The sequence below is a fragment of the Streptomyces sp. 3N207 genome, from assembly GCF_052246355.1.
Lineage (GTDB): Bacteria > Actinomycetota > Actinomycetes > Streptomycetales > Streptomycetaceae > Streptomyces.
Map to the genome: position 1 here is coordinate 55,321 of NZ_JBQQBV010000009.1, position 54,019 is coordinate 109,339.

Consider the following 54,019-nt stretch of genomic DNA (forward strand, 5'->3'; position numbering starts at 1 on the left):
GCAGTCGGGCGGCGTCCGCCAGCGTCGAGCCCTCGTCGTCGAACCGCACCAGCAGCCCGCCCGCGCCCTCGACCAGTACCAGGTCGTGCTCGGCGGCCAGTTTCCCGGCCGCCTCGGCGACATCCCGCGCCGACACATACGGCAGCCCCGCGCGCCGGGCCGCCGTTTCCGGCGCCAACGGCTCCGGGTACCGCGCCAGTTCGGCGCCGGTCACCGTGCCCGGCGCCGCCCCGTCACCGGCCAGCCGCAGCACCTCCGCCACATCGCCGGGCTCCCCGGCCGGCACCCCCGTCTGAGCGGGCTTGAGCACCGCCACCGAACGGCCGGCCCGCAGTGCGCAGGCCGCCACCGCGGCCGTGGTCACCGTCTTGCCGATCTCCGTCCCGGCACCGGAGACGCACAGCACGCCCCGGGGCCCTGCCATGCCGGGTGCACTGTCCATCTCAGCCCTCCCGTGCCGCCGCACAGATCGCGGCGGCGATCCGTGCGACGTCCGCGTCGTCGGTGACGTACGGCGGCATCGCGTAGACCATGTCGCGGAACGGCCGCAGCCACACTCCGGCCGAGACCGCGGCGCGCGTCGCGGCGGCGAGGTCCACCTCGTGGTCGAGGCGTACGACACCGATCGCGCCGAGCACGCTCACCTCCCGTACGCCCGGCAGTTCGGCGGCCTCGGCCAGCCCGGCGCGCAGGCCGTCGCCCACCCGCCGCACCTCCGCCTGCCAGTCCTGGGAGAGCAGCAGATCCAGCGAGGCGCCCGCGATCGCGGAGGCCAGCGGGTTGCCCATGAACGTGGGGCCGTGTGCCAGCACCGGCACCGAGCCGCGCGCGATCCCCTCCGCCACGCGCGGTGTGCACAATGTGGCCGCCATCGACACATAGCCGCCGGTCAACGCCTTGCCGACGCACATCACGTCCGGGGTGATCCCGGCGTGCTGTGCCGCGAACAGCTCCCCGGTACGGCCGAACCCGGTGGCGATCTCGTCCAGCACCAGCAGCACGCCGTGCTCGTCACACACCTCGCGCAGCGCCCGTACGTAGCCGGGGGAGTGGAACCTCATCCCGCCCGCGCCCTGCACCACCGGTTCGACGATGACAGCGGCCAGCTCGTGCGCGTGCTGCTCCACCACCTTGTGCAGATGCGCGATGTACTCCTCGTCGGGCTCCGCGGCGAAGCCCGGGGGCGGAGCATCGGCGAACACCTGCACAGGAAGCGCACCCGACCACAGATGGTGCATACCGCCCTGCGGGTCGCACACCGACATCGGCTGCCAGGTGTCCCCGTGGTAGCCGCCCCGCCAGGTCAACAGCCGCCGCTTCTCCGGGCGCCCCAGCGAACGCCAGTGCTGGAGGCACATCTTGACGGCCACCTCGACCGAGACCGAACCCGAGTCGCACAGGAAGACGTGCTCCAGCTCGCCGGGTGACACCTCGGCGAGCCGCGCGGCCAGCCGGACCGCGGGCTCGTGGGTGAGCCCGCCGAACATCACATGGCTCATCCGGCCGAGCTGGTCGCGGGCCGCCTCGTCGAGCACCGGGTGGCGGTAGCCGTGGATCGCCGACCACCAGGACGACATACCGTCCACCAGCTCCCGCTGCCCGTACGCGGGTTCGGCCAGCCGCAGCCGTACGCCCGAGGCGGACTCCACCACCAGCGGGTCACTCGTCCCCGGCATCGGCGCGTACGGGTGCCACACGTGCTGCCGGTCCAGCGCGAGAAGTGCGCCGGTGGTGCTCTCAGGCATTGGGCGGCAGCTCCGTCCCCGCCCCGCGCCGCCGCACGGCAACCCGCTCATGGGGGTGGGCCGGCGACTCCTCGCGGCGGTGCTCGGGCAGCGTGGTGGTGTCGGTGCCCTCCACCTCGAAGCCCGAGTCGGCGATCATCTCCAGATCGGCCTTGCCCGCCTGGCCCTCACTGGTGAGGTAGTCGCCCAGGAAGAGGGAGTTGGCCAGGTGCAGCGCCAGCGGCTGGAGCGAACGCAGATGTACCTCGCGCCCGGCTGCCAGCCGCACCTCCACGTCCGGGCAGACGAACCGCACCATCGCCAGGATGCGCAGCGCGCGGTGCGGTGACAGGTTCCACTCGTCGGCCAGCGGCGTGCCCTCGAACGGCAGCAGGAAGTTGACCGGCACCGAGTCCGCGTCCAGCTCCCGCAGCGAGAAGGCCACGTCGACCAGGTCCTCGTCCGTCTCGCCCATCCCTGCGATCAGCCCGGAGCACGGCGAAAGCCCGGCGCCCCGCGCCTGCTTGACGGTCTCCACCCGGTCGTCGTACGTGTGCGTGGTGCAGATGTCGCCGTAGGTGGCCTCGGACGTGTTGAGGTTGTGGTTGTAGGCGTCGGCCCCCGCCTCGCGCAGCCGCTCCGCCTGCCCGTCGGAGAGCAGCCCGAGGCAGGCGCACACCTCGACGCCCTCGTTCCGGTCCTTGATGGCCTCGATCGTCTTGGAGACGCGGTCGATGTCGCGGTCGGTGGGACCGCGCCCGCTGGCCACCACGCAGACCCGCTTGGCGCCGCCCTGCACGCCCGCCGCCGCGGCGTCCGCGGCCTCCTCGGGCTTGAGCCAGGTGTACTTGAGGATGCCGGCCTCGGAACCGAGCCGCTGCGAGCAGTACGAGCAGTCCTCGGGACACAGCCCGGACTTGAGGTTCACCAGATAGTTGAGTTTCACCCGCTTCCCGAACCACCGGCGGCGCACCTTTCCGGCAGCCGCCACCACATCGAGCAGGTCGTCATCCGTGGTCCGCAGCACCGCGAGTGCCTCGTCCCGGGTGGGTGTCTCGCCGCGGAGCCCCTTGTTCACCAGTGAGTTCAGCAGGTCGTCCATGGGCACGATCCTTGCCCATGCGACCGTGCTGGGTAATGGAGGAAGCCTACAAGACCACTCGAGCGAGGTGTGGATGTTGTCACACGTCGACCCTCGGCATGGCACGTTAGGTTCTATTGACTGCCTACAAACCCCAGCCGAACCCTCAGCCGACCTCCGAGGCCGGTGACGAAGAGAGCCCCCATGTCCCAGGACCCCTTCGCGTGGACCGCCGCGGCGCTGGAGACCCGCCGTGCCGCAGGGCTGCTGCGCACCCTGGCACCGCGCCCCGCCGACTCCCCGCTGCTCGACCTGGCCGGCAACGACTACCTCGGCCTCTCCCGGCACCCCGAGGTCGTCTCCGCCGCCGTCGAGGCGGCCCGGCGCTGGGGCGCGGGCGCCGGCGGCTCCCGACTGGTGACCGGATCGACCGAACTGCACGCACAGCTGGAGACGGAACTGGCCGCGTTCTGTGGCTTCGAGGCCGCCCTCGTGCTCTCCTCCGGGTACGCCGCCAACCTCGCCGCGGTCACCGCGCTCACAGGCGCGCCGGGCGGCGGCGGGCTCCTCGTCTCCGACGCGCACAACCATGCCTCGCTGATCGACGGCTGCCGCCTCTCCCGCGCCCGTACCGCCGTCGCCGCGCACGCCGATCCGGAGGCCGTGGCCAAGGAACTGGACGCACGCCCGCAGGAGGGACCCGCTCTCGTCGTCACCGACTCCGTCTTCTCCGTCGACGGCGACGCGGCCCCGCTGGCGGCGCTCGCCTCCGTCTGCACCGCGGCAGGCGCCGGGCTGCTGGTCGACGACGCACACGGCCTCGGCGTGCTCGGCGACGGCGGCCGGGGCGCGCCGCATGCGGCCGGGCTCGCGGGCACCCCGGGCACGGTCGTGACCGTCACGCTGTCCAAGTCGCTGGGCAGCCAGGGCGGCGCCGTCCTGGGGCCCGCGCATGTCATCGCGCACCTGGTCAACACCGCGCGGACCTTCATCTTCGACACCGGGCTGGCCCCCGCGGCGGCGGGCGCCGCGCTCGGTGCGCTGCGGCTGCTGCGCCGCGAGCCCGAACGCGCCGCGCACACCCGCGCCGTCGCCACCGAACTGCACGCCCGGCTGACCGCCGCCGGCCTGGACGCCACCCGCCCCGACGCGGCCGTCGTCTCGGTACGCGCCCCGTCCCCGCAAGCCGCGGTGCACTGGGCCGCCGACTGCCGGGCCGCGGGTATCCACGTCGGCTGCTTCCGCCCCCCGTCCGTCCCCGACGGCATCTCCCGGCTCCGCCTGACCGCCCGCGGCGACCTCGACGAGACCGTGCTCGCCCGGGCGGCGAACACGGTGATCGCCACCGCCCCCCGCACGGCCTGAGCCGCCACCGGCGAGGCTGCCCCGACCGTGGCAGGTGCTCCGCGATAGGTCCGCGACTGCGCCAAATGTGCCCTGACCTCGCAGAGTTCACCGCTTCGGGCGACAGAACTCCGCGCAAGCAGGGGGATCTGCCGCACGGCGCCGCGAGGAATGGCACTCTGTCGCGCAGCGGTTGTCCGGGACGCTCTCCGTCTCTCCGAGAGGGCGGAGCGCCGGCCCGCTGCCGCGCGACTGAGGAGCCAACGGCCCCGGGAAAGGGACGGCCTCGCCATGGCAGACCAGCAGGAAGCGACCATCACCCTGCCGAGCGCACCCGCTTCCGTCACGGCCGCACGCAGACACGTCACGGACACCCTGCGGGCGTGGGGGCTGCCCGAGGACGCGGACGCCATGGGGTCGCTGCGCCTGATCGTCTCCGAGCTCGCCACCAACGCCGTCCAGCACACCTTCGGCCGGTCGCCCACCTTCACCGTCGATCTGCGGCTGGAGGGCGCCGAGCGGCTGTGTCTGGGAGTCACCGACAGCCATCCGGGCAGACCCCGCCGGCTCCCCGCCGCCGTGCAGCAGGACAACGGCCGCGGATTGTTGATCATCCGCACGCTGACCGCCGAGTCCGGCGGCCGACTGCGCATCACGCCCGCGCCCGACGGCGGCAAGACCGTCTGGGTCATGCTCCCTTGGCTGCCGGTGCCCACAGGGTGACCCGACGCCACCCGCGGGGTGCTAAGCCGTCTGCGCGGCCTCGGCACGGGTCAGGAACACCACTGCTGTCAGCAGCATCAGCGTGCCCAGCAGCATCGGCAGGGTCAGCCGTTCCCCGAGCAGTCCCACGGCGAGCACGGCGGCGCTGACCGGCTCGATCAGCATGACCACCGAAGCCGTGGCTGCCCGTACGACGGCCGCACCGGCGAAGTACAGCGGGTACGCCAGCGCCGTGGGCACCGCCGCCACGTACAGCAACAGCAGCACCACGCGCACCAGTTCACCGGAGTGCGGCAGCACGCCCTCGGCCACCGCGAACGGCAGCAGTACCACGGCGCCGACCCCGAACGACCACGCCGTGAGGGTGAAGGGGCTCTCCTGCAGGCCCGCACTGCCGACCCAGCGGGCCAGCACCACCGAGACCGCGAACGCCGCCGCGGACAGCAGGGCGAGAGCGACCCCGACGAGGTGCACCCCGCCGCTCCCGTCACCCAGCACCAGTACGGCGAGCCCGCCGAGCGCTGCGGCGACGGCACCCGCTCCGCCCCAGCCGAGCCGTTCCCGCAGCGCCAGCCAGGCACCGAGCGCCACGAACACCGGGGCCGCGCCCAGCGTCACGATCGTTGCGACCGCCACTCCCGTCGCCGGTACGGCGGCGAAGTAGGCGGTCTGGAAGACGGCCAGGCACAGTCCCGTCGCCAGTCGTAGCGCGAACCGGGAACGCGGCAGGGCGGGGCGCAGCCGCGGCACCTCGGCCGTGCCGCGCGGACGCAGCCGCAGCAGCACGGCGCGGCCGATGAGAAGCAGCGCGAGTCCGCTGACGTAGCGCCAGAAGGACACCGCGAGGGGGCCCAGGTCGCTGGAGGAGTAGACGATATCGACGGCCGCGCCCGTGGTGCCCCAGGTGGCACCGGCAGCGGCGAGGAAGAGCAGGCCACGCCCGACGGGCAGGCCGCAGGAACCGGCAGAACCGGAAGAAGATGACGGCACGAATGCGCTCCGCGTAAGGAGGGGTGAATGGTGGTTGTCCCGTTCGCGGGCACCACCGACCCCCGCGGTGGACAGTCGTGTCCGCCGCGGCGCCGTGTGTGGCCGCCCGCCTTACGCGGTGGGCGGAGAGAGCGTCAGCTTTGCCGAGATCATGGTCGGCACTCTAAGCACACGCGGCGGGCAGCCGTCATCCGGGATTCGGATGCTGGACAGACCACGCCGCAGCCCCTGCGCAGATACGGACTTCACGTCGGCGGAGCACCCGGCAGCGTGCCGGGCTGCGCCGGACGCAAGCCGTCGAGGACGATTCGGAGATTGCGCTCCCACTGCTGCTCCCCGGCCCGCAGGCCCAGCGTCCGCTCACCTGTCGCGGCGGCGGCGAACAGGAACGCGACGTCCTGCCACGCGATGTCCGTTCGCACAGCGCCGGCCGACCGGGCACGCTCCACGAGGAGCCGGAGCCGTTCGCCCAAGTCCTCCAGTCTCGGCGCGAGAGCGTCTCCGCAGGCGCCGCCGAGCGCCTCGTTGATGCCGCAGCTCTCCGCACGAAGCCGCACATAAGCCGTCGCGAAGGCGCAGAGTCCCCTCCATGGATTCGGGTCCTCCATGGCCTGCTCGGCGGCGTCCTCGATGTCGTCGAGGACCTCGTCGAGCACCGCCTGGAGGAGCACTTCCAGGGAGGGAATCCGCCGGTAGAAGGTGCCGACACCCACGCCTGCCCGGCGCGCGATCTCGTGCGCCGATACGCCGACGCCGACCTCCGCGACGGCGATCCGGGCGGCCTCCACCAGGCGCTCGACGTTGCGCCGGGCGTCGGCGCGCGGGCGCCGCCCCGATCCGTTGGCCAGGAGGCGGTCCACTGCGGTGCTGCTCGGTCGGCTCATGCGCCGATCCTAGCGATAACTGGACCAACTCTGTCCGGTTAGCTAGGGTCCTCAATCGGACAAGATCTGTCCGCTTACGACTGGGGGTCAGGCATGGAACCGAAACAGATCCGGGTGGGCATCATCGGAGCGAGCCCCGACCGCGGCTGGGCCGCTCGGGCACATGTCCCCGCGCTCGAAGCACTACCGGAGTACGAGCTGACGGCCGTGGGCACCAGCCGTCCGGAGAGCGCCGAGGCGGCGGCGCGCCGGTTCGGGGCCGCCCATGCGTTCACCGACGCCAGGCAGCTCGCCGAACATCCCGAGGTGGACCTGGTCGTCATCACCGTGAAGGTTCCCGCGCACGCCGAACTGGTCGGGGCCGCGCTGGCGGCCGGCAAGCATGTGTACTGCGAGTGGCCGTTGGCCCGCAGTACCGAGGAGGCCGACAGCCTCACGAAGTCGGCCCATGGCGCGGGCGTGCACCATGCGATCGGGCTCCAGGCCCGGTACGCCCCGGCGATCGCCTACGCCCGCGACCTGATCGCCGAGGGCCACCTGGGCCGGGTCACCTCGGCCACGGTGTACGCCGCCCGCGGCAAGGGTGCCGGGGGCCGGATCCCCGCCTGGGCCGCGTACACCCTGGACCGCCACAACGGGGCCGGGACTCTCGAAGTCGCGGGCGGGCACACGCTCGACGCGCTGCGGCACCTGCTGGGCGACATCAGCGAGCTGTCGGCCACCCTGTCCGTCCAGCACCCTGTCTGCACCATCGCCGAGACCGGCGAGGTGGTCGAGGCGACGAGCCCCGACCACCTCCTGCTCGACGCGACGCTCGACAACGGTGCCGTCGTATCGGCCCACATCCACGACGCCAAGATCACCGACGGCCGCACCCGGCTGGAAATCACCGGCACCGACGGAGACTTGGCCCTCGTCTCCACCGGGGCAGGCGGTCCGGCAGGCATCCAGATCGGCCAACTGCGCCTGCTCGGAACGGACGCGTCGGACGGTACCTACCGGGAGCTGCCCCTCCCCGACCGGTACCGCCGGGCCTCCGGGATCGACCCGGCCGCGGAGGGCTTCAACGTCGCCCGGATGTACAGCCGGCTGGCCCTCGATCTTCGTACCGGATCGCACAGCGTCCCCGACTTCGACACCGGCCTCGAACTCCACCACCTCCTCGACACGATCCGCCTCTCCGCGGAGAGCTCAGGCACAGGGAGACGCGCCGTGTAAGGGACGCGGGGAACTGCGCGCTCGGCCACGACGGGCCCGCAGTCTGCGATGGCCAGGCAGGGGCACCCCCTACCCGGAGGTCCGGCCGTCCGGCCTCGGCGCGGGCGGTCCGACCAGTCCGGCCCGCCGCTCCCCGTCAAGCACCCGCAACGCCCGCTCCAGCGTCGCCGCGTGCAGCTCGCTCTCGCCCCGCTCGTGCATCAGCGTCAGCGCATCCCGCAGCCGGGCCGCCTTGCTGACCAGGCCCTGTGCGGCGCGCAGTCCGCCATAGGTGTCGCGGCCGCGTGCTGGGTTGATCCGGCCGAGCAGATCGAGAACCTCCAGATACGCGTCGACCACCTCGCACTCCGCACGGGTCAGCGCGGGGAGCGGAGGCAGGTCGGGCGGCAACCCGCGGCTCATCCGCGCCTCACCGCCGCGTGGGGGCGACCGGGGCCGACTTACGGCTGGTGGTCAGACGGTCGATGAGGCCGTAGTCGACGGCCTGCTGCGCGGTGAAGATCTTGTCGCGCTCGATGTCCTGGCTGATCTTGTTGCGCGGCCGGCCGGTGTGACGCTCGTACAGCTCCTCCAGCATCTCGCGGGTCCGCAGCAGCTCCCGTGCCTGGATCTCCAGATCGGAGGACTGCCCTTGGATGGGCTCGTTGAGCGACGGCTGGTGGATGAGGATGCGTGCGCCCGGCAGCGCGAGCCGCTTGCCCGGCGTCCCGGCGGCCAGCAGTACGGAAGCGGCGGAGGCCGCCTGCCCCAGACAGACCGTCTCGATGTCGCAGGAGACGAACCGCATCGTGTCGTAGATCGCGGTCATCGCCGTGAACGAGCCGCCGGGCGAGTTGATGTACAGCGAGATGTCCTGGTCCGGCGCGGTGTGTTCGAGGTGGATGAACTGCGCCATGACGTCGTTGGCGGAGGTGTCGTCGATCTGCGTGCCGAGGAAGACGATCCGTTCCTCCATGAGCTTCGAGTACGGATCCATCGTCCGCATGCCGCTGCTGGTGCGCTCCGTGAACTCGGGCAGGACGTAGCGGGCTGTCGGTGCTGTCGGCTGGTTCCGCATGGCGTCGCACTCCACTCTCGGACGAGAAACGTACAGGTTGTACAGAACGTACGTGGAGCAGCCTGCCATGAACAGCGCCCAACGACCCCTGGAGCGGGGCGTATTCCGCTGAAGGCGAAGCAAGGAAAGCCCGGATATGGGCGCTGACCTGCGATTTTGTACTCGCCCCTAGAATGGCGGCATGGCTTACGAGATTCCGGTGACGCAGGCGCGGGCCGAGCTGGCGGATCTGATCAATCGGGTCGTCTACGGCGACGAGCGCGTCGTGGTGACCCGGCACGGGAAGCCGCTCGTGGGGCTGGTGTCGGCCGCCGACCTGGAACGCCTGGAGCAGCTGGAGGCCGCGGACCAGGAGCAGCCGGAGTCCGAGGAGATCATCAGCACCGTCTCCGGGTTCCGGGAGATCGGCGGTGGTGCGGTGCCCCGCGAGGCGCGGCGGTTCGGGATCGCCGCGGAGCACCGCGGCCCGGCCGCCGGGGACCGGCGACCGGGCCAGGGGAGTTGAGCCCGTACAGGCCGAAGGTCAGGAGCTGAGCTTCCAGACCGCCTGTGCGATGGCGTCGCTGTGCAGGTCGAGCGCCTTCTCGTCGATGTTGGAGATGTCGTCGCAGGCCGAGTGGTAGCAGGCGTCGTACGGCTCGCCCGCCTTGCCGCCCCACTTGTCGGCCTGCTCCTGGGTCTTCTCCTCACCCGCGCCGGTGAAGCTGCCGCCGACGGTGACGCCCGCCTCCTTGAACGGGGCGTGATCGCTGCGCCCGTTGGTCTCTTCGGACGCCTCGGTCTCGACACCCTTGGAGCTGAACCAGTCCTTGAGGACCGACTCGACGGCGGCATCGTCGTCGTAGACGAAGTGGCCCGCGTTGGGTGAGCCGATCATGTCGAAGTTCAGATAGGTGTCGATCTTGCCGAGCTCGTCCTTCGACAAGTTCTCGACGTAGTGGCTGGAGCCCACCAGTCCTTCTTCCTCAGCTCCCCACCAGGCGAACCGCAGATGCTTGGCGGGCTTCAGGTCCGCCTTTGCGACGGCCAGCGCGGTCTCCAGCACCCCGGCGGAGCCGGTGCCGTTGTCGTTGATGCCCGGTCCGGAGCTGACCGAGTCCAGATGGGAGCCGGTCATCACGGTCGCCCCGGTGCCGCCCTTGGGCCAGTCCGCGATCAGGTTGTAGCCGGTGGAGCCGCCGCTGGTGAACTCCTGGACGGTGGTCTTGAAGCCTGCGGCGTCCAGCTTCTTCTTCATGTAGTCGAGGGAGGCACGGTAGCCGGGCTGCCCGTGGGCGCGGTTGCCGCCGTTTTCCTCGGCGACGGACTGAAGGTCCTTGAGGTCCTGCTGGACGGCCGAAACGTCGATGTCGGGAGCCTCGGCCGCCCGGTCGCCGGTGGTGGCCTGCGCCGCCCCGCCTGCGGCGAGCAGGGCGAGCGCGAGACCGGTGCCCGCCGAGGCGGCGACGGTGGCGCGGTGCGTACGGTGCTGGTGTCTGTGATGTCCGCGTATCACTGCTGAGCTCCGATGCTGTGTGGGGGGTGTGGGGCTGCCGATGACGGCAGGTATCGCCCGGAGCGGCGACATGGAGCAGTTGTTTTGACGCGGACATGAGAATGGTTGCGAGGCTGTCGCCCCGTCAAGAGCGCATATCGGACAGCCTGTTACGGAGACCGGAGGGTGCGGCGCCGTCGCTCTCGGCCCTCACGGGGGCGGAGCGCATACCGCCGACGGTCACCGCGATCAGCCCCAGCACCGTCCACACGGTCAGCACCAACACCGGGGTGTCGACCGCCTGTCCATCGAAGAGGCCGACATTGCGCAGCAGCGTTCCCCCGGCCCCCGGCGGCAGCAACTGCCCCAGCATCCCCACCGGTTCGGGCAGCATCTCCGGTGCCGTGGACACGCCCGACCAGGGGTTGCCCAGCAGCACCGAAAGGAGAGCGCCCACCGCAATACCCTTCGCCCCCAGCAGTGCTCCGAGGCCCGCCACCGTGGAGCTCACAGCCAGCACGGTCAGCCCGAACGCGGCGGCCTCCGCCCACCAGTTGCCGGACAGCACACCGAGCCAGCTGTCGGCCAGCGCGGCCCCAACGACGCCGACCAGCACGGCAGTTCCCATCAGCGCTCCCACGCCCCGCGTGCCGCGCAGCCGCAGTAGGACCGTCAGCGCCCCGGCCGCCACCCCCGCGAGGGCGAGAGGCAGCACGCTCGAACTCAGCGCCGAGCCCCGCGGGTCGTTCGCGGGCGCCGGCACCACATCCTCGGTGCGTACGGTCGTGCCCTCGGGCGCGGTCCGGCTCGCCACCTGCGTCAACAGCTGCGCGACCACCGGGCCGGCGGCGCTCGCCGTCAGCATCCTGGGCCCCGAAGGACCGGCGACGAGGGCGCCGTAGACCTCGCGGTCCTGTACTGCTTTCCGGGCCGCCGCCTCGTCGTGGTAGCGGTGCACTTCGAAGGCGCCCTCGTGCTGCTGCAGTTGGTCCGTCAGCTGCTCGACGGCGGAGGGCGGCCCCGCGACGCCGAGCGGCAGATCGCGGGGTGCGGTACGGGCAGCGGGCCAGGCGAAGGCCCACAGCGCGAACGCGACGATCAGCGGTACCGCCACCAGCACTGCGAGCGGCCCCCGGGCGCGGCGGGAGGAGGGGGCGGGCGTTGTGGTCATGAGGTGGATCCCTCCGGAGGGGGAAGTGGCGTAACGAGGTGGGTGAGAGTGGAAACTCAAAGAGAATGAGCGTTCGTTCTCGCGGACTTACGGTCTCGCCGAGGGCGTGGATTGTCAAGAAGGAACGTTCGTTTTAGGCTGCTCGCATGGCCCGCGTCTCCCCGGAACACCTCGAAGCCCGCCGTCGCCAGATCCTGGACGGCGCCCGCCGCTGCTTCCTCCGCAGCGGCTTCCACGCCGCCTCCATGCAGGACGTGCTCAAGGAGAGCGGGCTGTCCGCGGGCGCCGTCTACCGGTACTTCCGCAGCAAGGAGGAGATCATCGCGGCCGTGGCGGAGGAGGCACTGGAGACCATCAGGAGCTCCTTCGACCGGGTGGCAGCGGCCGAAGTGCCGCCGACGCCGGACGAGTTGTTCACCGAGGTCTTCGGCCGGCTCCAGAAAGCCGTCGGGGCGGGGGAGGACCCCAGGGAGCTGCCCCGGCTGCTCGTCCAGGTGTGGAGCGAGGGGCTGCGCAACGCCGAGCTGGCCGAGACGATCAGCAACGCGTACACGCAGCTGTCCGCCCAGTGGGCCCGGCTCGTGGAGGAGTACCAGGTGCGCGGCTGGGTCGATCCGCAGGCCGACACCCTGCACGTCGCCCGTACGCTCATCGGCGCCGTACAGGGGTACTTCGTCCAGCAGGCGCTGTGGGGCGGAATGGCGCCCGAGGAGTTCGCGAAGGGGTTGCGCGCGCTGGTGTCCATGTCGGTGCCGGGCGGCCGCGAGGGCCGCTGACCGGCTGGTGACGCCGGTTCGGCCCACACGGACCGGGGGGCGCGGCGTGGGCCGCGGTCTTCCGGGCTCCTCCTGTCAGCACGTGCGGAGCGTGTTAACGCCGGTGAAACGGTGCTGCCGTAATCTCCGGTGCAATGGGCGGCCGAAAGTCACATGTGTGATACATCTACCGGCGTGTGTCGTCGCCGCGAGTGACCAAGGGCATTGCCGGGCCCGGCGACGACGGTGAGGTGGAGACCATGCAATTGACCCCGCACGAGCAGGAGCGGCTGCTCATTCACGTCGCGGCCGATGTGGCTCAGCGGCGCAAGGACCGCGGAGTGCGCCTCAACCACCCGGAGGCCGTCGCCCTCATCACGGCACATGTGCTCGAAGGGGCCCGCGACGGGCGGAGCGTCGCCCAGCTGATGGAGTCCGGGCGTACGGTCCTGACCCGCGACGACGTCATGGAAGGCATTCCCGAGATGCTCCACGACGTCCAGGTCGAGGCGACGTTCCCGGACGGCACCAAGCTCGTGACCGTCCACGAGCCCATCTCCTGACCGCGCCGACGAGGAGCCCCACGCCATGATCCCCGGAGAGATCCGGTACGCCGAGGAACCGGTGCCGCTCAACGTGGGCGCCGAGGTCACCCGGCTGACCGTGCTCAACGCCGCCGACCGGCCCGTGCAGGTCGGCTCCCACTACCACTTCGCCGAGGCCAACCCCGGGCTCGACTTCGACCGCAAGGCTGCCTGGGGCAAGCGCCTCGGCATCGCCGCAGGCACCGCCGTCCGCTTCGAGCCCGGCATCCCCGTCGAGGTCACTCTCGTCCCGATAGGGGGCAGGCGGATCGTCGCGGGGCTGCGTTCCGCCGCAGGAGGTGCCCTCGATGCGTGAGCTGTCCCGCCCCGCCTACGTCGATCTGTTCGGCCCCACCACCGGCGACCGGGTACGCCTCGCCGACACCGCACTCTTCGTCGAGATCGAGGACGATCTCTCCGGCGGGCCCGGACGCTCCGGCGACGAGGCGGTCTTCGGCGGCGGCAAAGTCATCCGCGAGTCCATGGGCCAGGCCCTTGCCACCCGCGCCGAAGGCGCCCCCGACACGGTGATCACCGGCGTACTCGTCCTCGACCACTGGGGTGTCGTCAAGGCCGATCTGGGCATCCGCGACGGCCGTATCACCGCCCTGGGCAAGGCCGGCAACCCCGACACCATGGACGGCGTCCACCCCGACCTGGTCATCGGCCCCGAGACGGAGATCATCGCGGGCAACGGCAAGATCCTCACCGCCGGTGCCATCGACGCGCATGTCCACTTCATCTGTCCGCAACTCGTCGACGAGGCGCTCGCCGCGGGCATCACCACGCTCGTCGGCGGCGGCACCGGCCCCGCCGAGGGCTCCAAAGCCACCACCGTCACCCCCGGCGCCTGGCACACCGCACGCACCCTGGAAGGCATGGACGGCCTGCCGGTCAACGTGGGGCTGCTCGGAAAGGGCAACACCGTCTCGCGCGATGCAATGCTCGCCCAACTGCGGGGCGGCGCCGTCGGATTCAAGATCCACGAGGACTGGGGCGCGACCCCGGCCGCCATCGACGCCTGTCTGTCCGTCTGCGACGAGACCGGCGCCCAGGTCGCCATCCACACCGACACCCTCAACGAGGCCGGTTTCGTCGGCGACACCCTCGCCGCGATCGCCGGACGCGGCATCCACGCCTACCACACCGAGGGCGCCGGCGGCGGGCACGCGCCCGACATCATCACTGTCGTCGCCGAGCCCAACGTGCTGCCCTCCTCCACCAACCCGACCCGGCCGCACACCGTCAACACCATCGAGGAACATCTCGACATGCTGATGGTCTGCCACCACCTCAACCCGGCCGTGCCCGAGGACCTCGCCTTCGCCGAGTCCCGGATCCGGCCCAGCACCATAGCGGCCGAGGACACCCTGCACGACCTCGGCGCCATCTCGATCATCTCCTCCGACTCGCAGGCCATGGGCCGGATCGGCGAAGTGGTGCTGCGCACCTGGCAGACGGCGCATGTGATGAAGGAGCGGTACGGCGCCCTCGCGGGCGACGGGCGCGCCGACAATCTGCGGGCACGCCGCTATGTCGCCAAGTACACGATCAACCCCGCCGTGGCACAGGGCATGGACGCCGAGATCGGCTCCGTGGAGGCGGGCAAGCTCGCCGACCTGGTGCTGTGGGACCCGGCGTTCTTCGGCGTCAAACCGCAGCTCGTCATCAAGGGCGGACAGATCGCCTACGCACAGATGGGGGACGCCAACGCGTCCATCCCCACCCCGCAGCCGGTGCTGCCCCGACCCATGTTCGGGGCAACAGGCCGTGCCCCCGGTGCGAACTCCGTCAACTTCGTGACGCAGACCGCGCTCGACGACGGCCTGCCCGAACGGCTCCCGCTCGCCAAGCGGTTCCTCGCCATCCGCAACACCCGTTCCGTCGCCAAGGCCGACATGCGGCAGAACGATGCCCGCCCCGATGTGCGGGTCGACCCCGACACGTTCACCGTCACCATCGACGGCACGCCGGTCGATCCGTCGCCGGCTGAGACGTTGCCGATGGCGCAGCGGTACTTCTTGTTCTGAGGGGGTGCCCCTGCCCGTTGTCCGCGGGCTGCCGGTGAGTTGTGGCTTGTCGCGCAGTTCCCCGCGCCCCTTCGGGGCGCGTCCCCGATGCCGGACGTGCTCCGGCGTCGCGTCCGGAACGATCTGTGGAGGTCTTCAACATGAGTGGCGCTGCCGCGTTGCTGGTGCTCGCCGACGGCAGGTTCCCCGCGGGCGGGCACGCCCACTCGGGCGGTGCGGAGGCAGCCGTCAAGGCCGGCCGGATCCATGACGGGGCCACCCTCGAGGAGTTCTGCCGGAGCCGCCTGCACACCGCCGGCCTCGTCGGGGCGGCCCTCGCAGCCGCCGCCGCAACAGGGCACGACCCGCTTGCGCTGGACGAGGCGGCCGACGCCCGGACTCCCTCGCCGGCGCTGCGCCGTACGGCCCGCAGGCTGGGCCGGCAGCTGATGCGGGCGGCCCGGGCCACCTGGCCGGGCCCGGAGCTGGACGCGCTGGCCGCCGCGCGTCCCAAGGGTGCGCACCAGCCCGTCGTACTGGGGCTCGCGGCCCGCTCGGCAGGGCTCACCCCGCTGGACGCGGCGTACGCCTCCGCGTACGAGAGCATCAGCGGACCGGCGACGGCAGCCGTCCGCCTCCTCAGCCTCGATCCGTTCGACGCGACCGCCGTACTTGCCCGGCTCGCCACCGAGACGGACGAGGTGGCGCGGCAGGCCGAGGCCGCGAGCAGGGGCGCGGTCGAGGACCTTCCCGCTGCTTCGGCCCCGCTTCTGGACATCACCGCCGAGCAGCACGCGAACTGGCCCGTGCGCCTCTTCGCCTCCTGACTCCGAACACCCCCCGACCTCGCCACCGGAGGAGCCCGTGCACCTCGATCACACCAGCACCACCTATCCCGAGCGGCACACTGTCTCGGCGACCCGGCCCGACGGCAGCCGCCGGGCGCTCCGCGTCGGTTTGGGCGGACCCGTCGGCTCGGGCAAGACCGCCACCGTCGCGGCGCTGTGCCGCGCGTTGCGCGACCGGCTTTCGCTGGCCGTCGTCACCAACGATATCTACACCCAGGAGGACGCCGCCTTTCTGCTCCGCGAGGCTGTGCTGCCCCCGGAACGGATCACCGCGGTGGAGACCGGCGCCTGTCCGCACACCGCGATCCGGGACGACATCTCCGCCAATCTGGAGGCGGTCGAGGACCTCGAGGACGACGTCGCTCCGCTGGATGTGGTGCTGGTCGAGTCCGGCGGCGACAACCTGACCGCGACGTTCTCCAAGGGACTGGTCGACGTGCAGATCTTCGTCATCGACGTGGCGGGCGGTGACGACATCCCCCGCAAGGGCGGCCCCGGCGTCACCACCGCGGATCTGCTGGTCGTCAACAAGACGGATCTCGCCCCCTACGTCGGCTCGGATCTGGAGGGCATGGCGCGGGACGCCAAGGAACAGCGCGGCGAACTGCCGGTGCTCTTCCAGTCGCTGCGCGGTGAGCCCGGCGTGGGCCCGGTCGCGGACTGGGTGCGCGAGCAGTACGCCGCCTGGACGGCGACGGCGGCCCTCCCGGCATGACGGTCACGGCAGGGGCAACGACAACGGCAGCGGCAACCGAGCCGCCGGCCACCGCGGGCGTCAGCGCTCGCGCCCGGATCACCGCCGTGCCCGACGGGCGCGGCGGCACCGCGCTGCCGCTGCTCAGCGGCGGAGGGCCGATGGCGCTGCGCCGTACCCGGTCGGCCGACCCGACAGCGGCCCGGGTCACGCTCGTAGGGGCGATGAGTGCCCCGCTGGGCGGGGACCGGCTCGCCGTCGAGGCCCGTGCCGAACCGGGCGCCGCGCTGCGGGTGGACGGCAGCGCGGCCACCCTCGCGCTGCCGGGCCGTACGGCGGAGCCCGCCCGCTACGACGTACGGCTGGAGGTCGGCGAGGGCGGCCAACTGCACTGGCTGCCGGAGCCGTTGATCTCCGTACGCGGCAGCGACCTGCGGCAGCGCCTTTGTGCCGAACTCGCGCCCGGGGCACGCCTCGTGCTGCGGGACGAGCAGGTGCTGGGCCGTACCGGGGAGGGGCCCGGCAGGCTCAGCAGCCGACTCACCGTGCGCAGGGACGGGCGCCCGCTGTTCGACCAGCAGCTCGACTTCGGGCCGGGCGCCCCAGGTTGGGACGGCGGCGCTGCCCTGGGCGGATACCGGGCGGTGGGCCAACTCCTCCTGGTGGACCCGCAGTTGGCGGAGGAGAAGCCGGTTGCGGCGCGGGTGCTGAGGGAGACGGCCGTCGTCACGCCGCTGGTGGGGCCGGCGTTGCTGGTCACCGCCGTCGCGCCGGATGCGCTGCAGCTGCGGCGGATACTCGATTCCGCCCTCACGTTCACGTCTTGGTAAAGAACGATCCGCTGCACTGTCTCTGAGCGTCGGCGACCATGAAGGATCCCCTCTGAAGACCACCACCGTGGTCGACCACCACCACCGTGGTCACCGACCAACGCCACCACACGCGGCAGTACCCGGAGGGGGAAATACGTGAACAGACGGAAGGCGGCCATAGCCGTCGCCGGCACCATCGCCGCCGGAGCCCTGACGGCGGGGCTCATATCCGTACCGTCGGCCCTGGCGGAAGGCAGCAGCACCCACACGCAGTCGGCCGAGCGCCCCGGCGCCGCCGAGGCGCGCGGCGTCCAGCAGGCCGCGGCCCGTGCGGCCCGTGCCGGTATCGACTGGAAGGACTGCCCCGCCGACTGGGGCACCAAGGACGGCGTCGAGTGCGGCTGGGTGACCGTGCCGCTCGACTACGCCAAGCCGGACGGCAAGAAGATCCGGCTCGCCGTCGACCGGGCGCGCAGCACCGGCGGCAAGGAGAAGCGGCAGGGCTCCCTCGTCTACAACCCGGGCGGCCCCGGCGCCTCGGGCCTGCGCTTCCCCAACCGCATCCCGGAGAAGAACCCGCTGTGGGCGAAGGCCGCCACCGCCTACGACTTCGTCGGCTTCGACCCACGCGGTGTCGGCCACTCGGCGCCCATCTCCTGTGCCGACCCCCAGGAGTGGGTCAAGGCTCCCAAGGCGGACCCGGTTCCCGACAGCGAGGCCGACAAGCTCGCCCAGCGCAAGCTCGCCAAGGAGTACGCGAACGGCTGCAAGGAGCGCAGCAGCGCTCTGCTCGCGCAGATGACCACGCCCAACGCCGCGCGTGACCTCGACGTCATCCGCGCTGCGCTCGGCGACAAGAAGCTCAACTTCCTCGGCGTCTCCTACGGCACCTACATGGGCGCTGTCTACGCCGAGCTCTTCCCCGGCCACATCCGGCGGATGATCACCGACAGCGTGGTCAACCCCTCAACGAAGAAGATCTGGTACGACGTCAACCTCGACCAGGACGTGGCCTTCCAGACCCGCTGGGACGACTGGAAGAAGTGGGTCGCAAAGCACGACGACGTCTACGGCATCGGCTCGACGCCCGAGAAGGTGGAGGCCAAGTGGCGCGAGCTGCGCGCCACCGCGAAGAAGGACCCCATCGGCGGCGTCGTCGGCCCCGCCGAGCTGTTGGGCTTCTTCCAGAGCGCGCCGTACTACGACTCCTCGTGGGCCGAGGTCGCCTCGGTGTGGTCCGCCTATCTCAAGGGTGACGAGAAGCCGCTGGTCGAGTCCGCGGGCCCGGACATGTCCGATGTGGCGGGCAACAAGGCGAGCGAGAACAGCAACGCCGTCTACACGGCCGTCGAGTGCAACGACGCCAAGTGGCCGCGCGACTGGAAGACCTGGGACCGGGACAACACCCGACTGCACGAGAAGTACCCGTTCCTCACCTGGTCCAACGCGTGGATGAACTACCCGTGCGGCGTCTGGCCGCTCAAGCAGCACGACGCGCTGGAGATCCGTGCCAAGACCTCGCACCCGGTGCTGCTGATCCAGGCCACCCGGGACGCCGCCACCCCCTACCCGGGCGGTGTCGAGCTGCACAAGCGGCTCAAGGGCTCCCGTCTGATCACCGAGAAGGACGCGGGCTCGCACGGCATCACCAACCTGGAGAACACCTGCATCAACGAGCGGGTCGACGCCTACCTCCTCAAGGGCACCGTCGACTCCAAGGATGTGACCTGCGCCCCGCACGCCACCCCCGAGCCGGTCGAGTCCCCGGCCAAGGCAACGGCGAAGGCCAAGGCCGCAGCGGTGCCCGCACTCACTCCATGAGGTGAGGGACCGCAGACCCGCACCAGCCGAGGGGCGGCCCGGACGATCCGGGTCGCCCCTCGGCCGCGTAGCCGAACAGGTCCCGCATAGGGCCGTACGCCTCCGCCATCTCCGGCAGCGCCTGCTCATGCGCCCGGCCGTGCTCCGCACGGCCGGGCGGGACGGAGCCCCGCCCCGACGGTTACGCCGACGGCTGACCGTCAGCGCATCGAGCCGCTGCTCTTGCGCGGCTTCTCCTTCTTCTCCTGCTTTTCGCGGGCCCGCTCCCGGGCCTGGGCGGCCTTCGCGTCGGGGGCGTACATGTCCACGTACTCCTGGCCCGACAGCCGCATGATCTCGTGGATGATCTCGTCGGTGACGGCCCGCAGCACTGTTCGCTCGTGCTCCATTCCCGCGAACCGGGAGAAGTCCAGCGGCTTGCCGAACCTGATCGTCACCCGGCCCATACGGGGCACCTTCCGCCCCGGTGGCTGGAGCTCGAAGGTGCCGACCATCGCGCAGGGGATCACCTTCACCCCGGCGCCGAGTGCCATCGCGGCGACGCCGACCCGGCCCTTGTAGAGGCGGCCGTCGTGGGAGCGGGTCCCCTCGGGATAGATGCCGAGCAACTCCCCCTTGCGGAGCACGCCAAGACCCTCGTCGATGGCCGCTTGGCCTGCGCCTTTTCCGGAGCGGTCGACGGGGATCTGGCCCACGCTGTGGAAGAACGCCGCCGTCAGCCGCCCCTTGAGGCCCGGTCCGGTGAAGTACTCGGCCTTGGCGAGGAAGGTGATCCGGCGTTTGAGGATCGCGGGCATCACGAAGTGGTCGGAGAAGGACAGATGGTTTCCCGCGACGATCGCGGGCCCGTCGTCCGGCACGTTCTCCAGCCCTTCGATCCGGGGCCGGAACACGAGCCGCAGCAGCGGCCCCAGCAACACGTACTTCAGTACGTAATAGAACACCGGGTCACCTCTGGCTCTACCGTATCGACTCAGCGTTGGGCTTTTCGCAGGTCATAGTGTGCGTCGGAGGAGCCGCGGTGCTGCGGTCGGCCGGCCACCTGAGGCCAGGTCTGATCGGACTCATGCTGACTCCCTGCTGATTTCCTGACTGACCATCAGGTGGTGTGATCGAGATAACGTATCGTAGCGCTCAAGGGGCGAGGTGTCCGCGGCGCCGCTCCGTTGTCCCGGGAGGGGGTGCCCCCCGACGGGGCGCTCCCCCTTGCTGCGCTTGCCGGGTACGCAGGATTCGCCACTTGCCCCTCAGCCGTCAGCCGGACCGCACAGGCGGGTGAGCTCGTGGGTGAGGGTGTCCGCGAACTCCTGTGGCCGGTCGCTGAGATAGAAGTGGCCGCCGGAGAAGACATGGAAGGTGACGTCGGCGCTGGTGTGGTCGCGCCAGGCGTCCGCCTCCGCGCGGGAGGCGCGGGGGTCCTCGTCGCCGACGAAGACGCTGAGCGGACAGCCGAGCGGCGGGCCCGGCGACTTGCGGTACGTCTCGATCGCCCGGTAGTCGGCACGCAGGGCAGGGAGGATCATCTCGCGGATGTCGGGGTCGTCCAGCAGCGCGTCGTCCGTGCCGCTCAGCCGACGGATCTCGTCGATGAGACCCGCGTCGTCGAGCTGGTGGACGGTCTCCGTGCGGGTCAGGGAGGGCGCCCGGCGGCCGGAGACGATCAGTCCGAGCGGGGACCGGGCGCCCGACCGCTCCAGGCGCCGGGCGACTTCGAAGGCGAGGATCGCGCCCATGCTGTGCCCGAACAGCACAAGGGGCGGCCCGGGCTCATCGCGGAGCACCTCGCATACAGCGTCGGCCAGTTCGTCGATGGAGGACAGACACGGCTCGGCGAGCCTGTCCTGGCGTCCCGGGTACTGGACGGCGTATGCCTCCACGGTGTCGGGCAGCGACCGCCGCAGCGGGAAGAAGAAGCTCGCCGAACCTCCCGCGTGCGGGAAGCAGATCAGCCGGGCGCGGGCGCCCGGTGCGGAAGCCAGGCGGCGCAGCCAGCGGTCGGAGCGCGGAGCGGGCGCCGTGCTGCGGGACGTCTGGCCGGTCGCGTTGCCGGACGCTGTGGTCATGCGGACTCCGTCGGAATCGTCTGGGACTGGTACTGGAATGTCGGGGACCGGCCGGGGCCTGTCGTCCGGACAGCGTAGAAGAAGTCAACCCGGGACGAAGAAGCGGGAGTTGTCTGAGATCAGCAGCCGGTGGGAGACGGCGGTGACCGTGCGGTTCCGCGGTTCACCAGCCACTGCCCAGCGTCGGTGGTCTCCAGCCCGCCGCGGGCGCCGGGGCCGATGGCACACACTGCCTCGTGCATCTCGGGGCCGAAGGCGTACGCGCGACATCCAGGGCGGCCTCCGCCGAGCGGGTCTTCGAACTGCTCGACGCCGAGGAGCAGTCGCCCGACGCGGCTCACGTGCGCTGGTCGGCCGCCCCGTTCGGCGCCGGGACCGCCTTCGCGGCGTCCGTCCCCTCGTGGCCGGTGCTGCCGCTGCCGTCGTCGAAGTTCTCCAGTGCCTGCTTGATCTCGCCGAGTACGTCCGCCGCCTCGGCCCCGTCGATCACCCGGTGGTCGAAGGTGAGGGACAGCGGCAGCACGGGGGCGACGGTGACCGCACCGTCGCGTACCACGGGACGGTCGGCGACGGCGCCCAGGCCGAGGGTGACCGTGGTGCCACCGACGGAGTGGAACGAGGTGACGGGCCGGTGCCCCAGCGAGGTGACGGAGAACGTGCCGTTGGTGGTGATCCGGCGGCGCAGCGGTCGCGTACCCATCCGGTAGGCGAGGTGCCCGAGCGGTCCCGGCAGCCGTTGCAGGGCGCGTACCCCGGCGAACTCCGGCATCCGGTCGGGGTCGCCGTCGCGGAAGCGGGCCGTCTGTTCGGCGATGTCCCGAAGGCTCCTCAGGTGTACGTCCGGCAGTACCGCCGAGAGGACGACACGGCGCCCGCCCATCGTCTTGTCCAGCGCGAGCTTCGCCGCCACCGTTTCGTAGGGGGCGACCCGGGGCCGGAGCCCGCCGCGGAGCGCGGCGTTCGCCTCCGGATGCGCGGCCAGCACCCGCGCAGCGGAGTACAGCACATAGGTGACCGCCGAGAACCTGTCGCCCCGCGCCCGCGCGTCCTGCTGATGGCGCCGCACCGCGGTCATCTCGATCTCGGCTCCCAGGAAAACCGGCGCGTAGCCGCGGATCTCCCGGAGGAAGTACGCCGTGTGCCGGCGCTCGCGGGGAAAGGGGTCCGCTCTCATGTCCGTACTCCCGTCATGCGTTCTCGACCAGCTCGTAGAGGTCGTGCAAGGTGGCGGACTGCAACGCGGCGGCGGGGAGATCCGCCGGCCGGCTCGCGGCTCCAGCTTCGAACGCGATCATTAGGGGCTCTCTCCGAAGCTCTCCGTCAGACGCACGTGCGGCGGCGGGGCCGGAACGTGGCTGAGATCGTGGCGGAAGGTGGTCGTGGTTCCGTCGTCGGTGACCTCGGAGAACCCGTGCGCTGTGTACAGGCCGGCGACCTTGCCGTTCTTCGCCGTCCTGCGGTAGGAGCCGGTCACCGACCCGGCTCCGCTGTCCTTCGCGTACCGCAGGACGGACGACAGACAGGTCTGCTCGATACCGCGGGCGAAGACCCGGCAGCTGAGCACGAAGTTGTCGATGTGCAGCCGGTCCTGCTCGCGGCGCAGGAAGAGCGCGCCGACCAGCCCGTTGTCCCCGAACCTGTCGCTGCTGTGCACGGCAAGCACCCCGGTGTCCGGGGCGGCCAGCAGTTCCTCCACCTCGGCGGGCTGCATACGCACCGTGGTCAGGTTGAACTGGTTCGTGCGCAGGGTCAGCTGCGCTATCCGGGGCACCTCGGCAGCGGTGGGTGCTGCCAGCCGTACGCGGACCTCCAGCCGGCTCAGGTACTCCTCGACGGAGGCGAAGCCCTCCAGGAAGTCCTTACGCTGTGCCTCCTGCCGGTAGCGGCTGACGCGCTGGTGGTCCTCGCGCGTCAGTTGACGGCAGTCGAACCAGCCGTCGTGCAGGAGCGCTTCGATGTGCAGCGCCGGCTCGTCGTCCACGGCGACCACTGTGACGTCGGGCAGTGCGCGCCGGACCAGCTCCCGCTCGTGGGGGCTGTCGTCCACGAAGACGAAGGCGTCCGTACCGACGTTGAGCGCCTCGGCGACCTCCGCGATCGCCTCGTGCTTGGGTCCCCAGTCGGCGCCGATCCGCACGAAGTCCTCCTCCCGGAGGGTCATATCGGGGTGACCGCGCAGCACGGTGCGCACCGGGTCCACGTCGTTCTTGCTGGCCGCCGCCAACAGCACGCCCTGTGAGCCGAGCTGTTTGACGACGCGCTGGAACGCCGCGAACGCCTCCCCGCGGTAGCTGCCGGCCACCTCGATCCCGTCCGGCCCGTCGTCCCCCAGCACGCCGCCCCACACCGTGTTGTCCAGGTCGAGGACGAGCGCCTTCTTGGTCCCTCCCGCCACGTGCCGCGCCAGATGGCCGACCTCGCGCGCGTACGCGGCCAGCAGGGGCGAGGACAGATGGGCCCTGGTGTAGATGCTCAGCCGCACGTCCTCCACGGCCACCCCGCAGGCCGTCAACGGGTCCAGGTCCAGCACGACCAGCCAGGGGCGGTCCTCGGCAAGGGTGAGCAACCGCGCGTTGAACTCCCGCCACACGGCGCCGAGCCGCGCCCGGGACCGGTGGTCGACGAGCTGCGCGGCGAACCGGCGGGGCAGGGGCAGGGTGTTGAACACCAGCGTGCCGTCACAGCTGTTTCCGAACCGGTCCGCCAGCCCCTCCAGCAGGGCCAGCTTCCGCTTGGCCGCGTCCTCGACGTGCTCCGGCAGCCACGGCGTCGGCACCTCGTCGAAGACGACAGCCGGGTCCAGCACACACAGGGCCACGTCGGGCCGGGCCGCGTACAGCTCGCTGTCCGCGTCGCCCAGATCGAAGACGTAGCTGTCGAAATCGGCGAGGTGCCGCCGCATCAGCAGCCCGTGCCGGGCCAGTTCGGCGGTCAGCGCCGGGACCAGGGCCGCCAGTGTGCCGTGACCGGTCACGGCCACGGTGAGTGCGGGGACGCCGGGATGTGCGGCGAGGACCCGCTCCGGATCGACCCGGCTCAGCAGATGTCCCGCCCTTGTCAGTTCGGAGCCGGTCAGAGAGCCCACCAGCTGCCTGACCTCCGGGTAGCGGGGGACCAGCTGCTCCTGCTGGTACATGTGCAGCAGGGTGTCCGCCGCGGAGTGGGCGTTGCCGTCGGCCGACGGAGCGGAATCGGCGCTCATAGCGCTCAGGACACCTCCAGCGCGAAACCCGCCTTGATGTCGCGACGGTCCATTCTCTTCCTTCCCGACGTGGGGGGTTACAGCGTCGTCGTCAGGACTAAAGCCGCCCTAGTCACAGACTCAGTAGACGGTGCGCCTCTGGCGCAGAACTCCTGAGCGCTGGGGGATATGGCGCCCCGAAGGGGCGCGGGGAACTGCGCGCCCAGCCACAGCTCACCCGCAGTCGGCGGGATCGGGCAAGGGGCACCCCCTGGCCAGGACCTTGCGCGCCGCGCCATACGCGCGCCGGCGTCCTCCGCCTGGCCGAACCATCGGTTCAGCGCTTCGTACGAGCCCTCGGGCCCACCGCGGTCGCCCAGGCGACGCGGCCATCGGTCGCAGCAGCACCGAGGAGGCGCGGAGGCCCGGTCGCCCGCCCCGGCCGGGCGGCGAAGCGCCATTCAGCCCTGGGGCTTTCATGCTTAGGGGGCGTGCCGCCCGCCTCCGGCGGCGGGTGCCGTGGTGTCCGCCCGGGCGGGCGCCTAATCTCGGCGGCGCTGTTCCCAGGCGGACGGGGTGGACGAGCGTGCGAACGCGGCCGGCAGGCACTCGCACCGTCCGGTCGGTGGAAAGGGGCATCCCGTGACTCTCTACGTCTACGGGCTGGTTGCCGCCTGCTTCCTCGGTCTGGGCTTCGTGCTGCAACAGGATGCCGCGGCCCGGGCCCCGTCCGCCGACGTACTGTCCTTCCGGCTGCTGCTCGACCTGGTGCGGGTGCCGCGCTGGCTGCTCGGTATCGGCAGCATGGTGGTCGGTCAGCTCACCAGCGCGTTCGCTCTGACGCAGGGGGACCTGTCCACGATCGAGCCCCTGCTGGCGACGAACCTGCTCTTCGCGATGCTGTTCGCGCGACGGCTGACCAGCCAACGCCTCGGCTGGTCGGGCTGGGCCGGTGTGGTGCTGCTCAGCGGGGGAGTGACCGCCTTCATCGCGGCGGGCCGGCCGGAGGGCACCGAGCGCGAGGCCGGTGCCCTGCGCCACTGGCTGATCTTCGGCATCCTCGTCGGGATCGCCCTCGTCCTGGTACTCATCGCACGGCATCTCGAACTCTTCAAGGAGCCGCCCCTGCTGGCGACCGCGGCCGGAGCGCTCTACGGTCTCCAGGACGCCCTGACCAGGGTCGTCGGCGGGATCTACAGCTCCTCCGGGCTGCTGGGTGTGCTGCTGAGCTGGCAGGGCTACACCATCGTCGCGCTCGCCGTGGTCGGACTGGTGCTGGTGCAGAGCGCCTTCGAGGGCGGCCCGCTGCGGATGTCGCTGCCGTCACTGACGGCGGCCGAGCCGCTGGCCGGCATCGCCTGTGGGATCGGGTTTCTGGGCGACTCCATCCGGCTCACGCCGGGCGCTCTGGCGGGCGAGGTGATCGGGCTTCTGGCCGTGGTCGTCGGGGTCTTCATCCTGGGCAGACACCCGGTGCTGCCGGAGGGGAAGCAGCCGGTCGCCAAGGAGCCGGAGGAGGCTACCTGACGGTGCTCCCTGACGGCACGTCAGCGCTGATGCTTCCCGCGGCCCTTACGGCGGATCTTGATGTCCCGCAGGTCCGTGACCGCCAGCCGCAGCACCCGGTGGGGGTGCCCGTGTGCCTCCAGGGCCTCGGTGGCCCGGAGGGCGGCCCATGTCTCCTCGTCGGGCTCCTCGCCCTCGGGCGGCGGCGGGACCTGGCAGCGGAAGGTGAAGGCGGACAGACTGCTGTCGCAGGTGAAGGTGCCGGCCTCGGTGAAGGAGGCGCCGAAGCCGTCGGCCCGCTCGCGGAGCTCGGCGCGGCCGGTCTCGTCCAGGCCGGTGAAGGTTCCCCGGATGGTCACTCGGAACACGGTCGTTCCTCTCGTACGGCGTAGCTGAAAGCGCGTTCGCCCAGCAGCTCCTCGACGGCGTCCAGGAGTGCGAGCACATCGTCGGCGATCTCGTCCGGGGTACGCCCGGTCACCAGGCGGCGGCCGATCTCGGTGAAGACCAGCGAGTGGAACCAGCCGATCTGGCTCGCCGCGGCGCACAGTGCCGGGTCGTCCGGTGCGGCGCCCGTCTCCTCGGCGAGCTGCGCGGTGAGCGCGTCGGTCATCTCCCCGCCGAGGTCGCCCAGGCGGGCCGTGAGGGTGGGCGCGGCCCGCATCATCTCGAAGACCGGCCCGAACCCCTCGGTCAGTCCGAGTTGCCGCTCCCGGCCGCGCACCTCCGCACGCAGCCGGGAGAGCACGGCCCGCGCGGGGGACTCGCCCGGTGCGCGCTGCCGGACGATCTCGGCGAGCCGCTGGGGCGACGCCTGGTCCGGCGGTAGGACGAGGTCCTCCTTGGCCTCGAAGTAGTTGTAGAGGGTGTTCACGGACACCTCTGCCGCCGCGGCGACCTCCGCGATGGTGACCTTGTCGAAGCCCCGCTCCACGAACAGCCGCATGGCCACCTCGTGGATGCGCTGCCGTGTCTGCCGCTTCTTGCGCTCCCGCAGCCCTTCGCTCATACGGAGAATCCTAACCCGACTGCAAAACTGAAATGCATTGCGCTTTTGCAGTCCACTGTGTTCCCATCGGCGGCATGACACGGACACCCACCCCTGCCCCCACGCCCCCGTCTCCACCAACCCGGCCCGCCCTCGACGTCCGCGGGCTCACCCTCACCTACACGCTCAAGACGGGCCCCGTGCATGCCGTGCGCGGCATCGAGCTGTCCGTCCCGCGCGGTGAGATCCTCGGCTTCCTCGGCCCGAACGGCGCCGGGAAGACCAGCACCCTCCGGATGCTCACGACGCTGCTGCGGCCCACCGGCGGCGAGGCCCGCGTCGCGGGACACGACCTGCTCGCCGAGCCGTCGGCCGTACGGTCACGCATCGGCTACGTCGCCCAGGCGGGCGGTCTCGATCCGGCCTGCGGAGTCCGCGAGGAGCTGGTCACCCAGGCCCGGCTGCACCGGATGCCCAAGCAGGAGGCCCGGCACCGCGCCGACGAACTGGCGGAGGAGCTTGGCCTGACCGCACTGCTGGACCGGCCGACCGCTTCCCTCTCCGGAGGCCAGCGCCGTCGGCTGGAGATCGCCCTCGGACTCGTCAACCACCCCGAGGTCCTCTTCCTGGACGAGCCCACCACCGGCCTCGACCCGGGCAGCCGCGCCGAACTGTGGGAGCTGGTCCGCCGCATCCGCCGGGACCGGGGGACCACCGTCTTCCTCACCACGCACTATCTGGACGAGGCCGACGCCCTCGCCGACCGCATCGTTGTCGTCGACGGCGGCCGAACCGTCGCCGAGGGCACCCCGGAAGCGCTCAAGCGCGCATACGGACCGGGCCCCGGTGCCTCCCTCCAGGACGCCTTCCTCGCCCTCACCGGGCGCGGTCCCAGCCACCAGCCGGTGGCCGTCTGACACCGCCGACGGCCGATGACCGGCACCTACAGCTGACACACCCGACGCCGGCCCGTGCCAGGGCCGGCCGCCTCCCTACGGAACCGCCATGACCACCAGCACCGCCGCCGTCGCCACGACGCCCACCCCGCCCCTCGACCGGCTTCGGCACCTTGCCGCCGACACCGGCCTCATCTTCGGCCGCTGTCTGCGCGCGACCCTGCGCTCGAAGACCAGCATGTTCTTCGGCATGCTCCAGCCGCTGCTGTTCCTCTCCCTCTTCGGCCCGCTCCTGACCCGGCTCGACCTGGGCGTCGACGGCTCCTCATGGCAGACCTTCGTCCCCGGGGTCCTCGTCCAACTCGCCCTGCTGGGCGGGTCGTACGTGGGGCTCGGTCTGCTGGTGGAGCGCAACACGGGTGTGGTCGACCGGATGCGCGTCACCCCCGTCAGCCCGACGGCGATGCTGCTCGGGCGGGCCCTGCGGGACGTGGTCCAACTCGCCGCACAGAGCGTGCTGCTCATCCTGCTCGGTCTCGCCCTCGGGCTGCGCGCTCCGCTGTGGGGAATCGTCGTCGGCCTGGCCTTCATCGCCGTACTCTCCGGAGCGCTCGCCGCCCTCTCGCACGGCCTGGCCATGCGGATCGCGACGCCGCCCGAATTCGCCGCCGTCGCCAACACCGCTGTGATGCCGCTGATGCTCCTCTCCGGTCTGCTGCTGCCCATGAGCCTCGCCCCCGACTGGCTGGAGGGCGTCTCCCGCGCCGTCCCGTTCCGCTACACCGTCGACGCCGTACGTGATGTCTTCCGCGGCGAACTGGCCACCGTCACCGTCGCCGCGGGCGCCGTCGTCACCGTCGTGCTGGCAGCCCTGTGTCTGCTGGCAGCCGCCCGCCTCTTCGGCCGTACCAGCGGGGGCGGTGCCAAGCGGCGCTGAACGGGCAGGCCGTACCCGTGCACTTACGCATATGTGCTTGTTCGGTGGGGACCCGCTGGGCGCACGCGAGATGACGGAAAGGACGTGAGGCACGTGCGTGTTGCCTTTCTCGTCGCGCCCGAGGGCGCCGAACAGATCGAGCTGACCGACCCGTGGGACGCCGTCAAGGAGGCGGGCGGCGAGCCTGTCCTGCTCTCCACCCGTGGGAAGACCGTCCAGGCGTTCAAGCGCCTTGACAAGGCCGACACCTTCCCCGTCGACGAACTCGTCTCGCAGGTCGAACCTGCCGACTTCGACGGGCTCGTGCTGCCCGGCGGTGTCGCCAACCCGGACTTCCTGCGCACCGACGAGAAGGCCGTCGCCTTCGTGAAGGGCTTCTTCGACGCGGGACTGCCCGTCGCCGCCATCTGCCATGCGCCCTGGACGCTGGTCGAGGCCGATGTGGTGCGGGGCCGCACCCTGACCTCGTATCCGAGCCTGCGCACCGATATCCGCAACGCCGGCGGCAACTGGGTCGACGAGCAGGTCAAGGTCTGCGACGGCGGCAACAACAAGCTGATCACCAGCCGTAGGCCGGGCGATCTCGAAGCGTTCGTCAAGGCGCTCCTGACGGAGTTCGGCGTCGGCAGCTGACCTCCCACCACCTTGCTGCCACGGCTACGACGGCCGGGCCCCGCGCTCCGCCCGCAAGGACGGACCGCGAGGCCCGGCCGTCTGCTGCCTTCCGGCTCCCCCGTTGCGTTGTCCTGCGCTCCCGTTCATCTGCGCCCCGTTTTCCGCGGTGCGCCCTCAGGTTCCTGGTGAGCCGAACGTTCCTGGTGAGCTGGCCCCGCGCGTCGGCTCACTCACGCGTGGTGAACACACCCAGGGTGACCAGTCCCAGTACGACCCAGCAGAACCACAGCCACCCGCTGCTCCCCAGCGCCGCGGTGTACGCCGTCACCACCACAAGGCCCACGACCGTGAGCACGGTCATGGCCTTCGCGGACACCGGCATGCGCGTCATCCCGGACATCACAACACCGTCCTCTCCCGGCGGCCCCGGGACGTACGGGTCGCGCACGCACAAGGGCCGCGGCCAAGTCCCTATGGTCACCCGCCCGCGGCCCCATGCGCCACTGCGCACTCCGATGCGCCCATGCCCTCCGCCCTCCCGCGCCCCGGTGCGCAGCCGGACGGGCAGACGGGCCGGCAGCTCACTCCCTGGGCTGGAGGGAGGCGAGGTAGGCGTTGTAGGCGGCCAGTTCCTTGTCGCCGTCCCGGTCGGCCTTGCGGTCCCGGCGGCGGGCCTGCCGCTGCTCGGTGACGTACCACTGGAACACCAGGGCGATCAGCACCAGCACCGAGGGGATCTCGCTGAACGCCCAGGCGATACCCCCGGCCGCCGTCTGGTCGGAGAGCGCGCTGACGCCCAGCGAGGCCGGCGGGTCGGCGTAGGTCTCCACCATCGGTTGGGAAGCCATCATCAGCGCGATGCCGAAGAAGGCGTGGAACGGCATCCCCGCGAACAGCTCCAGCATCCGCATCACATAGCCGGGGCGGTGCGGGCCCGGGTCCACGCCCATGATCGGCCAGAAGAAGACCAGGCCGACGGCGAGGAAGTGCACCATCATCGCGAGATGCCCGGCCTTGGAGCCCATCAGAAAGTCGAACAGCGGCGTGAAGTACAGCGCGTACAGGCTGGCGATGAACAGCGGGATGGTGAACGCCGGGTGCGAGATCACCCGCACATAGCGGCTGTGCAGCAGCGCCACCAGCAGTTCCCGCGGCCCCTTGCGCATCCCCTGGCTACGGGCCGCCGACGGCAGCGCACGCAGCGCCAGCGTGACGGGGGCGCCCAGCAGCAGCAGGATCGGCGACAGCATGCTGATCACCATGTGCTGCACCATGTGCACGCTGAAGAGCACCATGCCGTACTCGTTGAGCGCCGTGCACATCACCAGCGCCACCGAGGCCACGCCCGCCGCGAAGCCCACGGTGCGCCCCACCGGCCAGCTGTCGCCCCTGCGCCGCAGCCGCACCACGCCCCAGCCGTAGAGCGCGAGCGCCAGCAGACACCCCACCAGGAAGAACGGGTCGCCGGTGAACTCCAGCCCCCGCGCGACCGTGAACGGCGGTAGGTCCATCGTCATGCCGTGCCCGCCGTGATCCATCCGAACTCTCCCGCAACCGACCGATAAGCCCGTACCAGACTAGAACCGCCCGCCTGAGCCGCCCTCATGGGGGCGGCCCAGGCGGGCGGTCGCCTCGCACGCTCCGACGGAAATGGGCCGCCGGTGAGAAGCCGGAACAGCCGGGGAGGACCAGCAGGCCGGGACGGGGCAGGAAGTGCCGGGGACGGAGGTCAGGCGGGCTGCGTCGCCGCCGCGATCCGCTCCTGGCGCAGCGCCTCGTACCAGGTGTCATCGGTCGGTGGCAGCGCGTTCACATCGAGCGACAGCTTGATCAGCAGGTCCGCGATCTGCGGGTTACGGGCCAGCACCGGGCCGTGCAGATACGTCCCGAAGACGGTGTCCCGCCAGGCGCCCTCGGTGCCGTCGCCCGTGCCGTTGCCGTTGCCGAGCCGCACCCGGCCCAGCGGGCGCACCCCGGGGCCGAGGTGGGTGACGCCCTGGTGGTTCTCGAAGCCGGTGAGCTGGGGGAGGCGCAGCTGCTCGTCGGCGTCGCCGAGGACGTCGCCCACGCACCGCTCGGCCTCGCCGCGGGTGCTGATCACATCCAGCAGCCCGAGCCCGGCCGAGCGCTCGCCCAGGTCGTTGACGAACTCGTGCCCCATGATCTGGTAGCCGGCGCACACCGCGAAGACGATGGCGCCGTTGTCCACGGCCCGGTTCAGACCGCCGTCACGCAGCAGCCGCTCGGCAGCCAGCCGCTGCGGCCGGTCCTCGCCGCCGCCGATCAGATAGATGTCGCCGGACGTCGGGATCGGCTGGTCGGAGCGGACGTCCAGCCGCTGGACGTCCAGCCCGCGCTGCCGCGCCCGCCGCTCCACCACGAGCGCGTTGCCCTGGTCGCCGTACGTGCTCAGCAGGTCGGGATAGACCCAGACCAGACGCAGACTCGTGTCACTCATGCCGCCAGTCTCCTTGAGCGGATCGATGGGTCGGGCGTACGACGGCCCGGAATCCCAAGATACGGGTGATCAGTTGCCGACGGCGCGGCGCAGGTCCTGGAACGCGGTGTAGTTGGCGATGGTCTCGATCCGTCCGGGCGGGCACCGGCGTACGGCGTCCGCGGGGTTCTCGCACACCTGGAAGTCCACGCCCGCGACCTCCAGCCGCACCGCGAGGTCCAGCTTCCGGTCGCCGATGACACAGATCGGGTGCCCGGCCAGCCGCCCGTAGTCCACGTCCCACAGCCACGAGGTGTCGGTGCCGTCCGCGCCGCGTGCGTTCACCGAAAGGATGACCGGGGTGGGTGGCGGGTCGATCAGCGAGAACGTCTCCAGCCACCCGGCGGGGTTCTTCGCCAGCAGCAGCCGCATGTCCCGGCCCTGGTACTGCACGACGTCGTACCGTCCGGCGACGGCCTTGACCGCGAACATCCGCTCCAGCGCGACCTGCGGCGGCACCCCGAAGGCGGCGGCCACGGCCGCGGAGGTGGCGGCGTTCGCCTTGTTGGCCCGGCCGGGGAGCTGGAGGTGGATCGGCCAGGCGGAGCCGTGCGGGTCCAGTACGTGGTCGCCGGAGAGGGCCCAGGTCGGCGTGGGACGGCGGAAGCCGCACTCGGCGCAGAACCAGTCGTCGCCGGGGCGCTGCATCACACCGCCGCACGCCGGACAGGACCAGGCGTCGTCCTTCCACTCCTGGCCCGCGGCGACCCACACCACGTTGGGGGAGGAGGAGGCTGCCCAGACGACCAGCGGGTCGTCGGCGTTGGCCACGATGACGGCTTTCTGACCCGAGAGGCCCTCGCGCCAGCGCTCGGCAAGCATCCGGGTCTCCGCCGCACGGTCGAGCTGGTCACGCGAGAGGTTCAGCAGCGCTATGGCCTTCGGCGTCACATCCCTGGCCACGCCGGACAGGTACTTCTCGTCCACCTCGATGACGCCATAGCGCGCGTTCGAGCCGCCGGCCAGCGCCGAGGTGATACCGGCAGGCATGTTGGCGCCCAGTGCGTTGGAGACCACCTCACCGTTGGCGCGCAGCGCCTCGGCGATCAGCCGGGTGGTCGTCGTCTTGCCGTTGGTCGCGGACACCAGGATCACGTCCAGGTGCTGGGCCAGCCGCTGAAGCAGGTCGGGGTCGAGCTTGAGCGCCACCTTCCCGCCGATCACCGACCCGCTGCCGCGGCCCGCAGCCCGCGACACCGCCGCGGCTGCCTTGCCCGCCGTCACGGCCAGCCGGGACCGCGGCGACAGCGGCTCCGTGTTGCCTGCCATCGTGTCTGAACCTCCTTGCCCCTCGCGTAGGAGAGAAGCCTACCGAGATCCCGCCGGGCCCCTGACCGCGCCACCCCTGCGAAGATCGGCAGTGCGGCGCCGGGCGTAGGCTGGCGGCCATGCGACGCGGCCCCATCCCCGGCGCCACCGGTGCCGTACATCCGCTGCGAACGTACGGCGATCCGGTGCTGCACACCCCCAGCCGCCCGGTCGCGGCCGGCGACCGCGGCTCGCTGCCCGTACTGGTGGAGGATCTGTACGCGACCATGTACGCAGCGCACGGGGTCGGGCTGGCGGCCTGTCAGATCGGGGTACCGCTGCGGGTGTTCGTCTACGACTGTCCCGACGACGACGATCGCCGACACCGTGGCCATGTGGTCAACCCCCGGCTGGTGCGTGCGGACGGGGTGACCGTGCGTGGCCCCGAGGGCTGTCTCTCACTGCCCGGCCCGGAGGCCCCGACCCCCCGCGCCGACGTGGCCGTCATCGAGGGCGAGGACATGACCGGCGCCGAGGTGCGGATCGAGGGCACCGGATACTTCGCGCGCTGCCTCCAGCACGAGTACGACCATCTCGAGGGCCGCGTCTACACCGACCGGCTCACGGGGTGGACCCGCCGCCGCGTGCTCCGCAAAGCGGCTGCCTCGAACTAGGCCGTACCCGGCAATGGGGGCTGCGCTTGCCAGCCCTGCGCCTCTGGCGCAGATCTCCCAAGCGCAGAGGGGGACCCGCGCCCCGAAGGGGCGCGGGGAACTGCGCGACAAGCCACGACGCAACCCGCAGTCTGCGGACGGCAGGCGGGGCACCCCGTGACCAGCAAAACGGGAGGGAGCGCTAGAAGCGCGGGCCCCCAACTCGGTCGCCCGCCGCGGCCAGCCTCCCCCACAGCAGATCGGCCAGGTGCCGTACCAACCGCGCCCTCTCATACGGCTTTTCGCGCAGCCACCAGTCACCGGCGGCGTGCATCATCCCGACGATGCCGTGCCCCCACACCCGCGCCAACTCCTCGCTCTCCGGCCCCAGGTCGAGCCGTTCGGCGATCACCTTGGCCAGTTCCTCGCCCAGCCGCCGCAGCAGCGGTGCCGAGTGCTGGCCGACATCGAAGCCGCGCTCGCTGGTGGAGGAGCCCTCGGCCGGATGCATCAGGAACCTGTAGACCTGCGGATGAGCTTCGATGGCGGCCAGATAGGTGTCCAGGGTGGCCTCCACGCGCTCGCGCCGCTCGCGGGGAGCGTCCAGCGCGGCCCGCAGTGAGGACAGCAGCGCGTCGGTGTGCCGGGCGGCGAGTGCGCGGTAGAGGCCGCCCTTGTCGCCGAAGTGCCGGTAGAGGATGGGCTTGGTGATGCCTGCCTCGGCGGCGATCGCATTCATGGAGGCCCCGGGACCCTCGCGGAGCACGACCCGCTCGGCGGCCTCCAGCAGCTGCCTGCGGCGCTGCTCGGCGCTGTCGGCCCGATCGGGCTGCCGTGTGGTCTCCATGGTGCTTCTCCCCGCCCCTGTCCGCGATTGCCGGGCCGAACGTAACACCCTCACGTGCACGGATGCCTCGGCGAACGGGAGTTGACAGAGGCTACTGACGGGTAACAGACTGCGGATTACCGATGGTAACGAGCTTCTCAGACAGGCGGAGGACCGCGACGATGGCCGAGACCGAGTTCGCACTGGATCTCAACGACGACCAGAAGGAAGTCCGGGACTGGCTCCACGGATTCGCGGCCGATGTGATGCGCCCCGCAGCCGCCGAATGGGACGAGCGCGAGGAGACCCCCTGGCCGATCATCCAGGAGGCCGCCAAGATCGGGCTGTACTCGCTCGACTTCTACGCACAGCAGTACTTCGACCCCACAGGACTCGGTATCCCCATGACCATGGAGGAGCTGTTCTGGGGGGACGCGGGCATCGCACTGTCCATCGTCGGCACCGGGCTTGCCGCCGTCGGAGTGCTCGCCAACGGCACCGAGGAGCAGATAGGCACCTGGGTGCCGCAGATGTACGGCGACGCCAACGACGTGAAGGTCGCCGCCTTCTGCTCCTCCGAGCCGGACGCCGGCTCCGATGTGGCCTCCATGCGCACCCGCGCCGTCTACGACGAGGCCAAGGACGAGTGGGTCCTCAACGGCACCAAGACCTGGGCCACCAACGGCGGCATCGCCGATGTCCATGTCGTCGTGGCCGGCGTCGACCCCGAGCTCGGCTCCAAGGGGCACGCCTCCTTCATCGTCCCGCCCGGCACCCCCGGTCTGGCGCAGGGCCAGAAGTTCAAGAAGCACGGCATCCGCGCCTCGCACACCGCCGAAGTCGTCCTCGACGACGTCCGGGTACCCGGACACTGCCTGCTCGGCGGCAAGGAGAAGCTGGACGAGCGCCTCGCCCGCGCCCGCGAGCGTGCGGAGAAGGGGAGCGGGGAGAGGATCAAGAACGCGGCCATGGCCACCTTCGAGGCGTCCCGCCCCGCCGTCGGCGCCATGGCGGTCGGTACCGCGCGTGCCGCGTACGAGGTCGCGCTCGAATATGCCAAGACCCGCGAGCAGTTCGGCCGCCCCGTCATCGACAACCAGGGCGTCGCCTTCCAGTTGGCCGACATGCGCACCAGCGTCGACGCCGCGCGGCTGCTGGTGTGGCGGGCATCCTGGATGGGCGTGACGGGCCGCAGGTTCGAGTCGGCCGAGGGCTCCATGTCCAAGCTGTTCGCCAGCGAGACGGCCAAGAAGGTGACGGCCCAGGCCATCCAGCTCCTCGGCGGCAACGGCTATACACGCGAGTACCCGGTCGAGCGGATGCACAGGGACGCGGCGATCTATTCCATCTTCGAGGGCACCAGCGAGATCCAGCGCCTGGTCATAGCCCGCACCCTGTCGGGCATGCCGATCCGCTGAGGGAAGCCCTGGAGGTGCAAGCAGACCCGCTGCGTAAGGAGCTGCGTAAGGAGGGGCCCCCGGCCGAGGAGCGAGGGCCCCTCCTTACGCCTGCCGGACGCGCAGATGCCTCGACGTATGTGCCCACGCCTGTGCGCCGGACCCCGCCCCCGCGCTAACCTCGTGTCTCATCGGGGAATCACGCACCATGAACTGATCAAGGCGGGAGGCCGGCCGTGAGCGACCAGCCGTGGACCATCGACAGCCTCGCCCATGCGCTCCCACATCCCGACCAGCGGCAGCAGTTCTGGCGGGATGTGAACCTCACCCCCGTCGACCAACTCCCCGAGACCATCGCCCGCTGGCAGCAGCACGTCGAACGGCTGCAGGAAGCCCTGGCCCACGCAGAACGGCTTCGCGGATGCACCGAACACGGCGACGGACAGCTCCCACCCGAGTACCGTGAGACACCCCGATCACAAGCCGCCTGGGAACAGTGGGAGCAGCAGATGAGGCAGCAGCAAGGGCACAGCGCGGCGTGACCTGGCACTTCGAGCGCGACCCGCATGCCCTGGAACTCATCGCCGCCTTACCCACCGAAGCGCAGTTCGCCTTCTTCAACCTCATCCCGCAGCTGGAAGACGACCCCGACACGGCCACGCAGCGCTACGGCCTCGACACCGACGGGCCGGTCCGCATCCGCTGCGCCACCCTCCCCGGCGCCCTCACCATCCTCCTCATCAGCGACCACACCGGACGAGTCACCCTCGTCGACGTCGTCGGCTGACGGGAGGGCACTACACCTCGAAGCCGGGAGCCTGCCGGGTGAGGACGGCTGAGCGCGGGGTGACAGCCCAGTGCATGCGCAGTGCGTCGGCGAGTACGTCCATCAGCTCGGCCACCTCACCCGGGGCTGTCTCATGCAGGGCCTCGACGACGATCAGCACCTCGCCGGTCTCCTCCCGTACGGCGGAGTGGCCGCTCTGCCGGTTGGTCCAGCGGCGGGCGTGGGCCCGGCGCGCGTCGTCGGCGAAGATCACCTCGCCCGGCTCGGGATGCTCCTCGCTCCCGGCGAAGGTCTCGTAGACCTCGTCACCGTCGGCATGGCGTACCCGCAGGTCGCCGGTGATCCGCCCCAGGTCGAAGACGCCCACCGGGATCGCGAAGGCGAGCGAGGCGGCGTTGCACAGGTCGATCAGCGGATGGATCTGCGGCAGCGCTCCCTCCTTGCGGAAGCGGCGCAGCAGCGACTCGGCGGCACAGCGGTACTGGGTCGGCTTGACTCCCAGCTCCGCGAAGGCCCGCCGCCACGCCTGGATCTGCGGCAGCCCGCTCTCCTGGCCCGCGCCCTCGGCGTTGCGGGCCGCCGCCCGTGCGCACAGCTGCCTTACAGGGTCGTCGACGGAGGCTCCGGCCGTGATGCCCTTGGCGTGCAGGACGCCGGGCACCAACCGGGGGAAGTCCCGCCACAGTTGCGGGGAGTGGGCGAAGTGCATGGTGGTGTTCTCTCCGGGGCTCGGTGTTCCGGCGGCAGGGCCGGAGCGGTCAGAAGAAGGCGAGGCGGGCGCCGAGTGCGGCGAACGTACCGGCGAAGACCCGGCGCATCCACCGCACCACCCGCGGCCGGGAGATGACGTGCTCGCGCATGGTTGCCGCCGCCAGTCCGTAGCCGGCGAAGACCACCAGGGTCAGCAGCACGAACACGGCGCTCAGTTCCGTCATACGCAGCACGGCGTGCGGATCGTCCTCGCGTACGAACTGCGGCAGGAACGCCACGAAGAACAGCGTCAGTTTCGGGTTGAGGACGTTGAGCAGTACGGCTGACACGACGACCCTCGACGCCGTGCGCGGAGCCCTCCCGGCCGCGTCGTCCGGGTCCTGCGCCGTCAGTGCGCTCTTGTCCCGCAGCGTGCTCCAGGCCATCCACAGCAGATAGGCGACGCCCAGGTACTTGAGGATCTGGAACGCCATCGTGCTGGTGTGCAGCAGCGCGGCGAGGCCGGTGATGGCGGCGAGCGCCTGCGGGAGAGTGCCGAGCGTGCAGCCGAGGGCGGCCACAAGGCTCGCCCGCCTGCCGTGCGAGAGCCCGGCGGCGATCGTGAACAGGACGCCCGTGCCCGGGGTCACCACGATCACCAGGGTGGTCAGCAGAAACTCCATGCCTTGACCCTCTCGGCACAATGGGCCTGTGAACAGAGCCAAAGGATCTTCGTTCGACTGGACCGTAAAGGGGGCTTCCGACGCACCGGCGGCCTCCGACTTCCTCCAGCTCAGCGCCGACGGGGTACCCCGGGGCGGGCTGTCGGACTGGCTCGTCGGCGAGATCAGGCGCGCCATCGCCGACGGCCGGCTGCCGACCGGCAGCCGGCTGCCCGCCACCCGCGTCCTGGCCGCCGACCTCAAGGTGTCGCGGGGCGTGGTGACCGAGTCCTACCGCCGTCTGGTCGAGGACGGCCATGTGGTGGGCCGGGGCCGAGCGGGCACCGTGGTGGCGACCACCCCGCTGAACGGGGCGCACAGCACGGCTGCCACCGTTACCGCCGCCGGTCCCCCTGCACCCTCCGGGCTGTTCGACGTACCACCCGGGGCCGATGTCTTCGACGCGTTCCGCGCGGCGCACGCGCGTATCGACCTGTCGCCGGGGCTGCCGGACCTCGCCGCGTTCCCCCGCACCGCCTGGCTGCGGGCCGAACGTGCCGTGCTGGCCGAACTGGCCGCCTCCGACCTCGGATACGGCGACCCCCGCGGCACCCTCGCGCTGCGCCGCGCGGTCGCCGGCTGGCTGCGGGTCAACCGGGGCATCACGGCGGAGCCCGAGCACCTCATCATCGTCGCCGGTACCGCGCAGGCGCTCGGCCTGGTGGCGCAGGTGCTGCGTGCCGAAGGCACCGACAGGCTCGCCGTCGAGGACCCCTGCTCCCTCGGCACCCGCCAGCATCTGCACAGCTGGGGACTGGCGACGCCGCCCGTGCCCGTGGACTCCGAAGGCGTACGGGTCGACGCGCTCCGTGCCACCGGGGCGCGCGCCGTGCTGCTGACCCCGGCGCACCAGTTCCCCACCGGCGTCGTCCTCGGCGGCGAGCGCCGCCGGGAGCTGGTGCGCTGGGCGGGGGAGGGCGGCCTGATCGTCGAGGACGACTACGACGCCGAACACCGCTACGACCGGGCCCCGGTTGCGGCGCTCGGTGCGATGGCGCCGGAGCACGTCTGCTACGCGGGCAGCGTCTCCAAACTCCTCGCGCCCGCCCTCCGCGTCGGCTGGCTGCTCGCACCCGCCCGCTACCGTGAGGCGCTGACCGACGCCAAACGCTTCGCCGACCTCGGCAATGCCGCGCTGCCACAGCTGGTGCTCGCGCGGCTGATGGAGTCCGGCGCCTTCGAACGCCAGCTACGGCTGCTCCGGCGCCGCCACCGGGCCCGCCGCGACGCCATGATCGCGGCCATCCGCGCACACCTGCCGTACGCGCGCGTGCACGGCGCCGCGGCAGGGCTGCACCTGATGGTCACCTTGCCGCCCGGCGTCAGCGACACCACGCTGGCCTCCCGCGCCCTCGCGCACGGGGTCAAGACCCAGCCCCTGTCCTGGCACACCCAGCGGCCCGACCGCCCCGGACTCGTCCTCGGCTACGCCGCCGCCACCCCCACCGCCATCGCCGAAGGCATCGCCCTGGTCGCCTCCTTGCTGACCAGCGCTCCCTGACCCGAGTCAGATCCCCGGCCGGTAACGCAGCGGATGGTCCGCGGGAATCTGCACCAGTACGAGGCGGTGGCCGTCCGGGTCGGCGATCCACATCTCGATCAGGCCCCAGGGCTCCTTGACCGGCGGCCGCAGAATCTCCGCTCCCGCCGCCCGCAGCTCCTCGTGCGCGGCGTCGGCGTCGGCGACCTGGAGCCAGAGCTGGAGGGTGGGAGTGGGCGGCTCGTCGCTCCGCCCGGAGACCTCGAGGAAGCCGCCGCCCAGGAAGTAGACGGTGCCGCGCTCGGGCCCCGTACCGAACTCGCGAGCGATCTCCAGTCCGAGTGTGTCGCCGTAGAAGGCCCGCGACCTGTCCGGATCGGTGGGCCGCAGCAGTACCCGGCTGCTCAGTACGTGCACCATGCCCGCACTCTAGTTCCGCGCTCCGGATAGGGTCGGCGGACATGAGCGACACCGCACAGCGGGGCGAGCTGCCCCTGACCTTCCGCCGCGCCGTCGAGGCCGACATCCCCGCCCTGACCGAGCTCGTGGAGTCCGCCTACCGCGGCGAAGCGAGCCGTGCGGGCTGGACCACAGAGGCCGATCTGCTGGACGGCCGGCGCACCGACCCTGAGGGGGTCGCCGCCGTGGTCCGTGACCCGAAGAGCATCATGCTGGTCGTCGAACGGGACGGCGCCGTCATCGCCTGCTGCCAGCTCGAACACCGTGGCGCGGAGGCGTACTTCGGCATGTTCGCCGTCAGCCCGCTGCTCCAGGGCGGCGGCGTCGGCCGCGCCGTGCTGGCCGAGGCGGAGCGCACGGTGCGTGCGGAGTGGGGCGCCACTCAGATGCAGATGCAGGTGATCCGGCAACGTGAGGACCTGATCGCCTGGTACGAGCGCCGCGGCTACACCCGCACGGGCGAGCTGAGCCCCTTCCCCTACGGGGACGAGCGCTTCGGCATCCCCCAGCGCGCCGACCTGGCCTTCGAGCTGCTGGTCAAGCCGCTGGGCGAGTGACCGAGCGCGCGGGCTGAGCCCCCACCGCTTCCCGCCGCAATGGCGAGACCCACGATGGCGAGGGCCTGGGGGCGTCTCCCGGCTGGGGGAGCAGAATCCCCGACGGGCTCAGCCCAGACGCCTGACGGCCCTCTTCACGGCCGGCATGTCCGTGACGACCCCGTCCAGCCCCAGCTCGCGCACGCGCGCGAGCTCCTCATCGGTGTTGACGGTCCAGCTGATGACCTGGATCCCGGCGTCGTGCGCCCTGCGCACGATGTCCGCGTCCACGTGCTGGAGCTCCAGGGAGATCATCCTCGCGCCCAGTTCCTGGGCCCGTTCCGGCGCTGTGGGCGAGGAGCGCCCCGCCACCAGCACGAGGGGGATGTCCGGCAGGTGCTCGCGGGTCTCGCGCAGCGCCTCCGCGTGGAAAGAGATCACCGTGACCCTCTCCTGCAACCCCCGCCTCACGATGGTCTCGGCGAGCACCCGCGCCGCGGCGCGGTCCTTGATCTCCGCCTGGAGCGGGCTGCCGACCGCGTCCACCACCTCGTCGAAGACCGGCACCCGCTCGCCCTGACCCGCGTCCAGCTCGCGCAGCTCGGCCAGGGTGAAGTCGCTGATCGGGCCGCTGCCGTCGGTCGTACGCGCCACATCGGCGTCGTGCATCACCACCAGCTCGCCGTCCTTGCTCAGATGCAGGTCGAGTTCGACGACGTCGAGCCCTTCGCGTTCGGCGCGGACGAAGGAGCGCAGCGTGTTCTCGGGCTCGACGCCCATCACTCCACGGTGTCCGACGGTGAGCAGTGGCACGGGCGCTCTCGCTTTCGTGCGGGACGGCAGTTGATCGCCAGACTAGCGGTCTGCGCCCCGCATGCCGCCGGAGGCCGTGGGAACCCCGGGAGGACTGGAAAGGGCAGCGGTATCGGCCGCAGATCACAGGAAAAACAGCGGCCTGAGTGGGAGAGCGCAGGATAATCTCTTGATCTCTCCCCTTGAGAGGGGACGCTCTCACGTATACGGTTTCCTTACGCGAGTTTCTCCTGTGGAGGGGTCAACATGACGGAAATTCTTTCGCCCGCGCCCGCTCGGGGCGGTGTTTCGCCGTCCGAGGGCGGAGCCGTCGAGAGTGTGGCCGCGCACCCCGCCTGGCGGGCGCTGAAGGCCGCCGTGGAGGCCGTACGCCCCGCGCAGTCCAAGGACGGCTCCATCGACTTCGACGCCGAGGGCGCACCCACCCGCCAGGAGATGCGGGAGGAGGTGGAGCGCGTCGTGGCCGCCGTGCAGGAACTCTCCCCGCTGCTGCCGCACGACGCCGACTACCACCGTGCCCTCGTGACCGACCTGCGTCGCTGGGCCGACGACGGCTTCGGCGTGCCGGACTTCCTCGACTCGCTGCTCGCCTTCCAGCCCGCGCAGAACCGCGCCGACGGCCTCCAGCATCTGGTCGTCTTCCCGATGTACACGCAGAACGGCAACCTGAACCGCAATCTGGAGGCCGTCGTCCTGCGGATGGTCTGGCCCGACTGGCTGGCCGAGCTGGAGCGCACCCGCTACGACAACCCGCTCTTCTGCGGCATCACCTTCGAGGACTTCACCTCCGGCTACGACACCCACTCCGCCGTACTCTTCCCGGAGACCATCGCCGTGCGGGAGGCGCCCGAGCGCTTCAGCTGGGGCGGCATCTTCTGCGACCGCGAGGCAGCGCGCTTCCGCCGCGTCGTCCAGGCGGCCTGCGAGGTCACCAGCCTCGAACTCCCCGAGGACGCCCAGGAACTGCTGGCCGACCAGGGGCGCTGCCAGCAGGCGTTCGTGCTGTGGGACATGGTCCACGACCGCACCCACAGCCATGGCGACCTGCCCTTCGACCCCTTCATGATCAAGCAGCGGCAGCCGTTCTGGATGTACGGCCTGGAGGAGCTGCGCTGCGACCTCACCGCCTTCCACGAGGGGGTGAAGCTGGAGGCCGACGGCTACCCGCAGGGCCGCGACGTGCAGTACGCGATGATCCTGGAGCGGCTCTTCCGCTTCCCGGTCACCGGTGAGCGCAAGCGCAACTACGACGGCCTCGGCGGACAGCTGCTCTTCGCCTATCTGCACCAGCACGAGGCACTGCGCTGGCGGGACAACAGGCTGTCCATCGACTGGGACCGCGCCCGCGAGGTCACCGTCGCGCTGCGCGAGGAGATCGAGACGCTCTACCGCGCAGGCATCGACCGGCCCAAGATCGTCCACTGGTTCAAGGCGTACGAGCTGGTCTCCCGCTATCTGGCCCCGCACCCCGGCTCGACGTGGGCCAAGGGCCCGGAAGCGCTGGACCTGACGCTCCCGCCGCGCAAGCTGGTGGACGAGGTGCTGCCTGATGAGTTTCCGCTCAGCATGTTCTATGAAGCCCTCGCGAAGAAGCTCCGGAGTGTGATCGCATCGACTCAGGGCATCACCGCTGCCGACCCGGTCCAGGCCACCGCCGCATGAGCGGGTCGCCCCAAGGGCACAGCGGAGGGCAGGAGCGCGAGGAGGCGACGGAGATGACGGGCATCACGGACACAACGACAGAGCGCGGCTACGAGGGCGACGGCGAGGGTGACCTCCAGGGCCGCGTGATCGCGGTCGCGGGAGCGGCCGGGCCCGCGGGCCAGGCCACGCTGCTGCAGCTCGCCGAGGAGGGCGCCACCGTGGTGGCCTGTGATGCGGACGCGGAGCGCCTGGCGGAGGCCGTGGACGCCGCGCGGTTCGCCCACGGGGGAGCCACCGTCACCGGCGACACCGTCGATCTGCTCAGCCTGGAGGAGACCCGGGCCTGGGCGGACAAGACGGAGAAGGAGTTCGGCCGTATCGACGGTCTGGTGCACCTGGTCGGCGGCTGGCGCGGCTCGGCCTCGTTCGCCGAGACCGACCTGTCCGACTGGGACACCTTGCACAATCTCCTCGTCCGCACCCTCCAGCACACCTCGCTCGCCTTCGAGGCCCCGCTCAAGCGCGCGGAAGACGGCCGGTTCCTGCTGATCAGCGCGCTGGGCGCCAGCAAGCCGACCGCGGGCAACGCTGCCTACGCCGCGTCCAAGGCGGCGGCCGAGGCGTGGACGCTGGCGCTGGGCGACTCCTTCCGCAAGGCGGGGGGTGCGGAGGGGCCACCGGCGGCCGCTGTCATCCTGGTGGTGAAGGCACTGGTGAACGACCAGATGCGCGCCGACAGGCCGAACGCGAAGTTCGCGGGCTTCACGGACGTCAAGGACCTCGCGAAGGCCATTGTCGACACCTGGAACAAGCCCGCCGAAGAGCTGAACGGAACCCGCCTGTGGCTGACGCCCAACACCTGAACCGACCCGCGTCCGGGTCGGCGCCGGCCACCGATGCCAGGCGTCGGCACGACCCGGAGGTCCGTGGCTTCGCCAGTGACAACTACGCGGGTGCGCATCCGGAGATCCTGGCGGCGCTGGCGGTGGCCAACGGCGGTCACCAGTCCTCCTACGGCGCCGACGAGTACACCGAACACCTCCAGACCGTCGTCCGCAGCCACTTCGGCCGGCGTGCCGAGGCGTTCCCGGTCTTCAACGGCACCGGCGCCAATGTCGTCGCGCTCCAGGCGCTGACCGACCGCTGGGGCGCCGTCATCTGCGCCGACACCGCACACATCCACGTCGACGAGTGCGGTGCCCCGGAGCGGGTCGGCGGCCTCAAGCTGCTCACCGTGCCGACCCCGGACGGCAAGCTCACCCCCGAGCTGATCGACCGGGAGGCGTTCGGCTGGGACGACGAGCACCGCGCCATGCCACAGGTGGTCTCCCTCGCCCAGAACACCGAGCTCGGCACCCTCTACACGGTGGAGGAGATCCGTGCCCTGTGCGAGCACGCACACGAGCGCGGGATGCTCGTCCACCTCGACGGGGCGCGGATCGCCAACGCGGCGGCGGCGCTGGACGTTCCGATGCGCGCGTTCACCAACGCCGCAGGCGTGGACATCCTCTCCTTCGGCGGCACCAAGAACGGCATGCTCTTCGGCGAGGCCGTCATCGTGCTCAACCCGGACGCGGTCCGCCATATGAAGCATCTGCGCAAGCTGTCGATGCAGCTGGCCTCCAAGATGCGGTTCATATCGGTGCAGCTGGAGGCGCTGCTGTCGGGGGATCTGTGGCTGCGCAACGCACGGCACTCCAACGCCATGGCGCAGCGGCTCGCCGCAGGCGTCCGGGAAGTGGCCGGGGTGGAGATCTGCTACCCGGTGCAGGCCAATGCCGTCTTCGCGCGCCTGCCGCACGATGTGGGCGAACGCCTCCAGAAGCGCTACCGCTTCTACTTCTGGGACGAGTCCGTGGGCGAGGTGCGCTGGATGTGTTCGTACGACACCACCGAGCAGGACGTCGACGGCTTCCTCGCCGCACTCCGCGAGGAGATGGCCCGCTAACGCCTCGCGCTCTGAATATTTATGCAGCCCGCCGTAATTCCATTGAGCTACGGCGGGCTGCGCCGTACGCTGACGCGGCATGATGCTCACTCCCGTCACCGCTGACGAGTCCGCCTACCTCGCCGCCGACGATGTCGTCGACCACACCCATCCGCTGGTCCGCGAAACGGCTGCCCGGCTGAGTACCGGGACGGACGGTGATCTGGCCGCATACGCCCGCGCCGCCTACGAGTTCGTCCGCGACACCATCCCGCACTCCGCCGATGTGGGGGACTGGCGCATCACCTGGCGTGCCTCCGACGTACTGGACCAGCGGGTCGGTATCTGTCACGCCAAGTCCCACGCTCTGGTGGCCCTGTTGCGCGCGGAAGGCATCCCGGCGGGCTTCTGCTACCAGAAACTGAACGTGCTGCACGGACTGATCGCGCTGCGGCTCCCAGGGTCACGGCGTTGGGTACGGCAGGACGCACGGGGCAACAAGCCGGGGGTGAACGCCCAGTTCAGCCTGGACCGTGAGCAGCTCGCCTTCTCCGTGTGGCCGGAGAAGGGCGAGTGCGACTATCCGGTGCTCTACGCCGAGCCGCACCCGGTCGTCCTACGCGCGCTGCGGCAGGCCACGTACCCCGCACAGCTGTGGCAATTGCTGGATACGGCGCTGTAATCCGGTGCCCCGCGGACTACACCGAGCTGCACCGTGAACTGACCGGCCGCGGCCACCGGTTCAGCACCGACTCGGACACGGAGGTCGTGCTCCGCGCCTACCTGGAGTGGGACCCTGCCCTGGCCGAGCGGCTGAACGGCATGTACGCCTTCGCCATCTGGGACAGCCGCTCCAGGCAACTGGTCCGGATGCGGGTGATCTGCCATCTCCACCTCACCCGGTTCGTCCGCGTCCTGCTCGACCGGAAGCACGGCGCTTCAGGAGAATGTCAAGCACCTGCTTGCCAAGCCCTCCCACCAGGTCTTCGACCTCGTCAGCAGGGACTGGCTGGAGCGCGCGGTGAAGGTCGAGACGCGGGTGCTGGCGGATGCGGGGCGCTAGGTTGCGGTCCCGCGGATGTGCCGGGCGGTCCTCTCCGTTGTTCCGGTGAGGGGGTGCCTCTGTCCGTTGTCCGCGGGCTGCCGGTGAGTTGTGGCTTGTCGCGCAGTTCCCCGCGCCCCTGACGGGGCGCGGCTCCCCTTGCCGGGTACGCAAGATCCGGCTACAGCGCCTGGGCCTGGGCCGGTGTGGGGGCCGTGCCGCCCAGGTGGGCGGGTAGCCACCAGGCGTCGGCGGCGTTCTGCGGGGTGGCCGGGTAGGCGCGCTGGGCGGCCTCCAGCAGCTCGTGCATCCGTTCCCGCAGCCGCTCGGTGACGCTGAGCGCCGACTCCTCCTGGCCGGGCTCGACCGGTTCGCCGACGTGGATGCTGACGGGGAAGTGGTTGCGGCCGAAGTCCCGCTTGTGGCCCTTGGTCCACAGCCGCTGCGTACCCCACAGCGCCATCGGGACCAGCGGCACCCGCGCCTCCTGGGCCAGCCGGGCAGCGCCGGTCTTGAATTCCTTGAGCGTGAAGGAGGGCGAGATGGTCGCCTCCGGGAAGACGCCGATGACCTCGCCGGACCGCAGCGCCTTGAGCGCGTGCGCGTACGCGTCCTCGCCGCGCGAGCGGTCCACCGGTATGTGCTTCATCGCGCGCATCAGCGGTCCGGAGACCTTGTGCCGGAAGACCGACTCCTTGGCCATGAACCGCACCAGACGCTTGGCGGGGCGGGCCGCCAGCCCTGTGAAGACGAAATCGAGATAGCTGATGTGGTTGCTCACCAGTACGGCGCCGCCGCTCGAAGGCACATGGGCGGTGCCGCGGATGTCGAAGCGCAGGTCGAGAGCCTTGAACCACGCTCGCGCTGCACCGATCACCGGCGGGTAGAGGAGATCTGCCACGTCGGGGGAACCCTTCGTCTCGGGATGCCGGTACTTACGGGTGCGTAACTTCCGACTCCGGCCGATCGTTCCCCAAAGCGTTGCTCCTGGCTACCCTCACGGCAGACTTGTCCCTATGGACCCGGGAATGGAGGACTTCGTGGCGGAGCGGGCGGGCCGGGCGGACCTGGTGAGCGCCGAGGCGCTCGGTGCCGTGGACGGTCTGGGGGAGCGGGCCACCCTCGTCCAGTTCTCCAGCGCCTTCTGCCAGCCCTGCCGCGCCACCCGGCGCATCCTCTCCGAGGTGGCCGCCATGGTCGACGGCGTCGCCCATATCGAGATCGACGCGGAGGAGCAGCTGGCCCTGGTGCGTGCGCTGGGCGTCACAGGTACGCCCACGGTTCTCGTCCTCGACGCCGAGGGGCGCATCGTGAAGCGAGCCACGGGCCGGCCCCGTAAGCCGGATGTCATCGCTGCCCTGGGCCTCGCCATCGCGTGAACCCCCACCGCACGGACCGCCCGCGTGATCCAGATCCCGCTCCGCGGCACTCGCTTCGTACCGTCCCGCGTGATGGAGTTGGGCTGTTCACTCTCCCCGTTGGCAACGTCACACCTCGGCGGTATTGAGAACGGGGCACGTGCTGGATGTACTGACGAGTAATATTGTGGACGGACGCCCGGTCCCACCGGACCGGAACCCGTAAGTCGAAGCAGTAGGAGAGCCGGCGTGAGCTTGAGGATCGTTGTCTGTGTGAAGTACGTGCCCGACGCCACCGGTGACCGGCACTTCGCGGAGGACCTGACCACTGATCGCGAGTCGGTCGACGGCCTGCTCTCCGAGCTGGACGAGTACGCCGTCGAGCAGGCGCTGCAGCTCGCGGACTCGGACGAGGTCGACGACGCGGAGATCACCGTGCTCACCGTCGGCCCGGAGGACGCCAAGGACGCCCTGCGCAAGGCGCTGTCCATGGGCGCGGACAAGGCCGTGCACGTCGAGGACGACGATCTGCACGGCACCGATGCGCTCGGCACCTCGTACGTACTGGCCAAGGCCATCGAGAAGACCGGCTTCGACCTGGTCGTCTGCGGTATGGCCTCCACCGACGGCACGATGGGCGTGCTGCCCGCGATGCTCGCCGAGCGGCTGGGCGTGCCGCAGGTGACGCTGCTGTCCGAGGTCTCTGTGGCGGACGGCAAGGTGACCGGGCGCCGCGACGGTGACGCCGCCACCGAGCAGCTGGAGGCCCAGCTCCCGGCCGTCGTCTCCGTCACGGACCAGTCGGGCGAGGCGCGTTACCCCTCCTTCAAGGGGATCATGGCCGCCAAGAAGAAGCCCGTCGAGTCGCTGGACCTGGACGACCTGGACATCGAGGCCGAGGAGGTCGGCCTGGAGGGCGCCTGGACCAAGGTCGAGGACGTGACCGAGCGCCCGCCGCGCACCGCAGGCACCGTCGTCAAGGACGAGGGCGACGGCGGCAAGCAGCTTGCGGCCTTCCTCGCGGAGCGCAAGTTCGTCTAAGGCAGCCCGGCGCCGGAAGTTCCTCCGGACCCGGCGCCCCTCTTCCCTCCGACCTCACTTTGATCTTCCGCAGGAGAGCACCCCATGGCTGAAGTCCTTGTCTACGTCGACCACGTGGACGGCGCCGTCCGTAAGCCCACCCTCGAACTGCTGACCCTCGCCCGCCGGCTGGGCGACCCGGTCGCCGTGCACCTCGGCCCGAACGCCGAGGACGCCGCCAAGACGCTCGGCGAGTACGGCGCCACCCGGGTACTGGCCGCCGACGCGCCGGAGTTCGCCGACTATCTCGTCGTTCCGAAGGTGGACGCGCTCCAGGGCGCCTACGAGTCCGTCTCGCCCGTGGCCGTGCTGGTCCCCTCCTCCGCGGAGGGCAAGGAGATCGCGGCGCGCCTCGCGGTGCGCATCGGCTCCGGCATCGTCACCGACGCGGTCGACCTGGAGGCCGGCGACGAGGGGCCTGTGACCACCCAGTCGGTCTTCGCCGCCGCGTTCACCACCAAGTCCCGGATCGCCAAGGGCACCCCGGTCATCACCGTCAAGCCCAACTCGGCCACCCCGGAGGCATCCGCCGCCGCCGGTGCGGTCGAGCAGCTCTCGGTGAGCTTCGGCGAGGCCGCCACCGGCACCAAGGTCACCTCGCGCACCCCGCGCGAGTCCACCGGGCGCCCCGAGCTGACCGAGGCCGCGATCGTGGTCTCCGGCGGCCGTGGCCTCAACGGCGCCGAGAACTTCCCGCTGATCGAGGGCCTGGCCGACTCGCTGGGCGCCGCGGTGGGCGCCTCCCGTGCCGCGGTCGACGCCGGCTGGTACCCGCACTCCCACCAGGTGGGCCAGACCGGTAAGAGTGTGTCGCCGCAGCTCTACATCGCCACCGGCATCTCCGGTGCCATCCAGCACCGCGCCGGCATGCAGACCTCGAAGACGATCGTGGCCATCAACAAGGACGCCGAGGCCCCGATCTTCGACCTGGTCGACTACGGCGTCGTGGGCGACCTCTTCGAGGTCGTCCCCCAGCTGACCGAAGAGATCAAGACCCGCAAGGGCTGACGCTCTCCGAGAGCTCGGAGAGGAGCCCCGCACCGGTACGTCGGTGCGGGGCTCCTCGGCGTTTGTCAGAAGCTCCGCAGGCAGCCCCCGGTCAGAAGGCGAAAACGGAAGCTCCCGCGACCTTCTTCATGCAGCTGTTGGCGTAGACGCGCTCGTAGTTCACGCGCTTGCCCTCCCACACGCCCTGGGCGGTCACGACGACGGGTCGCCACTCCTTGGTGCAGTACGTGTTCCCGGCGTCGCCGACCAGAGCTTCGAAGTCCCCGCCCGAGGCCCGCAGCTGGGTGCAGGCTTCCTTCGCGGCGGGGTGGGTGCCGGACGGCCCGGGCATGCAGTCGAGCGTGACGGCACGCTGGGGTGCCGTGGTCGCGGAGCTCTCACCGTCCGCGATGGTGAGCACCAGGGCCGAGGGTGCGTAGAGCGAGGTGGCTTTCGCAGGTGCGGCCTGGGCAGGTGCTGCCGTGAGCGCGAGGGCGCTGACGGCCCCCGTGACAGCAGCCGCCGTGGTGAGGACGGTGCGCCAGGGTGCGGTCTTCCGCATTGTGTGCTTCCTTCCGCTTTGAGGTAAGTGCCGGATCTATCGGCGAAAGTGAGTTTGCCGAGTCCGTCGGGATAAAGCACATCGGCACCCTATATTTCGGTAACGTTTCGCATTGAATCAGTGGCGCGAAGTGATAACTGCGCGCCGTCGCCACCTGCTGCAACACCCTTTTGTGGGGCGCGTGTTCGGCCTGCGTGGCTTGATCCTCGACGCTCCACGACGACCGGAAACCGTGGTTCCAGCCGCTCGCCGCCCCTGCGGCGGTCCCGGTGTGCGGACCGTACGGGGAACCCTTGACTGGCTGGTCAGGCCGCCATTAGCGTCACGGCACTGGCTTCAACGTTTTGTTGATGCCTGCTCGGAGAGCGGTAGAGGGAGTACAGATGGCGCAGGGCCGGACGGTCGGGACCAGCTTGGGGAGCGGCGCACTGGAAGGGGTTTCCGAGCTGCTCGCGCCGGTGGACGCCGAACTCGCCCGGCGCTACCCGGGTGACCCGGGCACGCGGCAACCGGTGCACACCGTCTATGTGCCCGCCGACGCCGTTACGCCCGGCACCGTACGGGAGTGGGGCGAGGCCGCAGGAGCGCTGCTCGACGCACACGCCCCCGACGCCGAAGCGCTCGCCCGGGTCCTCGGCATGGACGAGGAACTGGCGGGGCCGGTCCATGCCCGTATCCGGGAAAAGCTGCGCCGTGAACCCGTCGAGGACCTGCGTATCGACTTCGAGGACGGCTACGGCGCCCGGCCCGACGACGAGGAGGACGCCGCCGCCGTCCGGGCCGCCGAACTGATCGCCGACGCCTTCACCGAGGGCGCCGAGGGGCCCGTACCCGCGTACGCCGGCATCCGCATGAAGTGCATGGAGGCGGCCGTCCGCGACCGGGGCATCCGTACGCTCGACATCTTCCTCACCGGACTCATGGAGGCGGACGGGCTGCCCGACGGACTGGTACTCACCCTGCCCAAGGTGACCTATCCGGAGCAGGTCACCGCGATGGTCCGGCTGTGCGAGGAGTTCGAGAAGGCGCGAGGTCTGGAGATGCGGCGTATCGGCTTCGAGATCCAGATCGAGACGACCCAGTCGATCCTCGGGGCCGACGGCCGGGCCACCGTCGCCCGGCTGATCGACGCCGCCGAGGGCCGCGCCACCTCGCTGCACTACGGCACCTTCGACTACAGCGCCTCGTGCGGGGTCTCCGCCGCCTACCAGGCGATGGACCACCCGGCGGCCGACCACGCCAAGGCCGTGATGCAGGTGGCCGCCGCGGGCACCGGCGTACGGCTCTCCGACGGCTCCACCAACATCGTCCCCACCGGCGACCGGGCGCAGGTGCACGACGCCTGGCGGCTCCACCACTCCCTGGTGCGGCGCTCGCTCGCCCGCGCCTACTACCAGGGCTGGGACATGCACCCCGGCCACCTGCCCACCCGCTACGCCGCCGTCTACGCCTTCTACCGCGAGGGCATGCGACGCGCGGGCGAGCGGCTCGCCGCCTATGTGGGCCGGGCCGGGGGCGATGTCATGGACGAGCCCGCGACAGCGCGCGCCCTCAGCGGCTATCTGCTGCGCGGCCTCGACTGCGGCGCGCTCGACACCGCCGAGGTCACGGAGGTCTCCGGCCTGGACCGCGCCGCGCTCGACCGGCTCGCCGGCCGCTGACCCACCAGAACCCCGGGCGGCCGCCCAGGTCTCGCGCGGCCGCCCGGCATCCACCGGCTCAGCCTGCCGACGAGGCCCGCAGCAGGCGGAGTTGACCGATCTCCGTCACGTTCTTCATCAGCTCGGCATTCACCCACGCCACCATGTGCGCGACGGTATGCGCGGGGTCGTCCTCCCACGGGAAGGGCGCCGTCGCGTCGAGTTCGCCGTCGGTCAGCCCCTCCAGCACCGTCAGCCACTCCTCCCGCAGCTCGCGCAGCCACGCCACGGTGGCGGCCTCTTCACCGGGGAAGACGACGGCGGAACGGTCCCGGGGCGGGCGGCCCTTCGCATGGTCCAAGGTGACACTCCACCACCAGCCCAGATGCCAGCTCACCCAGCCCATCGTCGGGACCGGCACCGGATCGGGCTCCGTCTCCGCGAAGTCCGGCACCCAGCTGCCGTCGGCGTCGCGCCGTACGGTCCAGCAGTTCGGGCCCGGCTCCCACAGCAGATCCCCGGGCTCCAACCGCTCCAGGTGATACTCGAACAGCGACCACGTCAGCTCGAACTGCCAGCGCAACAGCTGACATCGCGATTCCTGCATCGCCAGACCGTGCCACCGGACCTCCCGCGCGGCAAACCGATTTCCCGGCGAGGCCCCGATGACCGGGGCGGTCAACTCCGCTGCGGGACGAGGAAGTCGAGTGCGCTGTCGACCGTGAACGGCGCGCCGAGTATCCGGCGATGGCCGAGACCGGAGGTGACGAGGAGTTCGGCCCGCGCGTCATAAGCCGATACGAGCCGATGGGCCTGCTGAAGCGGCACCATCCGGTCGCCCTCGTCGTGGACGATCAGCATGGGCAGGTCGATGTCGCCGGGCCGGTGCGTCGCGTCGAAGCGCTCCCAGACCTTCTCCACCTCCGGGAACAGCCGGGTCTCGACCTGCTGCCGCAGACCGGCGCGGAGAGTGGGGTTCAGCCGGAGCATCCGGCTGAACCCGTCGACCAGGAAACCGAAATCGCTCACCCCCGCGACAGCGACCAGCCGCTCCGCCTTGATCCGTTCGCGGAGGGCGAGGAAAGCGCAGAGCACCCCGAAGGAGTGCGCGACGACGGAGTGGAAGGGGCCGTGCCGGTCCTGGAGCCGCGCGGCGATCTCGGCGTTCTCCAGGACGGTCGTCGTACGCCCCTCGGAGTCGCCGTGCCTCGGGGCGTCGAACGAGACCGGGCTCAGGCCGAGGGCCTCCAGCCGGGGCACGAACGCGGCGAAGCGGGAGGCGCGGGACTGCCATCCGTGCAGCATGAGCACGGGGCGCTCGCCGTCGCCCCACCGATAGGTGGTCACACGGCGGCCGTCGGAGACGAGTTCGTCGGTCTTCGCGCGGATGTGTACGTCGTGCTCGGACGGCAGGACCTTGCCCCGCTTGAGGGGTGCGCGGAAGACGGCGTACGCCATCCGTCCCGCGAGCGCGGGGGAGACCGTCGCGCCCGCGTTGAGGGCCGACCCCAGAATCGCCTCCGCGCGCTGCCTCCGCCGTCCGTCGCCGTGCTGTGTCCGCTGTGTCCGCATGCCGCCCTCCCGTGTCGTTCCGGCTCGCGCCGCGGCCCTGGCCGGTTGGCCGGCGCAAGAAAATTAACCGCACGGTCGTGCGGTTAGTTGCCCGCAGTCTGGCACATGACCGAACGGTCGTCCACCGAGTAGACTGCGGCTGCGTGGCTGCCGACACGGCTGCGCCTGCGGCTGCCTTGCGGCTGCGCCAGCGGGCGACAGCCCGTGGCACCTGTCGCAGGCGGGACGACGACGGAGGAACTGTGGAGCGGTCGGACGGACGCGTCGAACGCGGCAACCAGACGCGACGGCTGGTCTTGGGCCGAGCCGTACAGGTCGCCTCCTCGGAGGGGCTCGACGGCCTCTCGCTGGGCCGCCTCGCCGGGGAGCTCAAGCTGAGCAAGAGCGGCGTCTTCACCCTCTTCGGCTCCAAGGAGGAGCTTCAGCTCGCGACCGTACGGGCCGCCATCCGGATCTACACCGAGCATGTCGTGCAGCCGGCCCTGGAAGAACCGGCCGGGCTGCGCCGGGTCGTGCGCCTGTACGAGAGCTGGCTGACCTACTCGCAGGAGCGGGTCTTCCCCGGCGGCTGCTTCTTCGCCTCCGTCTCCGCCGAGTTCGACGCGCGCGAGGGCCGGGTGCACGACAGCATCGCCCAGGCACGCGCCGACTGGACCGCCTTCGTCGAACGCACCCTCCAGGAAGCCCTGCATGCCGGAGAGTTCACCGAGGGCACCGACGTCCC

General features: G+C 71.0%; 59 protein-coding genes and 1 pseudogene (2 of these 60 running past the window's edge). 32 read left to right on the forward strand and 28 right to left on the reverse strand.

Annotation, left to right across the window (positions count from 1 at the left end):
• The 3 genes in view from bioD to bioB are tightly spaced (at most 1 nt apart) and all read right to left on the reverse strand, a layout consistent with a single transcriptional unit that may run on beyond the window.
• Positions 1-442, reverse strand: the 5' portion of a protein-coding gene (bioD, locus tag ACTWP9_RS15880; protein ID WP_443246794.1) for a dethiobiotin synthase. Its footprint begins 302 nt before the window's first position; the window shows 442 of its 744 coding nt (coding positions 1-442); its start codon is at positions 440-442; its stop codon lies off the left edge, out of view.
• 1 nt (position 443) lies between these two features.
• On the reverse strand, positions 444-1,745 hold the full coding sequence (locus tag ACTWP9_RS15885; RefSeq protein WP_443246795.1) for an adenosylmethionine--8-amino-7-oxononanoate transaminase: 1,302 nt from the start codon (positions 1,743-1,745) through the stop codon (positions 444-446).
• Positions 1,738-2,826: a biotin synthase BioB gene (gene bioB / locus ACTWP9_RS15890; protein WP_443246796.1), complete on the reverse strand. Its 1,089-nt coding sequence runs from the start codon at positions 2,824-2,826 to the stop codon at positions 1,738-1,740. Before bioB ends, ACTWP9_RS15885 begins: the two co-directional genes overlap by 8 nt.
• Positions 2,827-3,009: 183 nt before the next feature.
• On the opposite strand from bioB, the gene ACTWP9_RS15895 reads away from it, so the two are divergent.
• Both ACTWP9_RS15895 and ACTWP9_RS15900 read left to right on the forward strand, forming a co-directional pair.
• Positions 3,010-4,170, forward strand: a complete 1,161-nt coding sequence (locus ACTWP9_RS15895) for an 8-amino-7-oxononanoate synthase (protein ID WP_443246797.1) — start codon at positions 3,010-3,012, stop codon at positions 4,168-4,170.
• A 270-nt stretch (positions 4,171-4,440) separates the two neighbouring features.
• A complete protein-coding gene (locus ACTWP9_RS15900) occupies positions 4,441-4,872 on the forward strand; it encodes an ATP-binding protein (protein ID WP_443246798.1) in 432 nt (143 codons plus the stop codon).
• A gap of 21 nt (positions 4,873-4,893) precedes the next feature.
• Here the strand turns inward: ACTWP9_RS15900 and ACTWP9_RS15905 are convergent, their stop codons facing one another.
• Both ACTWP9_RS15905 and ACTWP9_RS15910 read right to left on the reverse strand, forming a co-directional pair.
• Positions 4,894-5,862, reverse strand: coding sequence for a DMT family transporter (locus ACTWP9_RS15905; protein ID WP_443246799.1), 969 nt, complete (start codon positions 5,860-5,862; stop codon positions 4,894-4,896).
• A gap of 245 nt (positions 5,863-6,107) precedes the next feature.
• A complete protein-coding gene (locus ACTWP9_RS15910) occupies positions 6,108-6,746 on the reverse strand; it encodes a TetR/AcrR family transcriptional regulator (protein WP_443246800.1) in 639 nt (212 codons plus the stop codon).
• 93 nt (positions 6,747-6,839) lie between these two features.
• On the opposite strand from ACTWP9_RS15910, the gene ACTWP9_RS15915 reads away from it, so the two are divergent.
• Entirely contained in the window at positions 6,840-7,964 is a 1,125-nt protein-coding gene (locus ACTWP9_RS15915; protein WP_443246801.1) for a Gfo/Idh/MocA family protein, read from the forward strand.
• A 69-nt stretch (positions 7,965-8,033) separates the two neighbouring features.
• Here ACTWP9_RS15915 and ACTWP9_RS15920 read toward each other — a convergent pair whose 3' ends face one another.
• Together ACTWP9_RS15920 and ACTWP9_RS15925 are read right to left on the reverse strand one after the other, a co-directional pair.
• Entirely contained in the window at positions 8,034-8,366 is a 333-nt protein-coding gene (locus ACTWP9_RS15920; protein WP_443246802.1) for a hypothetical protein, read from the reverse strand.
• A gap of 7 nt (positions 8,367-8,373) precedes the next feature.
• Entirely contained in the window at positions 8,374-9,021 is a 648-nt protein-coding gene (locus ACTWP9_RS15925; protein ID WP_443246803.1) for an ATP-dependent Clp protease proteolytic subunit, read from the reverse strand.
• A 181-nt stretch (positions 9,022-9,202) separates the two neighbouring features.
• Between ACTWP9_RS15925 and ACTWP9_RS15930 the strand changes: the two genes are divergently transcribed.
• On the forward strand, positions 9,203-9,526 hold the full coding sequence (locus ACTWP9_RS15930; RefSeq protein WP_443246804.1) for a type II toxin-antitoxin system Phd/YefM family antitoxin: 324 nt from the start codon (positions 9,203-9,205) through the stop codon (positions 9,524-9,526).
• A gap of 18 nt (positions 9,527-9,544) precedes the next feature.
• Here the strand turns inward: ACTWP9_RS15930 and ACTWP9_RS15935 are convergent, their stop codons facing one another.
• Positions 9,545-10,516 (reverse strand): M28 family metallopeptidase, encoded by a 972-nt coding sequence (locus tag ACTWP9_RS15935; protein ID WP_443246805.1) that lies wholly within the window; start codon positions 10,514-10,516, stop codon positions 9,545-9,547.
• 124 nt (positions 10,517-10,640) lie between these two features.
• Positions 10,641-11,666, reverse strand: coding sequence for an ABC transporter permease (locus ACTWP9_RS15940; RefSeq protein ID WP_443246806.1), 1,026 nt, complete (start codon positions 11,664-11,666; stop codon positions 10,641-10,643).
• 146 nt (positions 11,667-11,812) lie between these two features.
• Between ACTWP9_RS15940 and ACTWP9_RS15945 the strand changes: the two genes are divergently transcribed.
• From ACTWP9_RS15945 to ACTWP9_RS15980, 8 genes are all read left to right on the forward strand, one after another.
• Positions 11,813-12,442, forward strand: a complete 630-nt coding sequence (locus tag ACTWP9_RS15945) for a TetR/AcrR family transcriptional regulator (protein ID WP_443246807.1) — start codon at positions 11,813-11,815, stop codon at positions 12,440-12,442.
• Positions 12,443-12,681: 239 nt separating this feature from the next.
• A complete protein-coding gene (locus ACTWP9_RS15950) occupies positions 12,682-12,984 on the forward strand; it encodes an urease subunit gamma (RefSeq protein ID WP_209239744.1) in 303 nt (100 codons plus the stop codon).
• 25 nt (positions 12,985-13,009) lie between these two features.
• The gene (locus ACTWP9_RS15955; RefSeq protein ID WP_443246808.1) at positions 13,010-13,321 is read left to right on the forward strand and encodes an urease subunit beta; all 312 of its coding nucleotides are present in this window, start codon (positions 13,010-13,012) and stop codon (positions 13,319-13,321) included.
• Entirely contained in the window at positions 13,314-15,035 is a 1,722-nt protein-coding gene (locus ACTWP9_RS15960) for an urease subunit alpha (RefSeq protein ID WP_443246809.1), read from the forward strand. Before ACTWP9_RS15955 ends, ACTWP9_RS15960 begins: the two co-directional genes overlap by 8 nt.
• A 140-nt stretch (positions 15,036-15,175) precedes the next feature.
• Positions 15,176-15,841 carry an urease accessory protein UreF gene (locus ACTWP9_RS15965; RefSeq protein WP_443246810.1) on the forward strand — a complete coding sequence of 222 codons (666 nt, stop codon included), beginning with the start codon at positions 15,176-15,178 and terminating at the stop codon, positions 15,839-15,841.
• 37 nt (positions 15,842-15,878) lie between these two features.
• Entirely contained in the window at positions 15,879-16,577 is a 699-nt protein-coding gene (gene ureG, locus ACTWP9_RS15970) for an urease accessory protein UreG (RefSeq protein ID WP_443246811.1), read from the forward strand.
• Positions 16,574-17,386: an urease accessory protein UreD gene (locus ACTWP9_RS15975; RefSeq protein WP_443246812.1), complete on the forward strand. Its 813-nt coding sequence runs from the start codon at positions 16,574-16,576 to the stop codon at positions 17,384-17,386. Before ureG ends, ACTWP9_RS15975 begins: the two co-directional genes overlap by 4 nt.
• Positions 17,387-17,524: 138 nt before the next feature.
• The gene (locus ACTWP9_RS15980) at positions 17,525-19,189 is read left to right on the forward strand and encodes an alpha/beta hydrolase (RefSeq protein WP_443246813.1); all 1,665 of its coding nucleotides are present in this window, start codon (positions 17,525-17,527) and stop codon (positions 19,187-19,189) included.
• A 200-nt stretch (positions 19,190-19,389) separates the two neighbouring features.
• Here ACTWP9_RS15980 and ACTWP9_RS15985 read toward each other — a convergent pair whose 3' ends face one another.
• From ACTWP9_RS15985 to ACTWP9_RS16000, 4 genes are all read right to left on the reverse strand, one after another.
• Complete coding sequence (locus tag ACTWP9_RS15985; RefSeq protein ID WP_443246814.1) at positions 19,390-20,133, reverse strand: lysophospholipid acyltransferase family protein; 744 nt, start codon at positions 20,131-20,133, stop codon at positions 19,390-19,392.
• A gap of 303 nt (positions 20,134-20,436) precedes the next feature.
• Positions 20,437-21,252 (reverse strand): thioesterase II family protein, encoded by an 816-nt coding sequence (locus ACTWP9_RS15990; RefSeq protein ID WP_443246815.1) that lies wholly within the window; start codon positions 21,250-21,252, stop codon positions 20,437-20,439.
• Between the two features lie 337 nt (positions 21,253-21,589).
• Entirely contained in the window at positions 21,590-22,426 is an 837-nt protein-coding gene (locus ACTWP9_RS15995; RefSeq protein ID WP_443246816.1) for a 2-oxo acid dehydrogenase subunit E2, read from the reverse strand.
• A 120-nt stretch (positions 22,427-22,546) separates the two neighbouring features.
• Entirely contained in the window at positions 22,547-24,454 is a 1,908-nt protein-coding gene (locus ACTWP9_RS16000; protein WP_443246817.1) for an HAD-IIIC family phosphatase, read from the reverse strand.
• A gap of 621 nt (positions 24,455-25,075) precedes the next feature.
• Here ACTWP9_RS16000 and ACTWP9_RS16005 point away from each other — a divergent pair.
• Positions 25,076-25,960, forward strand: a complete 885-nt coding sequence (locus ACTWP9_RS16005; protein WP_443246818.1) for a DMT family transporter — start codon at positions 25,076-25,078, stop codon at positions 25,958-25,960.
• Between the two features lie 20 nt (positions 25,961-25,980).
• Here the strand turns inward: ACTWP9_RS16005 and ACTWP9_RS16010 are convergent, their stop codons facing one another.
• A complete protein-coding gene (locus ACTWP9_RS16010; protein WP_443246819.1) occupies positions 25,981-26,298 on the reverse strand; it encodes a DUF6204 family protein in 318 nt (105 codons plus the stop codon).
• Positions 26,295-26,948 carry a TetR/AcrR family transcriptional regulator gene (locus ACTWP9_RS16015; RefSeq protein WP_443246820.1) on the reverse strand — a complete coding sequence of 218 codons (654 nt, stop codon included), beginning with the start codon at positions 26,946-26,948 and terminating at the stop codon, positions 26,295-26,297. Before ACTWP9_RS16015 ends, ACTWP9_RS16010 begins: the two co-directional genes overlap by 4 nt.
• 74 nt (positions 26,949-27,022) lie before the next feature.
• On the opposite strand from ACTWP9_RS16015, the gene ACTWP9_RS16020 reads away from it, so the two are divergent.
• From ACTWP9_RS16020 to ACTWP9_RS16030, 3 genes are all read left to right on the forward strand, one after another.
• A complete protein-coding gene (locus ACTWP9_RS16020; RefSeq protein WP_443246821.1) occupies positions 27,023-27,844 on the forward strand; it encodes an ABC transporter ATP-binding protein in 822 nt (273 codons plus the stop codon).
• 88 nt (positions 27,845-27,932) lie between these two features.
• Complete coding sequence (locus ACTWP9_RS16025; protein ID WP_443246822.1) at positions 27,933-28,760, forward strand: ABC transporter permease; 828 nt, start codon at positions 27,933-27,935, stop codon at positions 28,758-28,760.
• A gap of 93 nt (positions 28,761-28,853) precedes the next feature.
• Entirely contained in the window at positions 28,854-29,393 is a 540-nt protein-coding gene (locus ACTWP9_RS16030) for a type 1 glutamine amidotransferase domain-containing protein (protein WP_443246823.1), read from the forward strand.
• Between the two features lie 208 nt (positions 29,394-29,601).
• Here the strand turns inward: ACTWP9_RS16030 and ACTWP9_RS16035 are convergent, their stop codons facing one another.
• The 4 genes from ACTWP9_RS16035 to ACTWP9_RS16050 all read right to left on the reverse strand — a co-directional run bounded on the left by ACTWP9_RS16035 (position 29,602) and on the right by ACTWP9_RS16050 (position 33,141).
• Positions 29,602-29,775 (reverse strand): hypothetical protein, encoded by a 174-nt coding sequence (locus tag ACTWP9_RS16035; protein WP_443247020.1) that lies wholly within the window; start codon positions 29,773-29,775, stop codon positions 29,602-29,604.
• Positions 29,776-29,956: 181 nt separating this feature from the next.
• Positions 29,957-30,913, reverse strand: a complete 957-nt coding sequence (locus ACTWP9_RS16040; protein WP_443246824.1) for a cytochrome c oxidase assembly protein — start codon at positions 30,911-30,913, stop codon at positions 29,957-29,959.
• Positions 30,914-31,104: 191 nt separating this feature from the next.
• Complete coding sequence (locus ACTWP9_RS16045; RefSeq protein ID WP_433103792.1) at positions 31,105-31,833, reverse strand: type 1 glutamine amidotransferase; 729 nt, start codon at positions 31,831-31,833, stop codon at positions 31,105-31,107.
• Positions 31,834-31,902: 69 nt separating this feature from the next.
• A complete protein-coding gene (locus ACTWP9_RS16050; protein ID WP_443246825.1) occupies positions 31,903-33,141 on the reverse strand; it encodes a MurT ligase domain-containing protein in 1,239 nt (412 codons plus the stop codon).
• A gap of 119 nt (positions 33,142-33,260) precedes the next feature.
• Between ACTWP9_RS16050 and def the strand changes: the two genes are divergently transcribed.
• Complete coding sequence (gene def / locus ACTWP9_RS16055; protein WP_443246826.1) at positions 33,261-33,794, forward strand: peptide deformylase; 534 nt, start codon at positions 33,261-33,263, stop codon at positions 33,792-33,794.
• 181 nt (positions 33,795-33,975) lie between these two features.
• On the opposite strand, the gene ACTWP9_RS16060 is transcribed toward def, so the two are convergent.
• Positions 33,976-34,620, reverse strand: a complete 645-nt coding sequence (locus tag ACTWP9_RS16060; RefSeq protein ID WP_443246827.1) for a TetR family transcriptional regulator — start codon at positions 34,618-34,620, stop codon at positions 33,976-33,978.
• Between the two features lie 161 nt (positions 34,621-34,781).
• Here ACTWP9_RS16060 and ACTWP9_RS16065 point away from each other — a divergent pair, with 161 nt between their 5' ends.
• From ACTWP9_RS16065 to ACTWP9_RS16075, 3 genes are all read left to right on the forward strand, one after another.
• Positions 34,782-36,017 carry an acyl-CoA dehydrogenase family protein gene (locus ACTWP9_RS16065; RefSeq protein ID WP_443246828.1) on the forward strand — a complete coding sequence of 412 codons (1,236 nt, stop codon included), beginning with the start codon at positions 34,782-34,784 and terminating at the stop codon, positions 36,015-36,017.
• A 215-nt stretch (positions 36,018-36,232) separates the two neighbouring features.
• Positions 36,233-36,538, forward strand: a complete 306-nt coding sequence (locus ACTWP9_RS16070) for a hypothetical protein (protein WP_443246829.1) — start codon at positions 36,233-36,235, stop codon at positions 36,536-36,538.
• Positions 36,535-36,783, forward strand: coding sequence for a hypothetical protein (locus tag ACTWP9_RS16075; RefSeq protein ID WP_443246830.1), 249 nt, complete (start codon positions 36,535-36,537; stop codon positions 36,781-36,783). Before ACTWP9_RS16070 ends, ACTWP9_RS16075 begins: the two co-directional genes overlap by 4 nt.
• A gap of 10 nt (positions 36,784-36,793) precedes the next feature.
• Here the strand turns inward: ACTWP9_RS16075 and ACTWP9_RS16080 are convergent, their stop codons facing one another.
• Together ACTWP9_RS16080 and ACTWP9_RS16085 are read right to left on the reverse strand one after the other, a co-directional pair.
• Positions 36,794-37,492 carry a B3/B4 domain-containing protein gene (locus ACTWP9_RS16080; protein WP_443246831.1) on the reverse strand — a complete coding sequence of 233 codons (699 nt, stop codon included), beginning with the start codon at positions 37,490-37,492 and terminating at the stop codon, positions 36,794-36,796.
• 49 nt (positions 37,493-37,541) lie between these two features.
• The gene (locus ACTWP9_RS16085) at positions 37,542-38,156 is read right to left on the reverse strand and encodes a LysE family translocator (protein ID WP_443246832.1); all 615 of its coding nucleotides are present in this window, start codon (positions 38,154-38,156) and stop codon (positions 37,542-37,544) included.
• Positions 38,157-38,184: 28 nt separating this feature from the next.
• On the opposite strand from ACTWP9_RS16085, the gene pdxR reads away from it, so the two are divergent.
• Positions 38,185-39,696, forward strand: a complete 1,512-nt coding sequence (gene pdxR, locus ACTWP9_RS16090; RefSeq protein WP_443246833.1) for a MocR-like pyridoxine biosynthesis transcription factor PdxR — start codon at positions 38,185-38,187, stop codon at positions 39,694-39,696.
• Between the two features lie 6 nt (positions 39,697-39,702).
• Here pdxR and ACTWP9_RS16095 read toward each other — a convergent pair whose 3' ends face one another.
• Positions 39,703-40,095, reverse strand: a complete 393-nt coding sequence (locus ACTWP9_RS16095) for a VOC family protein (RefSeq protein ID WP_443246834.1) — start codon at positions 40,093-40,095, stop codon at positions 39,703-39,705.
• A gap of 41 nt (positions 40,096-40,136) precedes the next feature.
• On the opposite strand from ACTWP9_RS16095, the gene ACTWP9_RS16100 reads away from it, so the two are divergent.
• A complete protein-coding gene (locus ACTWP9_RS16100; RefSeq protein ID WP_443246835.1) occupies positions 40,137-40,691 on the forward strand; it encodes a GNAT family N-acetyltransferase in 555 nt (184 codons plus the stop codon).
• A gap of 108 nt (positions 40,692-40,799) precedes the next feature.
• Here the strand turns inward: ACTWP9_RS16100 and ACTWP9_RS16105 are convergent, their stop codons facing one another.
• Complete coding sequence (locus ACTWP9_RS16105) at positions 40,800-41,483, reverse strand: glycerophosphodiester phosphodiesterase (RefSeq protein WP_443246836.1); 684 nt, start codon at positions 41,481-41,483, stop codon at positions 40,800-40,802.
• 246 nt (positions 41,484-41,729) lie between these two features.
• On the opposite strand from ACTWP9_RS16105, the gene ACTWP9_RS16110 reads away from it, so the two are divergent.
• The 5 genes and pseudogenes from ACTWP9_RS16110 to ACTWP9_RS16130 all read left to right on the forward strand — a co-directional run.
• A complete protein-coding gene (locus ACTWP9_RS16110) occupies positions 41,730-43,145 on the forward strand; it encodes a DUF6421 family protein (protein ID WP_443246837.1) in 1,416 nt (471 codons plus the stop codon).
• A 53-nt stretch (positions 43,146-43,198) separates the two neighbouring features.
• Positions 43,199-43,990, forward strand: coding sequence for an SDR family NAD(P)-dependent oxidoreductase (locus ACTWP9_RS16115; RefSeq protein WP_443246838.1), 792 nt, complete (start codon positions 43,199-43,201; stop codon positions 43,988-43,990).
• Positions 43,969-45,075 carry a threonine aldolase family protein gene (locus ACTWP9_RS16120; protein ID WP_443246839.1) on the forward strand — a complete coding sequence of 369 codons (1,107 nt, stop codon included), beginning with the start codon at positions 43,969-43,971 and terminating at the stop codon, positions 45,073-45,075. The genes ACTWP9_RS16115 and ACTWP9_RS16120 overlap by 22 nt, the downstream gene beginning before the upstream one ends.
• Positions 45,076-45,154: 79 nt before the next feature.
• On the forward strand, positions 45,155-45,736 hold the full coding sequence (locus ACTWP9_RS16125) for a transglutaminase-like domain-containing protein (protein WP_443246840.1): 582 nt from the start codon (positions 45,155-45,157) through the stop codon (positions 45,734-45,736).
• Between the two features lie 14 nt (positions 45,737-45,750).
• Positions 45,751-45,930: pseudogene (locus ACTWP9_RS16130) on the forward strand (hypothetical protein); the annotation flags it as partial.
• A 347-nt stretch (positions 45,931-46,277) separates the two neighbouring features.
• Here the strand turns inward: ACTWP9_RS16130 and ACTWP9_RS16135 are convergent.
• On the reverse strand, positions 46,278-46,997 hold the full coding sequence (locus ACTWP9_RS16135; protein ID WP_443246841.1) for a lysophospholipid acyltransferase family protein: 720 nt from the start codon (positions 46,995-46,997) through the stop codon (positions 46,278-46,280).
• 115 nt (positions 46,998-47,112) lie between these two features.
• On the opposite strand from ACTWP9_RS16135, the gene ACTWP9_RS16140 reads away from it, so the two are divergent.
• From ACTWP9_RS16140 to ACTWP9_RS16150, 3 genes are all read left to right on the forward strand, one after another.
• Entirely contained in the window at positions 47,113-47,475 is a 363-nt protein-coding gene (locus ACTWP9_RS16140) for a TlpA family protein disulfide reductase (protein WP_443246842.1), read from the forward strand.
• Between the two features lie 228 nt (positions 47,476-47,703).
• Positions 47,704-48,495, forward strand: a complete 792-nt coding sequence (locus ACTWP9_RS16145; protein WP_443246843.1) for an electron transfer flavoprotein subunit beta/FixA family protein — start codon at positions 47,704-47,706, stop codon at positions 48,493-48,495.
• Between the two features lie 84 nt (positions 48,496-48,579).
• Positions 48,580-49,542 (forward strand): electron transfer flavoprotein subunit alpha/FixB family protein, encoded by a 963-nt coding sequence (locus tag ACTWP9_RS16150; protein WP_443246844.1) that lies wholly within the window; start codon positions 48,580-48,582, stop codon positions 49,540-49,542.
• 91 nt (positions 49,543-49,633) lie between these two features.
• Here ACTWP9_RS16150 and ACTWP9_RS16155 read toward each other — a convergent pair whose 3' ends face one another.
• Positions 49,634-50,083 carry a subtilase-type protease inhibitor gene (locus tag ACTWP9_RS16155; RefSeq protein WP_443246845.1) on the reverse strand — a complete coding sequence of 150 codons (450 nt, stop codon included), beginning with the start codon at positions 50,081-50,083 and terminating at the stop codon, positions 49,634-49,636.
• Between the two features lie 383 nt (positions 50,084-50,466).
• Between ACTWP9_RS16155 and ACTWP9_RS16160 the strand changes: the two genes are divergently transcribed.
• Complete coding sequence (locus ACTWP9_RS16160) at positions 50,467-51,744, forward strand: DUF6986 family protein (protein WP_443246846.1); 1,278 nt, start codon at positions 50,467-50,469, stop codon at positions 51,742-51,744.
• A gap of 58 nt (positions 51,745-51,802) precedes the next feature.
• Here the strand turns inward: ACTWP9_RS16160 and ACTWP9_RS16165 are convergent, their stop codons facing one another.
• Both ACTWP9_RS16165 and ACTWP9_RS16170 read right to left on the reverse strand, forming a co-directional pair.
• Positions 51,803-52,330 (reverse strand): DinB family protein, encoded by a 528-nt coding sequence (locus ACTWP9_RS16165; RefSeq protein WP_443246847.1) that lies wholly within the window; start codon positions 52,328-52,330, stop codon positions 51,803-51,805.
• A gap of 71 nt (positions 52,331-52,401) precedes the next feature.
• Positions 52,402-53,295: an alpha/beta fold hydrolase gene (locus tag ACTWP9_RS16170; protein WP_443246848.1), complete on the reverse strand. Its 894-nt coding sequence runs from the start codon at positions 53,293-53,295 to the stop codon at positions 52,402-52,404.
• Positions 53,296-53,537: 242 nt separating this feature from the next.
• Between ACTWP9_RS16170 and ACTWP9_RS16175 the strand changes: the two genes are divergently transcribed.
• A protein-coding gene (locus ACTWP9_RS16175) for a TetR/AcrR family transcriptional regulator (RefSeq protein ID WP_443246849.1) crosses the window boundary here: on the forward strand, positions 53,538-54,019 show its 5' portion. The gene runs 169 nt beyond the window's last position; the window shows 482 of its 651 coding nt (coding positions 1-482); its start codon is at positions 53,538-53,540; the stop codon falls past the right edge of the window.

Excerpts from the sequence above, each read along its gene's own strand:
- ACTWP9_RS15885 (WP_443246795.1), bottom strand. The coding sequence starts at position 1,745 with ATGCCTGAGAGCACCACCGGCGCACTTCTCGCGCTGGACCGGCAGCAC.
- bioB (WP_443246796.1), bottom strand. The coding sequence starts at position 2,826 with ATGGACGACCTGCTGAACTCACTGGTGAACAAGGGGCTCCGCGGCGAG.
- ACTWP9_RS15895 (WP_443246797.1), top strand. The coding sequence starts at position 3,010 with ATGTCCCAGGACCCCTTCGCGTGGACCGCCGCGGCGCTGGAGACCCGC.
- ACTWP9_RS15900 (WP_443246798.1), top strand. The coding sequence starts at position 4,441 with ATGGCAGACCAGCAGGAAGCGACCATCACCCTGCCGAGCGCACCCGCT.
- ACTWP9_RS15910 (WP_443246800.1), bottom strand. The coding sequence starts at position 6,746 with ATGAGCCGACCGAGCAGCACCGCAGTGGACCGCCTCCTGGCCAACGGA.
- ACTWP9_RS15915 (WP_443246801.1), top strand. The coding sequence starts at position 6,840 with ATGGAACCGAAACAGATCCGGGTGGGCATCATCGGAGCGAGCCCCGAC.
- ACTWP9_RS15920 (WP_443246802.1), bottom strand. The coding sequence starts at position 8,366 with ATGAGCCGCGGGTTGCCGCCCGACCTGCCTCCGCTCCCCGCGCTGACC.
- ACTWP9_RS15925 (WP_443246803.1), bottom strand. The coding sequence starts at position 9,021 with ATGCGGAACCAGCCGACAGCACCGACAGCCCGCTACGTCCTGCCCGAG.
- ACTWP9_RS15930 (WP_443246804.1), top strand. The coding sequence starts at position 9,203 with ATGGCTTACGAGATTCCGGTGACGCAGGCGCGGGCCGAGCTGGCGGAT.
- ACTWP9_RS15940 (WP_443246806.1), bottom strand. The coding sequence starts at position 11,666 with ATGACCACAACGCCCGCCCCCTCCTCCCGCCGCGCCCGGGGGCCGCTC.
- ACTWP9_RS15945 (WP_443246807.1), top strand. The coding sequence starts at position 11,813 with ATGGCCCGCGTCTCCCCGGAACACCTCGAAGCCCGCCGTCGCCAGATC.
- ACTWP9_RS15950 (WP_209239744.1), top strand. The coding sequence starts at position 12,682 with ATGCAATTGACCCCGCACGAGCAGGAGCGGCTGCTCATTCACGTCGCG.
- ACTWP9_RS15955 (WP_443246808.1), top strand. The coding sequence starts at position 13,010 with ATGATCCCCGGAGAGATCCGGTACGCCGAGGAACCGGTGCCGCTCAAC.
- ACTWP9_RS15960 (WP_443246809.1), top strand. The coding sequence starts at position 13,314 with ATGCGTGAGCTGTCCCGCCCCGCCTACGTCGATCTGTTCGGCCCCACC.
- ACTWP9_RS15965 (WP_443246810.1), top strand. The coding sequence starts at position 15,176 with ATGAGTGGCGCTGCCGCGTTGCTGGTGCTCGCCGACGGCAGGTTCCCC.
- ACTWP9_RS15975 (WP_443246812.1), top strand. The coding sequence starts at position 16,574 with ATGACGGTCACGGCAGGGGCAACGACAACGGCAGCGGCAACCGAGCCG.
- ACTWP9_RS15990 (WP_443246815.1), bottom strand. The coding sequence starts at position 21,252 with ATGACCACAGCGTCCGGCAACGCGACCGGCCAGACGTCCCGCAGCACG.
- ACTWP9_RS15995 (WP_443246816.1), bottom strand. The coding sequence starts at position 22,426 with ATGAGAGCGGACCCCTTTCCCCGCGAGCGCCGGCACACGGCGTACTTC.
- ACTWP9_RS16000 (WP_443246817.1), bottom strand. The coding sequence starts at position 24,454 with ATGAGCGCCGATTCCGCTCCGTCGGCCGACGGCAACGCCCACTCCGCG.
- ACTWP9_RS16015 (WP_443246820.1), bottom strand. The coding sequence starts at position 26,948 with ATGAGCGAAGGGCTGCGGGAGCGCAAGAAGCGGCAGACACGGCAGCGC.
- ACTWP9_RS16020 (WP_443246821.1), top strand. The coding sequence starts at position 27,023 with ATGACACGGACACCCACCCCTGCCCCCACGCCCCCGTCTCCACCAACC.
- ACTWP9_RS16025 (WP_443246822.1), top strand. The coding sequence starts at position 27,933 with ATGACCACCAGCACCGCCGCCGTCGCCACGACGCCCACCCCGCCCCTC.
- ACTWP9_RS16035 (WP_443247020.1), bottom strand. The coding sequence starts at position 29,775 with ATGTCCGGGATGACGCGCATGCCGGTGTCCGCGAAGGCCATGACCGTG.
- ACTWP9_RS16040 (WP_443246824.1), bottom strand. The coding sequence starts at position 30,913 with ATGGATCACGGCGGGCACGGCATGACGATGGACCTACCGCCGTTCACG.
- ACTWP9_RS16045 (WP_433103792.1), bottom strand. The coding sequence starts at position 31,833 with ATGAGTGACACGAGTCTGCGTCTGGTCTGGGTCTATCCCGACCTGCTG.
- ACTWP9_RS16050 (WP_443246825.1), bottom strand. The coding sequence starts at position 33,141 with ATGGCAGGCAACACGGAGCCGCTGTCGCCGCGGTCCCGGCTGGCCGTG.
- def (WP_443246826.1), top strand. The coding sequence starts at position 33,261 with ATGCGACGCGGCCCCATCCCCGGCGCCACCGGTGCCGTACATCCGCTG.
- ACTWP9_RS16060 (WP_443246827.1), bottom strand. The coding sequence starts at position 34,620 with ATGGAGACCACACGGCAGCCCGATCGGGCCGACAGCGCCGAGCAGCGC.
- ACTWP9_RS16065 (WP_443246828.1), top strand. The coding sequence starts at position 34,782 with ATGGCCGAGACCGAGTTCGCACTGGATCTCAACGACGACCAGAAGGAA.
- ACTWP9_RS16080 (WP_443246831.1), bottom strand. The coding sequence starts at position 37,492 with ATGCACTTCGCCCACTCCCCGCAACTGTGGCGGGACTTCCCCCGGTTG.
- ACTWP9_RS16085 (WP_443246832.1), bottom strand. The coding sequence starts at position 38,156 with ATGGAGTTTCTGCTGACCACCCTGGTGATCGTGGTGACCCCGGGCACG.
- ACTWP9_RS16095 (WP_443246834.1), bottom strand. The coding sequence starts at position 40,095 with ATGGTGCACGTACTGAGCAGCCGGGTACTGCTGCGGCCCACCGATCCG.
- ACTWP9_RS16100 (WP_443246835.1), top strand. The coding sequence starts at position 40,137 with ATGAGCGACACCGCACAGCGGGGCGAGCTGCCCCTGACCTTCCGCCGC.
- ACTWP9_RS16110 (WP_443246837.1), top strand. The coding sequence starts at position 41,730 with ATGACGGAAATTCTTTCGCCCGCGCCCGCTCGGGGCGGTGTTTCGCCG.
- ACTWP9_RS16115 (WP_443246838.1), top strand. The coding sequence starts at position 43,199 with ATGACGGGCATCACGGACACAACGACAGAGCGCGGCTACGAGGGCGAC.
- ACTWP9_RS16125 (WP_443246840.1), top strand. The coding sequence starts at position 45,155 with ATGATGCTCACTCCCGTCACCGCTGACGAGTCCGCCTACCTCGCCGCC.
- ACTWP9_RS16140 (WP_443246842.1), top strand. The coding sequence starts at position 47,113 with ATGGACCCGGGAATGGAGGACTTCGTGGCGGAGCGGGCGGGCCGGGCG.
- ACTWP9_RS16150 (WP_443246844.1), top strand. The coding sequence starts at position 48,580 with ATGGCTGAAGTCCTTGTCTACGTCGACCACGTGGACGGCGCCGTCCGT.
- ACTWP9_RS16155 (WP_443246845.1), bottom strand. The coding sequence starts at position 50,083 with ATGCGGAAGACCGCACCCTGGCGCACCGTCCTCACCACGGCGGCTGCT.
- ACTWP9_RS16160 (WP_443246846.1), top strand. The coding sequence starts at position 50,467 with ATGGCGCAGGGCCGGACGGTCGGGACCAGCTTGGGGAGCGGCGCACTG.
- ACTWP9_RS16165 (WP_443246847.1), bottom strand. The coding sequence starts at position 52,330 with ATGCAGGAATCGCGATGTCAGCTGTTGCGCTGGCAGTTCGAGCTGACG.
- ACTWP9_RS16170 (WP_443246848.1), bottom strand. The coding sequence starts at position 53,295 with ATGCGGACACAGCGGACACAGCACGGCGACGGACGGCGGAGGCAGCGC.